At 56.3% G+C, this 57,671-nt stretch carries 48 protein-coding genes and 1 pseudogene (2 of these 49 running past the window's edge); 24 read left to right on the top strand and 25 right to left on the bottom strand.

Annotated elements, in window-relative coordinates:
• A protein-coding gene (gene ilvC, locus R3F50_14470) for a ketol-acid reductoisomerase (protein ID MEZ5491507.1) crosses the window boundary here: on the top strand, positions 1–610 show its final stretch. It extends 860 nt beyond the left edge of the window; the window shows 610 of its 1,470 coding nt (coding positions 861–1,470); its start codon lies beyond the left edge, outside the window; its stop codon occupies positions 608–610.
• A 266-nt stretch (positions 611–876) separates the two neighbouring features.
• Here ilvC and ilvN read toward each other — a convergent pair whose 3' ends face one another.
• The 5 genes from ilvN to rluD all read right to left on the bottom strand — a co-directional run bounded on the left by ilvN (position 877) and on the right by rluD (position 8,596).
• Positions 877–1,368, bottom strand: coding sequence for an acetolactate synthase small subunit (gene ilvN / locus R3F50_14465; GenBank protein MEZ5491506.1), 492 nt, complete (start codon positions 1,366–1,368; stop codon positions 877–879).
• A 1-nt stretch (position 1,369) separates the two neighbouring features.
• Positions 1,370–3,097 carry an acetolactate synthase 3 large subunit gene (locus R3F50_14460; protein MEZ5491505.1) on the bottom strand — a complete coding sequence of 576 codons (1,728 nt, stop codon included), beginning with the start codon at positions 3,095–3,097 and terminating at the stop codon, positions 1,370–1,372.
• Positions 3,098–4,128: 1,031 nt separating this feature from the next.
• Positions 4,129–6,735, bottom strand: coding sequence for an ATP-dependent chaperone ClpB (clpB, locus tag R3F50_14455; GenBank protein MEZ5491504.1), 2,607 nt, complete (start codon positions 6,733–6,735; stop codon positions 4,129–4,131).
• A gap of 147 nt (positions 6,736–6,882) precedes the next feature.
• Positions 6,883–7,656: a peptidoglycan editing factor PgeF gene (gene pgeF, locus R3F50_14450; GenBank protein ID MEZ5491503.1), complete on the bottom strand. Its 774-nt coding sequence runs from the start codon at positions 7,654–7,656 to the stop codon at positions 6,883–6,885.
• The gene (gene rluD / locus R3F50_14445; protein MEZ5491502.1) at positions 7,649–8,596 is read right to left on the bottom strand and encodes a 23S rRNA pseudouridine(1911/1915/1917) synthase RluD; all 948 of its coding nucleotides are present in this window, start codon (positions 8,594–8,596) and stop codon (positions 7,649–7,651) included. The genes pgeF and rluD overlap by 8 nt, the downstream gene beginning before the upstream one ends.
• A 136-nt stretch (positions 8,597–8,732) precedes the next feature.
• Here rluD and R3F50_14440 point away from each other — a divergent pair, with 136 nt between their 5' ends.
• The 5 genes from R3F50_14440 (at position 8,733) to R3F50_14420 (ending at position 11,994) form a co-directional block, all read left to right on the top strand.
• A complete protein-coding gene (locus R3F50_14440; protein MEZ5491501.1) occupies positions 8,733–9,737 on the top strand; it encodes an outer membrane protein assembly factor BamD in 1,005 nt (334 codons plus the stop codon).
• A gap of 222 nt (positions 9,738–9,959) precedes the next feature.
• Positions 9,960–10,532: an RNA polymerase sigma factor gene (locus R3F50_14435; protein ID MEZ5491500.1), complete on the top strand. Its 573-nt coding sequence runs from the start codon at positions 9,960–9,962 to the stop codon at positions 10,530–10,532.
• Positions 10,529–11,077, top strand: coding sequence for a DUF3619 family protein (locus R3F50_14430; GenBank protein ID MEZ5491499.1), 549 nt, complete (start codon positions 10,529–10,531; stop codon positions 11,075–11,077). The genes R3F50_14435 and R3F50_14430 overlap by 4 nt, the downstream gene beginning before the upstream one ends.
• Positions 11,061–11,366 (top strand): hypothetical protein, encoded by a 306-nt coding sequence (locus R3F50_14425; protein ID MEZ5491498.1) that lies wholly within the window; start codon positions 11,061–11,063, stop codon positions 11,364–11,366. The genes R3F50_14430 and R3F50_14425 overlap by 17 nt, the downstream gene beginning before the upstream one ends.
• Before the next feature lie 4 nt (positions 11,367–11,370).
• On the top strand, positions 11,371–11,994 hold the full coding sequence (locus R3F50_14420; GenBank protein MEZ5491497.1) for a DUF3106 domain-containing protein: 624 nt from the start codon (positions 11,371–11,373) through the stop codon (positions 11,992–11,994).
• 20 nt (positions 11,995–12,014) lie between these two features.
• Here the strand turns inward: R3F50_14420 and R3F50_14415 are convergent, their stop codons facing one another.
• Positions 12,015–13,670 carry an NAD+ synthase gene (locus R3F50_14415; GenBank protein MEZ5491496.1) on the bottom strand — a complete coding sequence of 552 codons (1,656 nt, stop codon included), beginning with the start codon at positions 13,668–13,670 and terminating at the stop codon, positions 12,015–12,017.
• 228 nt (positions 13,671–13,898) lie between these two features.
• Between R3F50_14415 and R3F50_14410 the strand changes: the two genes are divergently transcribed.
• Positions 13,899–15,554 carry a histidine kinase dimerization/phospho-acceptor domain-containing protein gene (locus R3F50_14410; GenBank protein ID MEZ5491495.1) on the top strand — a complete coding sequence of 552 codons (1,656 nt, stop codon included), beginning with the start codon at positions 13,899–13,901 and terminating at the stop codon, positions 15,552–15,554.
• A 140-nt stretch (positions 15,555–15,694) separates the two neighbouring features.
• Complete coding sequence (locus R3F50_14405; GenBank protein ID MEZ5491494.1) at positions 15,695–17,125, top strand: sigma-54 dependent transcriptional regulator; 1,431 nt, start codon at positions 15,695–15,697, stop codon at positions 17,123–17,125.
• Between the two features lie 156 nt (positions 17,126–17,281).
• On the opposite strand, the gene R3F50_14400 is transcribed toward R3F50_14405, so the two are convergent.
• Entirely contained in the window at positions 17,282–18,397 is a 1,116-nt protein-coding gene (locus tag R3F50_14400; GenBank protein ID MEZ5491493.1) for an FAD-dependent oxidoreductase, read from the bottom strand.
• A 248-nt stretch (positions 18,398–18,645) separates the two neighbouring features.
• Between R3F50_14400 and R3F50_14395 the strand changes: the two genes are divergently transcribed.
• Positions 18,646–19,218 carry a GspH/FimT family pseudopilin gene (locus R3F50_14395; protein ID MEZ5491492.1) on the top strand — a complete coding sequence of 191 codons (573 nt, stop codon included), beginning with the start codon at positions 18,646–18,648 and terminating at the stop codon, positions 19,216–19,218.
• A gap of 86 nt (positions 19,219–19,304) precedes the next feature.
• Here R3F50_14395 and R3F50_14390 read toward each other — a convergent pair whose 3' ends face one another.
• The 6 genes from R3F50_14390 to R3F50_14365 form a co-directional block, all read right to left on the bottom strand.
• Positions 19,305–19,805, bottom strand: coding sequence for a type IV pilin protein (locus R3F50_14390; protein MEZ5491491.1), 501 nt, complete (start codon positions 19,803–19,805; stop codon positions 19,305–19,307).
• 29 nt (positions 19,806–19,834) lie between these two features.
• Positions 19,835–23,059, bottom strand: a complete 3,225-nt coding sequence (locus R3F50_14385) for a PilC/PilY family type IV pilus protein (protein MEZ5491490.1) — start codon at positions 23,057–23,059, stop codon at positions 19,835–19,837.
• Positions 23,060–23,106: 47 nt separating this feature from the next.
• Entirely contained in the window at positions 23,107–23,637 is a 531-nt protein-coding gene (locus R3F50_14380; GenBank protein MEZ5491489.1) for a pilus assembly PilX N-terminal domain-containing protein, read from the bottom strand.
• Positions 23,634–24,602, bottom strand: a complete 969-nt coding sequence (locus R3F50_14375) for a PilW family protein (protein MEZ5491488.1) — start codon at positions 24,600–24,602, stop codon at positions 23,634–23,636. Before R3F50_14375 ends, R3F50_14380 begins: the two co-directional genes overlap by 4 nt.
• Positions 24,603–24,609: 7 nt before the next feature.
• Positions 24,610–25,188, bottom strand: coding sequence for a type IV pilus modification protein PilV (gene pilV / locus R3F50_14370; protein ID MEZ5491487.1), 579 nt, complete (start codon positions 25,186–25,188; stop codon positions 24,610–24,612).
• A gap of 67 nt (positions 25,189–25,255) precedes the next feature.
• Positions 25,256–25,543, bottom strand: coding sequence for a GspH/FimT family protein (locus R3F50_14365; GenBank protein ID MEZ5491486.1), 288 nt, complete (start codon positions 25,541–25,543; stop codon positions 25,256–25,258).
• A gap of 452 nt (positions 25,544–25,995) precedes the next feature.
• On the opposite strand from R3F50_14365, the gene R3F50_14360 reads away from it, so the two are divergent.
• Positions 25,996–26,766: a sulfite exporter TauE/SafE family protein gene (locus R3F50_14360; GenBank protein MEZ5491485.1), complete on the top strand. Its 771-nt coding sequence runs from the start codon at positions 25,996–25,998 to the stop codon at positions 26,764–26,766.
• Between the two features lie 262 nt (positions 26,767–27,028).
• On the opposite strand, the gene R3F50_14355 is transcribed toward R3F50_14360, so the two are convergent.
• The 4 genes from R3F50_14355 to R3F50_14340 all read right to left on the bottom strand — a co-directional run bounded on the left by R3F50_14355 (position 27,029) and on the right by R3F50_14340 (position 30,183).
• A complete protein-coding gene (locus R3F50_14355; GenBank protein ID MEZ5491484.1) occupies positions 27,029–28,444 on the bottom strand; it encodes an ATP-binding protein in 1,416 nt (471 codons plus the stop codon).
• A 25-nt stretch (positions 28,445–28,469) separates the two neighbouring features.
• On the bottom strand, positions 28,470–29,141 hold the full coding sequence (locus R3F50_14350; protein MEZ5491483.1) for a response regulator transcription factor: 672 nt from the start codon (positions 29,139–29,141) through the stop codon (positions 28,470–28,472).
• Positions 29,142–29,202: 61 nt separating this feature from the next.
• Positions 29,203–29,454 (bottom strand): PepSY domain-containing protein, encoded by a 252-nt coding sequence (locus R3F50_14345; protein ID MEZ5491482.1) that lies wholly within the window; start codon positions 29,452–29,454, stop codon positions 29,203–29,205.
• Positions 29,455–29,652: 198 nt separating this feature from the next.
• Positions 29,653–30,183 carry a glycine zipper 2TM domain-containing protein gene (locus R3F50_14340; protein MEZ5491481.1) on the bottom strand — a complete coding sequence of 177 codons (531 nt, stop codon included), beginning with the start codon at positions 30,181–30,183 and terminating at the stop codon, positions 29,653–29,655.
• Between the two features lie 451 nt (positions 30,184–30,634).
• On the opposite strand from R3F50_14340, the pseudogene R3F50_14335 reads away from it, so the two are divergent.
• From R3F50_14335 to R3F50_14325, 3 genes and pseudogenes are all read left to right on the top strand, one after another.
• Positions 30,635–30,847, top strand: a pseudogene (locus tag R3F50_14335) (cold-shock protein).
• Positions 30,848–30,916: 69 nt separating this feature from the next.
• Positions 30,917–32,062, top strand: coding sequence for a fatty acid desaturase (locus tag R3F50_14330; protein ID MEZ5491480.1), 1,146 nt, complete (start codon positions 30,917–30,919; stop codon positions 32,060–32,062).
• A gap of 226 nt (positions 32,063–32,288) precedes the next feature.
• Complete coding sequence (locus tag R3F50_14325; GenBank protein ID MEZ5491479.1) at positions 32,289–32,798, top strand: TlpA disulfide reductase family protein; 510 nt, start codon at positions 32,289–32,291, stop codon at positions 32,796–32,798.
• 216 nt (positions 32,799–33,014) lie between these two features.
• Here R3F50_14325 and R3F50_14320 read toward each other — a convergent pair whose 3' ends face one another.
• Positions 33,015–34,031, bottom strand: coding sequence for a serine/threonine protein kinase (locus R3F50_14320; protein ID MEZ5491478.1), 1,017 nt, complete (start codon positions 34,029–34,031; stop codon positions 33,015–33,017).
• A gap of 354 nt (positions 34,032–34,385) precedes the next feature.
• On the opposite strand from R3F50_14320, the gene R3F50_14315 reads away from it, so the two are divergent.
• Positions 34,386–35,696 carry an aminotransferase class I/II-fold pyridoxal phosphate-dependent enzyme gene (locus R3F50_14315; GenBank protein ID MEZ5491477.1) on the top strand — a complete coding sequence of 437 codons (1,311 nt, stop codon included), beginning with the start codon at positions 34,386–34,388 and terminating at the stop codon, positions 35,694–35,696.
• Between the two features lie 309 nt (positions 35,697–36,005).
• On the opposite strand, the gene R3F50_14310 is transcribed toward R3F50_14315, so the two are convergent.
• Positions 36,006–36,350, bottom strand: coding sequence for a DUF1820 family protein (locus tag R3F50_14310; GenBank protein MEZ5491476.1), 345 nt, complete (start codon positions 36,348–36,350; stop codon positions 36,006–36,008).
• 203 nt (positions 36,351–36,553) lie between these two features.
• Between R3F50_14310 and miaB the strand changes: the two genes are divergently transcribed.
• The 8 genes from miaB (at position 36,554) to R3F50_14270 (ending at position 47,752) form a co-directional block, all read left to right on the top strand.
• On the top strand, positions 36,554–37,924 hold the full coding sequence (gene miaB / locus R3F50_14305; protein MEZ5491475.1) for a tRNA (N6-isopentenyl adenosine(37)-C2)-methylthiotransferase MiaB: 1,371 nt from the start codon (positions 36,554–36,556) through the stop codon (positions 37,922–37,924).
• 103 nt (positions 37,925–38,027) lie between these two features.
• Positions 38,028–39,053, top strand: a complete 1,026-nt coding sequence (locus R3F50_14300; protein ID MEZ5491474.1) for a PhoH family protein — start codon at positions 38,028–38,030, stop codon at positions 39,051–39,053.
• Between the two features lie 46 nt (positions 39,054–39,099).
• Positions 39,100–39,513: an rRNA maturation RNase YbeY gene (gene ybeY, locus R3F50_14295; protein ID MEZ5491473.1), complete on the top strand. Its 414-nt coding sequence runs from the start codon at positions 39,100–39,102 to the stop codon at positions 39,511–39,513.
• A 45-nt stretch (positions 39,514–39,558) separates the two neighbouring features.
• Positions 39,559–40,440, top strand: coding sequence for a transporter associated domain-containing protein (locus R3F50_14290; GenBank protein MEZ5491472.1), 882 nt, complete (start codon positions 39,559–39,561; stop codon positions 40,438–40,440).
• 191 nt (positions 40,441–40,631) lie between these two features.
• Positions 40,632–43,115, top strand: coding sequence for a leucine--tRNA ligase (leuS, locus tag R3F50_14285; GenBank protein MEZ5491471.1), 2,484 nt, complete (start codon positions 40,632–40,634; stop codon positions 43,113–43,115).
• Between the two features lie 117 nt (positions 43,116–43,232).
• A complete protein-coding gene (gene lptE, locus R3F50_14280) occupies positions 43,233–43,757 on the top strand; it encodes an LPS assembly lipoprotein LptE (protein ID MEZ5491470.1) in 525 nt (174 codons plus the stop codon).
• Positions 43,758–43,764: 7 nt separating this feature from the next.
• On the top strand, positions 43,765–44,817 hold the full coding sequence (gene holA / locus R3F50_14275; protein ID MEZ5491469.1) for a DNA polymerase III subunit delta: 1,053 nt from the start codon (positions 43,765–43,767) through the stop codon (positions 44,815–44,817).
• Positions 44,818–45,325: 508 nt separating this feature from the next.
• Entirely contained in the window at positions 45,326–47,752 is a 2,427-nt protein-coding gene (locus R3F50_14270) for an acyl-CoA dehydrogenase (protein MEZ5491468.1), read from the top strand.
• Positions 47,753–47,917: 165 nt separating this feature from the next.
• Here R3F50_14270 and R3F50_14265 read toward each other — a convergent pair whose 3' ends face one another.
• From R3F50_14265 to R3F50_14255, 3 genes are all read right to left on the bottom strand, one after another.
• The gene (locus R3F50_14265) at positions 47,918–48,502 is read right to left on the bottom strand and encodes a PEP-CTERM sorting domain-containing protein (GenBank protein ID MEZ5491467.1); all 585 of its coding nucleotides are present in this window, start codon (positions 48,500–48,502) and stop codon (positions 47,918–47,920) included.
• A gap of 353 nt (positions 48,503–48,855) precedes the next feature.
• Positions 48,856–49,119: a DUF4404 family protein gene (locus R3F50_14260; GenBank protein ID MEZ5491466.1), complete on the bottom strand. Its 264-nt coding sequence runs from the start codon at positions 49,117–49,119 to the stop codon at positions 48,856–48,858.
• Between the two features lie 212 nt (positions 49,120–49,331).
• Complete coding sequence (locus R3F50_14255; GenBank protein ID MEZ5491465.1) at positions 49,332–50,087, bottom strand: haloacid dehalogenase type II; 756 nt, start codon at positions 50,085–50,087, stop codon at positions 49,332–49,334.
• 714 nt (positions 50,088–50,801) lie between these two features.
• Here R3F50_14255 and R3F50_14250 point away from each other — a divergent pair.
• Positions 50,802–51,989 (top strand): aminotransferase class V-fold PLP-dependent enzyme, encoded by a 1,188-nt coding sequence (locus R3F50_14250; GenBank protein MEZ5491464.1) that lies wholly within the window; start codon positions 50,802–50,804, stop codon positions 51,987–51,989.
• A gap of 532 nt (positions 51,990–52,521) precedes the next feature.
• On the opposite strand, the gene R3F50_14245 is transcribed toward R3F50_14250, so the two are convergent.
• Both R3F50_14245 and R3F50_14240 read right to left on the bottom strand, forming a co-directional pair.
• Positions 52,522–53,877 (bottom strand): sodium-dependent transporter, encoded by a 1,356-nt coding sequence (locus R3F50_14245; protein ID MEZ5491463.1) that lies wholly within the window; start codon positions 53,875–53,877, stop codon positions 52,522–52,524.
• Positions 53,878–53,922: 45 nt separating this feature from the next.
• The gene (locus R3F50_14240) at positions 53,923–55,062 is read right to left on the bottom strand and encodes a peptidylprolyl isomerase (GenBank protein MEZ5491462.1); all 1,140 of its coding nucleotides are present in this window, start codon (positions 55,060–55,062) and stop codon (positions 53,923–53,925) included.
• Between the two features lie 556 nt (positions 55,063–55,618).
• On the opposite strand from R3F50_14240, the gene R3F50_14235 reads away from it, so the two are divergent.
• Entirely contained in the window at positions 55,619–57,082 is a 1,464-nt protein-coding gene (locus tag R3F50_14235) for an Hsp70 family protein (GenBank protein MEZ5491461.1), read from the top strand.
• Between the two features lie 63 nt (positions 57,083–57,145).
• Here the strand turns inward: R3F50_14235 and R3F50_14230 are convergent, their stop codons facing one another.
• Positions 57,146–57,671: the 3' portion of a hypothetical protein gene (locus tag R3F50_14230; GenBank protein MEZ5491460.1), read on the bottom strand. Its footprint extends 209 nt past the window's final position; only the last 526 of its 735 coding nucleotides appear in the window; its start codon lies beyond the right edge, outside the window; it ends in the stop codon at positions 57,146–57,148.

Below are 57,671 nucleotides of genomic sequence, written 5' to 3'. Positions count from 1 at the left end.
GGCGGACGAACTGAAAGAAATCATGGCCCCGCTGTTCCAGAAGCATATGGACGACATTATCACCGGTGAGTTTTCCTCAACTATGATGGAAGACTGGGCAAACGACGACAGGAATCTGCTTGGCTGGCGCGAGGAAACAGCGGAAACCCCGTTTGAAAAAACAGCCGCAGGTGAGATGGAAATTTCCGAACAAGAATACTATGACCGCGGCATACTGATGGTGGCAATGGTAAAAGCAGGCGTGGAGCTTGCCTTCGAAACCATGACTTCCAGCGGCATCATTGCCGAGTCAGCCTATTACGAATCTCTCCATGAGGTACCGCTGATCGCCAACCTGATCGGCCGCAAGAAACTTTACGAGATGAACAAGGTAATTTCTGACACCGCTGAATACGGCTGTTACCTGTTTGCCAACGCCTGCGTTCCACTGCTGGAAGACTTTATGCGGGACATCGACATAGATGTGATAGGCCAAGGCCTGCAACTGACAGATCATGGCGTCGATAATGCGGAACTTATCGCCGTGAACGACAAGATTCGCAGCCACCCCATCGAAACTGTCGGTAAGCAATTGCGATCGCACATGACCGCCATGAAGAAGCTGGTATAGGTCGACAGACAAACTTCGGTCCGGCCAACAAACAAAAGGTTCGACCAATTCCACCCAGCAAAAATGGGCCTCGATAGAGGCCCATTTTTTATCTTCTGCTTGTATTGAACATCCTGTCAGTCCGGCCGTTTACCGCACGAATCCCATCCTGTTGCCCCGCCCCCCACAGGGGCTGGATACCTCAATACAGCAGGCACAAGGCTACCAGTAAATTCATTCGCTACGGGGATCAGACCGACTGAACGAAACAGCCAGCCCCTGCTGACCTAAAGACTCAGCACCTTTTCTCCGCGGGCAATACCCGACACACCGGTTCTAACTACCTCAAGCACTGATGCCGAGCCAATGGCGCTTATAAAGCCATCCAGTTTGTCGCTGGTGCCTGCCAACTGGACTGTAAAAGTGTTCTGAGTCATATCCACTACCTGGCCACGAAAGACGTCAGCCGTCCGCTTGACCTCTGCTCGCTGCACGCCGCTGGCCTTTACCTTGATCAGCATCAACTCACGCTCCACGTGCGCGCCTTCGGACAGATCTACCAGCTTTACCACATCAACCAGTTTGTTAAGGTGCTTGGTAATCTGCTCGATTTTGCGATCATCACCCGCAGTCGTCAGTGTCAGCCTGGACAGGGAATGATCCTCGGTAGGCGCAACAGTGAGGGATTCGATGTTGTAGTTGCGCTGAGAAAACAGCCCTACCACGCGCGACAGGGCGCCGGGCTCGTTCTCCAACAATACGGAAATAATGTGCCTCATCTTATGTACGCTCCGTTTTGCTCAAAATCATATCCTTCATTGCGCCACCCTTGATCGCCATGGGATACACATGCTCCTCTGGATCCACCAGCACATCAACGAACACCAACTTGTCCTTGAGCGCAAAGGCCTCTTCCATCTTTTCATGCAGCTCCGACATTTTCTCGATACGAATGCCCACATGCCCATAGGCTTCTGCCAGCTTGGTAAAGTCCGGCAGCGACTCGGCGTAGGTACTGTGGGAGTAGCGCCCGCCGTACTGCATATCCTGCCATTGCTTCACCATGCCGAGAGCCTGATTGTTCAGGCAGATAATCTTTATGGGTAACTGGTACTGCATGCAGGTCGCGTACTCCTGCAGGTTCATTTGAAAACTGCCCTCCCCGGTCACGCAGACCGAAGTGGCCTTGGGAAATGCGAACTGCACCCCCATAGCCGCAGGCAGTCCGAACCCCATAGTCCCCAGCCCGCCCGAATTTATCCACCGCCGTGGCTTGGCAAACGGGTAATGCTGGGCGGCGAACATCTGGTGCTGGCCTACATCGGACGAGATGTAGGCGTCTCCCTTGGTCACCTCATACAGCGCCTTGATAACACTTTGTGGTTTGATGATGTCCCCTTCCGAAGCAGGGATCTTTAAGCTGTCCCGCTCCCGCCACTGCTCGATCTGCTTCCACCAGACCGCCAGGGATTTTTTATCCACTTTCTGTTCCGCTGACTCAAGCAGCTCCAGCATCTCTTTTAAAACCGCAGTCACGGAGCCGACGATGGGCACATCAGCCGTGACCGTTTTTGAGATGGAAGCCGGGTCAATATCGATGTGCAGAATTTTGGCATCAGGGCAAAATTTGCTGACATCAGAATTGGTGACCCGATCATCGAAACGAACACCGATACCCAACACCACATCGGCGTAGTGCATGGACATATTGGCTTCGTAAGTTCCATGCATGCCCAGCATACCGAGGAACTGTTTGTGGTTGCCCGGAAACGCACCAAGCCCCATCAGGGTATTGGTAATCGGGTAGCCCAGTTGTTTGGTCAGTTTCGTTAACAGTGCACACCCTTCACCCTGAATCACGCCGCCACCGGCGTAAATGACCGGCCGCTTGGCGGCAAGCAGAATCTCCATCGCCTTTTTGATCTGACCGGTGTGCCCCTTACCTGGCACCGAGTAGGAGCGCATCTTGATAGATCTGGGGTATTGGTAAGGCAACTTGACCTTGGGGTCGGTGACGTCTTTGGGAATATCGATTACGACCGGTCCGGGACGCCCGGTGGTGGCGATATGGAAAGCTTTCTTAACCAGCATTGGAATCTCAGCCGGATTCTGGGCCATAAAGCTGTGCTTTACGATCGGCCGGGATATACCCACCATGTCGGTTTCCTGGAAGCCGTCCGAACCTATCAGCTTGCTTTCAACCTGGCCGGAAATGACTACCATGGGAATGGAATCCATGTACGCGGTGGCAATACCGGTTATCGCGTTAGTGGCACCGGGCCCCGATGTGACCAGCACCACGCCCGGTTTGCCGGTGGCCCGCGCATAACCATCTGCCGCATGTGTTGCAGCCTGCTCATGGCGCACCAGGATATGCTCAACCTTGTCCTGATTGAATAGTGCGTCGTATATGTGCAGCACGGCGCCGCCGGGATAGCCAAAGATTATCTCGACACCTTCATCGTGCAGGGCACGAATCAACATTTCACCACCGGAGAGTAAGTCCACTTTCTTTCGCCTCTAGCTTGCTATGACTTAATTTAACTACTACGTAATTTGATTACTTCAAAAACACCAGCCACGGGCATCGGACCGCCCTGCGCACCGGTATCGTTCAGAATGAGTGTTTTCAGTTACATAAAGCGTTGGCACGAATCACCGCTACAGAATCTCGGTTACTCCGCGGCGCAGACTCACCTGCCACGAATTCGTGATTTTCCTGCTTCATGTCGGCTACCTACGTGATAACGTGATAGAAGCCTTAGGTGGATGTTTTCTGACACCTAGACAGCGACCCTGGCCGGGGTAGTAAATGCTTGTGCCAGAGTCACAGCAGATAGGATGAGGGGTTGCCTTCTCTTTCTGCCAAAAAGCAACCCGCTATTTTCCCAGCTTATGGGACAAAGTCAAGGAATCGTGACGGGCTGAAGCGTCTCTGATTGATCATCTTGGGGGTCGGATGTGTTCATGGCCAACGGTGATTGTTAATTGGTGGTGCTTTTAGTGCTGGCAAGGGGTGGGATTGGGGTTACCAGAGGGGCTTCGAGCGGCGCGGCAGGCTGAGGGGTCTGTGGGCTTCGGGCCGCGCCCGTCCCGGGTCCCTTCACTCTGAAAAATGCCCTGGAAAACGTTCATTTTTCTCCGCCCAGTGCTGGTCCTTGATTGCAGCCCACCGGCCCGCTGCCGACCGCACCTTGGCACTAAGTGACACTCATTATCCAGTGACATCCAGTGACTTCGAACAAGACTTTAGTAATTGCAAATAGCTGTTCAAGCAAATAGGTTTACGGAAGAGCTGTTGCATCCTTTCATCAAATTACCAAGGTTAGAATCTCGCACTGAGCACCACGGCGGGGGGGGGGATCTGCCGGCGGAGCAATCAAAACGCAGCACCGACTGACCGAAGGAGACCGTCCTTCAGGGCTTTTGACCGAGGGAGGGAATCCCGGAGGGATGTGCGTCGCTCTGTCGGCAGCCCCCCCCGGGGTGGTGCGGTCTCTAAAAAGAACCACAGTAAGAACCAGATTCAAATAGATACTCTACCCGGCTGGCGCCAGCTTTTCGAAACTGAACTCGCCATCCGCATCGACAGCGATGCGAATCCGGTCACCCGGCCCGTACAGCCCCTGGATCACCTGCTGCGCCAATGGATTCTCGATCCAGTTCTGAATCGCGCGCTTAAGCGGGCGAGCACCATAGACCGGGTCGTAGCCGAGGCCGGCAATCTTGTCCAGCACGGCGTCTGACACCTCCAGGCTCAGCTCACTATCGGCCAGGCGCTTGTTGAGCAATTGAATCTGGATATCGGCAATGCCCCGAATCTGCTCTTTTGCGAGTGGATGAAAGACTACCGTCTCGTCGATACGATTCACAAACTCCGGCGAAAAGTGTTTAACCACCACCGACAGCACGGTGTTCTTGACCGACTCGTAGGTCTGCTCGTCCGGCACTCCACTCTGCATCGCTTCCTGAATTCGATCCGACCCCAGGTTCGATGTCATTACGATCACAGTATTGCGGAAATCCACCGTTCTGCCATGACCGTCCGTCAGGCGCCCGTCATCCATTACCTGCAACAGGATGTTGAAAACATCTGGATGGGCCTTTTCCACTTCATCGAGCAGCAGCACCGAGTAGGGCCGCCGTCGAACCGCCTCAGTCAGGTAGCCACCCTCCTCGTACCCCACATAGCCCGGCGGCGCACCGATCAGCCTGGCAACTGAGTGCTGTTCCATGAACTCAGACATATCGATACGCACCATGGCATCTTCGGTATCGAACAGAAATTCCGCCAATGCCTTGCACAGTTCTGTCTTACCAACCCCAGTAGGCCCAAGAAACAGGAATGAGCCGTTAGGTCGATTGGGATCGGAAAGCCCGGAACGGGATCGACGTACCGCGTTTGCCACCGCATTGACCGCCTCGTCCTGGCCGATTACCCGCCGGTGCAACGCCTGCTCCATCTGCAGCAATTTTTCCTTATCCCCCTGCAGCATCTTGCTTACCGGAATCCCGGTCCAACGTGACACCACGTCGGCAATTTCCTGCTCGGTCACGCGGTTGCGCAACAGTTGCCTCTCCTGGGTTTCGGCTAATGCAGCCTGTTCCAGTTTTTTCTCCAGATCCGGAATCACCCCGTACTGGATCTCCGACATACGTGCTAGGTCACCCGCCCGACGCGCCGTTTCGAGATCATGGCGGGCTTTTTCCAATCCGCTCTTGAACGACTGCGCACCCTGCAGGGAAGCCTTCTCTGCCTTCCAGATCTCCTCCAGGTCTGAGTATTCTTTTTCCAGCCTGGCGATATCTTCAGCCAGCTTTAGCTTACGCTTCTGCGTAGCCTCATCTTCGTCCTTCTTGAGAGCTTCCTGCTCGATTTTAAGCTGAATCAGCCTGCGTTCGAGCCGATCCATTTCTTCCGGCTTGGAATCGATTTCCATTCTGATCAGACTGGCGGCTTCGTCCACCAGATCGATAGCCTTATCAGGCAGCTGGCGGTCAGTAATGTAGCGCTGTGAAAGTTTAGCCGCTGCAATGATGGCAGAATCAGAAATATCCACTCCATGGTGGACTTCGTAGCGTTCCTTCAGACCGCGCAGAATTGCGATAGTGTCTTCCTCGGTCGGCTCTTCGACCAGCACTTTCTGGAAACGTCGTTCCAGTGCGGCATCCTTTTCAATGTACTGTCGGTATTCGTCCAGCGTAGTGGCACCCACGCAATGCAATTCACCACGGGCAAGCGCAGGTTTCAGCATGTTGCCGGCGTCCATGGCACCCTCGGCTTTGCCGGCACCCACCATGGTATGAAGCTCGTCAATAAAAAGAATGACCGAACCTTCCTGCTTGGACAGTTCATTCAGAACGGCTTTGAGACGCTCTTCAAACTCACCACGAAACTTGGCTCCGGCAATCAACGAGCCCATATCCAGCGCCAGGATTTTCTTGTCCTTGAGGCCTTCGGGCACCTCACCATTAACGATACGCTGGGCCAGCCCTTCAACAATTGCGGTTTTACCCACACCCGGCTCGCCGATCAGCACTGGGTTGTTCTTGGTGCGGCGCTGCAGCACCTGGATGGTGCGGCGGATTTCGCTGTCGCGGCCGATGACAGGATCCAGCTCGCCGGCTTCGGCTTTTTCGGTAAGATCCACACAATAGCGCGACAGGGCCTGCCAGGCGTCTTCGGCACCGGCATCACTCACAGTATCGCCGCCACGCAGGTTGTTTATAGCGGTTTCCAGAGCCTGCTCCGAAACACCAAATGAATTAAGCACTTTGCCAACGGCACCCTTATCGCTCATCGACACCAGTACAATAGTTTCACTGGAGATGAACTTGTCGCCTTTTTTCTGGGCCAGCTTGTCAGCCTGGTTAAGCAACCGGGCCAGATCCTGGGAAATGGAAATATCTCCCTCGCCACCCGGCACTTTCGGCAGGTCATCCAGTACCTGCAGCAGCCGGCTGCGCAACGCTGCAACGTTGAATCCCGTCTGCGAGAGTAATGGCTTCACCGAGCCGCCCTTCTGATCAAGCAAGGCAATGACCAGGTGAACTGGTTCGATAAAGTTGTTGTCGTTACCCAGCGCAAGGGATTGGGCATCACTCAGCGCGGATTGCAACTTACTGGTAAATTTTTCAAGACTCATGGATTTTCCTCAATCTCACGGTTGCCCATTACGCCGGCACACATGTGGGCGTTCGCGAACAATCCTGCATTGCTGCAAAAATGAGGTCGTTTTCCAGAAAATCAATGCGCCAGCCGCAGAGCAGCGTCTTCTATGGCAGAAAAGCAGTCAGTCTTTGAGATAGATCAAGCTTGCCATGCGGCCGGTTCGGGCCCGCCGCCGGAACGAGTAGAATTGGTCCGCGTCACAATACGTACAGAATCCGCCCCCACTGATAGCCTGGACTCCCTGTTGCTGCAACCTCGCAGTGGCCAGCCCGTAGAGATTGGCCAGGTACTTGTCTTGTCCTGGAACAGCCTGGAAACACTCGTGAAGGGCAGCGCGCAGTGCTCCGCTGGCTGCGCCCAGAAAGGCTTCCCGTACTTCGCCTCCCACTTCGAAATGGCAGGGTCCAATGGCCGGACCCAGCCAGACTGCTGTCTCGGCGGGAGGGGCCGGAAATGCGGACAGCGTATTTTCCAGGATGCCTGCTGCCAGCCCGCGCCACCCGGCATGGGCCACGCCCACCGCGTCGCCCTGTTGGCTGGCAAAAAATACCGGCAGGCAATCGGCAGTCAATACGCAGCAGGCCAGGTTACGCTCGGTAGTGATAACCGCGTCCGCCCGCCGGGCCTGCGAGTCACGCCTGGCCTGAACAACGTCAGTGCCATGCACCTGATCCAGCCACTGCAGGCTGACCGCAGCGTCCAGTTCTCTGACCAGCAGATCGCGGTTGCTCGCCACATCGGCGGCCTCATCACCGACATGTGTCGCCAGGTTGAGGCCGCCAAAGTCACCCCGACTGAAACCGCGATAGCGTGTAGTAGTGTGTGCAACAATGTTGTCAGGCACCTGCCAGTCTGGCACCAGGAAGGTGGACTTGGTGCCCTCCCTATCAAACATCCTGTTCGAGCGCCTGCAGCAACTTTCGCATGTCCGCCGGTAACTCCGTCTCCCAGCTGACCGGCTCACCGCTGTCGGGATGAATCAATCCCAGCCGTTTTGCGTGCAGGGCCTGGCGACCAAAGCGGCGCAACATCTGCTCCAGTTGCTCGCTGCAACCGGCAGGAATCCGCAATCGCCCCCCATAGAGCTTATCGCCGATCAAGGGATAATGCAGATGAGCGAAATGCACCCGAATCTGGTGAGTCCGCCCGGTTTCCAGCTTCACGCAGACATGAGTATGCGCCCGGAAGCGCCTGATTACCGTGTAGTGGGTTATTGCTTCCTTGCCACTGTGAGTCACCGCCTGCCTTTTACGATTCACTGGATGCCGACCGATCGGCAGATCAATGGTGCCGCCAGCAGTTAACACACCATTGACCACTGCTTCGTATTCACGGCTCATGGTTCTGGTCTGTAACTGCTTCACCAGTGACGTGTGAGCCTGCAGGGTTTTGGCTACCACCAGCAGCCCGGTGGTATCTTTGTCGAGCCGGTGCACGATTCCAGCGCGAGGCACCGATTCCAGCTGTGGGCAGTGATGCAACAGACCGTTCAGCAGGGTTCCGGCCCTGTGACCCGCTGCAGGGTGAACAACCGCTCCTGCCGCCTTATTGAGCACCAGCAAGCTGCCATCCTCGTAAACGATATCCAGCGTCATCGGCTCAGCGGACCACTCTTCTTCCGCACTGAGTTCGGCGTCAACGCTTAGCAGGTCCTCTTCGAAGACTTTGTCCCGGCTACGCCGGATCTCTCCATTTACCAGCAGACTGCCGGCCCTAATCCAGTTTTGCAGGCGGGCACGGGAAAATTCCGGAAACAATTTGGCCGCTACCTGGTCTAACCGTTTGCCGGAAAGTTCGTCAGTGACCTCGGCCTGCAATGCTATATGAGTGCTCATGGGGCGCCATGATACTGTATACGGGACGCCGGGGCACGATGCTATAGGCTTCGCGGATGGCCTGTGTTTAAATAGGCGCCCGTGAGTCCCCGCAAAAGTAAGCAACCGACGTAAGGCGATATAACGCAAAGGAAAAGTGAAAGGAAACGTTTTGTACCAGTTTCAGTCTCGACTCGCAGTTTTACTGACCTGCGCCCTGCTTCTCTCTGGCTGCGGCCTCTTTGGCGATGACGAAGAGGATGAATTTGCAGCCCTGAGCACGGAAGAGCAGTTTTATCAGCTCGCCTCGCAACAGCTCAACGCGCAGAATTTCCGGGCAGCGATCGCCACCTACCAGGCCCTTGAAGCCCGCTTTCCGTTCGGGCGCTTTGCCACTCAGGCTCAGATCGAACTCGTTTATGCTTACTACCGTAATGGCGATCTCGAGGCTGCCATCGCCGCCGCCGACCGATTTATCCGCCTTAATCCGGAAGACCCCAATATCGACTATGCCTACTATATGAAGGGGCTGTCGTCATTTACGGCCGACAACAGCTTCCTGGACCGATTCCTTCCCACCGACCCCTCCAAGCGGGATCCGGGCAAGGCGCGGGAATCGTTCGCCGAATTTTCACAGCTGCTGGCACTCTACCCGGACAGCCCCTATGCGGCCGATGCACGAGCCCGCATGGTCTATCTGCGCAACAGCCTCGGCCAGTATGAAATCCACGTGGCAAACTATTATCTCTCACGGCGGGCCTACGTGGCCGCCTTGAATCGAGCCAGCTACGTGGTGGAGAATTTTCAGGGCACTCCCGCAGTTTCTGAGGGATTGTCTATCATGGTGGAATGCTACCTGCGCTTGGGGCTGAACGACCTGGCCGATTCCTCTCTGACTGTCCTGCGGGAAAACTACCCTCAGCACGCCTCCCTTGACGACAATGGGGAGTTCCTCATCCGCTCGGAAGTCACCGACCCGTCTCTGCTCTACACAGCGACCTTCGGATTGCTGGGTGACAACAGCAGCGAGCCCCGACTGGCACCAGTCGCTCGCCCCAGAACGTCGGGAAGCCAGGAGATCATCAACGCTCAGGACGACCCGACTCAAGAGCAACGAGGCCGTTCCTGGCTGAGCATCATTACCTTCGGGATATTCGATTAGGGAACCTGATTAATCAGAGGTTCCTTAGATACGGCCGCACTGGCCATACTCACGCCCCACTGCCATTCCGCTACAGACACGGCCCTGTTGATGCCAGAAAACAGCTGTCAACCGTTCCCCAACCTGCGCGTTAAACTCTTCAGGGACATTGGCGCGGGAACGATTCCGATACAGGGCTGCGGACAGGGCGCCTGGTAAAAAGGTGCCAGAGGAAAAGCAAACGTGGAAAGTCAACGCTTATATCGGGAGCCCGTTCTGGACAAGACGACACAGTTGGACAGTTTTCTGACTGACATCCAGGGCCGTGCATTTCGCATGGCGCAACTGGCCACCGGTAACAAAGAAGACGCGTTGGATCTGGTGCAGGACGCCATGTTCAAGCTGGTGGAAAAATACACGGAGCGACCAGCCAGCGAATGGCAGCCGCTTTTTTATCGCATCCTGCAAAGTAAAATCAACGACTGGTATCGCCGCAACACGGTGCGACGCCGCCACCTGGGTTTCTTGACCAATGGCGGGGACGACCAGGAGGAAGACCCGATTCAATCCAGCGCAGACCCCCACGGGCGGACTCCCGAGGAACTTTTGCAAACCGATACAAGCATGGAAATATTGCAGACAGCACTCACCAACCTGCCGCTGCGGCAGCAACAGGCTTTACTGTTAAGAGCCTGGGAAGGCCTGGATGTCAAGCAGACCGCACAGGCCATGTCCTGTGCCGAGGGCAGCGTGAAAACCCATTACTCCCGGGCTGTACACAGCCTGCGTGATCAATTGGGGGAATTCTGGCCATGACTGCACACGAGCAGGACAAAATGCTGGGCAGCATCCGCCGCCAGCTCGACAGGAGCGTGGACAATCTGGATGGCCCTACTCTTGAAAGGCTGGACGAAATTCGCGCCAGGGCCTTGGCCAGAGAACCGATGCGAGAAAGTGTCAATGATGGCGAAGAGAACTTTCTGACCGCTGTGCGGGTAAGTCTCGATGACAGCGTCTCAGAACTGGAACCGGAAATTCTGTTCAGGCTGGAGCAATCGAGAAAAGCAGCCCTGTCGCAGCTTGGTACAGCGGCCAGGAAACCCCGCCGCCCAATGCCCGAGAAACGCTGGTTCAGTTTTCTCGATTTCTTATCGCCGGTTCGCCTGGCGGTACCGGCCGGTACACTGGCGACAGTCTGCGTCCTCGCGGCAGCGGTTACTCTTTTTTATCGCATGCCGGACCGAACCGGTTCTGAAGTGGCAGACGCGGACATACTGCTGTTCGCATCCAGTGACGAAATCGAACTGTATGACAATCTGGATTTCTACTTATGGCTGGCAGACAATGGATTGTCCAATTAATGCCCTGGCGGCGTTCAGAATATTGTTGCTCAGCTATGCCCCGCTGGCACTGGGGGCAACCAGCGGGGTGCCAGCAGACAGTGCACAGGAGCCTGACCTTGAATTCCTGGAGTTTCTGGGCAGCTTTGAAACGAACAGCGGTGAATGGATCAGCCCGGCAGAACTTATGCAGCCCGAATTCCGGGAATTCCTGGACTCCGCCAGGTCCAGCTCCGGCGGACTGGCAGAATTAATCGATGCGCAAACTGAGTCAACACCGGCAAAACCACCCGAAGCGAATAAAGATTGATCAAATGACTAAGACTGGTTCCTTATTCAAAACTTTCCTCGGCGGCCTGTTATTAAGCACAAGCCTGATTGGTTTCGCCCAGGAAAAGCTTGCCTGGTCGGAGCTCTCGGACGAGGAGCAGCGGGTTCTTCAGCAACTGGAAGAACAATGGGACGAACTGAGTATCGAGCGGCAGGAAAGATTGCGCCGCGGCGCTTCACGCTGGCTGCAGATGGAACCGGAAGAAAGACAATCCGCCCAGACAGTTCAACGCCGCCTTCAGAACCTGACCCCGCAACAACGGCAGGAAATCAATCAGCGGTTTCAACGCTTCAACCAGCTGGAGCGAGACCGGCAGCAGCAGTTGCGCAGAGCACAGCGCCAGTTTCGAAGCCTGCCTGAGGAGGAGCGTGTCCGCCTGCGGGAGCAGTTCGAAGCCCAGGCCCAGCAGCGTCAGCAAAGGCAGGAACAGCGCGCTGAGCGGCTGCGGGCGATTCGGGATCGCAACCTGGGAGATCCGCAGGCCAGACCGGAGTTGAGACCTGACAGGGGAAGTGATCAGGGAATCAGACCCGGCCCCGGGACGATACAGCAACGGGCTATTCCAGGCAGACCGGCGCCTGGCGCGCAGCGCCCGCCGCGCCGTTAAACCGGTATGCGCCTGATCGATCAGTCACCAATTTCCCAGCCATTGGTGATCGGGTAGCGACGATCACGCCCGAATCCCCGCTTGGTCAGCCGCACACCAACGGGACTTTGGCGGCGCTTGTATTCGTTCAGATCAACCAGTCGCAGCACTTTCGTCACCATCGCCGCATCGAACCCACGGGCCGTTATTGCTGCGGCGCTCAAATCTTCTTCCACGTACAGCTCCAGAATCTGGTCGAGAATGTCGTAAGGCGGCAGATTATCCTCATCGACCTGATCGGGCGCCAGCTCCGCAGAAGGGGGTCGATCGATAACGACCTGGGGAATAATCTGTTCAGGCTGCGCACCGTAGCGCTCATTCCTGTAGCGCGCCAACCGATAAACCATGGTCTTGGACACGTCCTTCAAAACATCGAAACCACCGGCCATATCCCCATAAAGAGTGGAATAACCAACCGCGATTTCACTCTTGTTGCCAGTAGTAAGAACCAGGAGTCCCTTTTTGTTTGAAATTGCCATCAGCAGCACGCCACGACATCGGGCCTGAATATTCTGTTCGGCCACATCTGTGGGGAGACCCGTAAACTCTTCCCGCAGGGATTCAGTAAAGGCCTTATAGGCAGCGCCGATCGGAATGACTGAATAATGTACACCCAGCACAGCCGCCTGCTGACGTGCGGCATCCAGACTTACCTGCGCTGTGTACTCAAATGGCATCATCACGGCGCGCACCCGATCTTTACCCAGAGCATCTACGGCCACAGCCAGAGTAACGGCAGAGTCGATCCCGCCGGACAGACCGATCACCACCCCCTTGAACCCGTTCTTATCCACATAATCCCTGACACCGAGCACCAGAGCCTGATAAACATCTTCTTCCAGCTCTGTGGGCAGGGCGATCTGCTGTTCCGGTACTCGAAGCGGGTGCTGTCGATCACCGGTCAGCTGGATATCGACGGGAACCAGAGCCTCGCAGAAGCTGGGTGCCTGCACGCTGCATTCACCATCGGAGTCCACCACCATAGAGGTACCATCGAAGACCAGTTCGTCCTGCCCGCCAGCAAGGTTGACATAGACTATCGGCATCTGCCCGATGGCCGTACGCTGCCTGAGCAACTGCCGGCGTTCCCTCACCTTATTGAGGTGGTATGGAGAAGCGTTGATATTGACCATTAACCGGGCGCCGGCTTCTCGCGCCTGCTGAGTCGGACCATCCCGCCACAGGTCTTCGCAAATAGTGAATGCTGTTGGGATACCTTTTATGTCCAGGATGCACGGGCTTTCCCCCGCGTCGAAATAGCGCCGCTCGTCAAACACCTGATAGTTGGGCAGATGCTGCTTGTAGTAGGTCGCCAGGATCTCCCCACCCCTGATCACTGACAGGGCATTGTAGAGTTTATCTTCCACTTTATGGGGATATCCCACCACCAGGTAGATATCCAGTTGCGCGGCAACAAGCCGGGCCAGGGCTTTCTCAACGCGCCCCTTGATACTGGGGCGCAACAACAGGTCTTCAGGGGGGTAACTGGTTAACGTCAGTTCCGGAAACGCCACCATGTCTGCCTGATATCTGTCACGGGCCTCCCGGGCGATATCCAGTACCCGATCGGTATTGGCCCGAATTGCGCCGACTACCAGGTTCACCTGGGCCATGACTATCCTGAGCTGTTGCGACATAAAGACTCTTCCCGGATTACAAAAGACTTCCAATCGAACGATAACGGTACTATGGAATTTCTAATGAAACACTGCTTCGGACTGCAGGGCTTCATCGCAGGTTTCCTTCGGCTTTCCTGAGCAAACGCAGTACAGCTACTCCACGGGCTACAACGGGGTGCTCAGAGATCGCGTCAATTATAGGTTATATGGACGGTGAGCAGTAGCGAGTTCAGTTACTGAAACAACATGATGAAAGCAGTCGGCGACCACTACACACGACAGATCAGAAACGTATCGATGGTTTACAACGCCTATCGAATCGTCCTGCCCCTGGTACTCTTACTGACCTATTTGAGCAATTCCGGTTCGCCGGGTCTGGGCAGCCTGAACCCCCGGCTTTTCGTCATTTTCGCCAGTGCCTGCACATTGTTCGGGACCTTAACGCTTATCGGCGTGACTCTGCGCCCCAGGCTTAACCAGAATCAGCGCTTTCAGACGGCAATTCTGCTTGTAGACGTACTGGTGCTTGCCTTCCTGACCTACTTAAGCCGCGGCTTGCTCAGTGGACTTTCTTTACTGTTGATCGTCAACGTCGCCTTTGCCAGTATGTTGATCCGCGGCAGAATTGGCACCTTCATCGCGGCCGTTGCAACACTGGCTGTAATGTTCTGCGAGGTGTACCTGACTCTCAGTTTGAGTGACTTCTCCGGGCAATTCATGCAGGCCGGAATTCTGGGGATAATCCTGTTTGCCACGTCGCTGTACATTCAGACTGTCAGCAGCCGGGCCCTGGAAGCGGCGCGACTGGCCGAAGAGCAGGCCACCAGCATCGTCGACCTGGAAAAGCTCAATAACGAAATTATTCAACGCATGCGCACAGGCATCGTCGTTGTGAATTCCGAGAACACCATCATTACACTTAATATGGCAGCAAAGAGTCTGCTGGGTCCGGTTCTTATCACCGAACAGATTGATGGGAAAACCCGCCAGACACTCCCCGCACAACTGAAAGACCAGATCGAAACCTGGCGAGGCAATCCCCTGCGCCAGGGCAACCTGCTCAAGGTACCCGGACCGAATGTCAGCCTGCAGACAAATTTTGCCTACCTGACACCGGAAGCTGATTCAGACATTCTGGTTTTTGTCGAAGATCAGTCGCGCATCATGCAGCGCATGCGACAGACGAAGCTGGCCTCACTGGGACGGTTGACTGCCAATATTGCCCATGAGATAAGAAACCCCCTGGGTGCAATCAGTCATGCCGCACAGATCCTGCAGGAATCCGAGCAACTCTCTGACGAAGAAAAGAGACTGCTGGAAATCATCCTAAAACAGAGCGACCGCATCAACCGCATCATCGAGGAAGTGCTTGACGCCTCCCGACACAGGGATATCGCACCGACTCTGGTCAGCCTGAGAGACTGGCTGAATGAATTTGTTAAGCAATACCGTGATTCCAACCGGGATTGCGAAACCATTGAATTTGAGTTCAGTGGCGATGAAATCGTAATACGCCTCATCACCAGCCAATTGGAACGTGTGTTTACCAACCTGTTTGACAATGGACTTCGCTACAGTAAAAAAGCGACCGGCCATGCAACACTGAAGGTCATTGCGGGCCGCAAAGCAGATGCCGGTGGTCGTAGCCAGCCCTTTATCAGTGTTATCGATCAGGGGCCAGGGCTGGATGAGGAGGCGGAATCCAGATTGTTTGAGCCCTTTCACACTACCGAGTCCAGCGGCACTGGCCTGGGACTTTATATATCGAAGGAACTGTGCGAAGCTAACCAGGCTACACTTGACTACAGCATCACCGATCACGGGACAAGCTGCTTCACCGTTAACTTCAGCAGTTCGCTCGGCCAGAATTCCGAACCAGCATCCAGAAAAGGAACTGACTGACCAGTTTTAAGATTGAATGAGGTGGGTGGGCTATGTAGTGTGGAGTATGGAGCGTGGAAAGCGCTGCACACCGGACTACAAATATGACCTGACAAGAATACTAACCTGAATCCGATTATGGAACACAGCAGATAGATAACATGCAAGGCAAGGTACTGATCGTAGACGACGAACCGGACATCCGGGAGCTGCTGGAAATCACCCTGGGGCGCATGTCCCTGGCTACCGAGAGTGCCGCAGATGTACGATCCGCCAGAGAAAAACTGGAATCGGAACACTTCGATCTGTGCCTCACCGACATGCGCCTGCCAGACGGCGACGGACTGGAACTGGTAGAGCTGATTCAACAGCGCTACAACCAAATGCCGGTAGCGGTAATTACGGCCCATGGCAGCACAGAAACAGCGATTCGCGCGATGAAAAATGGCGCCTTTGATTTCGTTTCCAAGCCGGTCGATCTGCAGAAGCTTCGTTACCTGGTGGACTCGGCGATGCAACTGTCGGCACCCACGCGCGCGGAAAGCGTAGCCATGACAGCGGCGGTTTCCAACCAGGAATCGTCAAATATCATTGGCGACAGCCCCAGGATCAGGACGCTTAATACACAGATTGACAAGCTGGCGCGCAGCCAGGCGCCAGTATTCATCAGCGGCGAATCCGGCAGCGGCAAGGAGCTGGCCGCGAGGGCCATCCATCGGCAGAGTTCACGGCGCGACGGGCCCTTCATTGCCGTTAACTGCGGCGCGATCCCGGACGAGCTGATGGAGAGTGAACTGTTCGGTCACCTGAAGGGAAGTTTTACCGGTGCCGACTCAGACAAGGAAGGCCTGTTCCAGGCCGCTCAGGGCGGCACTCTGTTTCTGGATGAGGTAGCCGACCTGCCCCTCCACACCCAGGTTAAGCTGTTGCGGGTTCTTCAGGAAAAAGCGTTCCGGTCAGTGGGTTCGCAAAAAGAAGTTCCTTTGAACGTTCGAATTCTCAGCGCCACCCATAAAGACCTGGCCCGGGAAGTTGAAGCAGGCAGTTTTCGCCAGGACCTGTTTTATCGAATCAATGTGATAGAACTGTCCGTGCCGCCATTGCGCGATCGCAAGCAGGATATTCCGGCGCTTTGCCAGCTGATTCTGAGAAAAATAGCGGGTGAGAACCAGCAATCGGTCTGCAGTCTGGGCTCTGACGCATTGGAGAAGCTTTTACAATATGATTTCCCAGGCAATGTCAGGGAACTGGAGAACATTCTCCAGCGTGCCGTGGCCTTGTGTGACGGCCATACCATTACCGCAGACGACCTGGAGCTGTTGAGCGCTCCCAAGCCTCCGGGGCAGGACGCCAGTCCAGCCCCTTCGCCCGCTACAACCGAAACACAGTCAGCAGCTGCTGAAAACTGGGCGAGCGCACCACCCTCGCTGGCAGACGACTATTCACTGGAAAAGCACCTGGAAGACATCGAGATCAAAGCAATTGAAAAGGCCCTCGAAGAGACCCGGTGGAACAAGACTAAAGCAGCGAAAAAACTGGGCATGTCGTTCCGCTCCCTGCGCTACCGGCTGAAGAAACTCGGCCTCGAGTAGCCCAGCTCTCTGCCTGGTAAGCCACTTACAAGGACTCAGACCGGGTCGACGGAAGGCTGCGGGCGAAAATTAATCGTCCGTGGATTCCCGATGAAGCTGAGATGTTCTTTATCCTCGCAACGGGAGCTTTCCACTCGCGGCTGGCGCTGCTCACTTTCACTTTCCAGCTGACAGGCGACCCTCCCTGGGGCTGTAGGGAACCGGATCAACAATGGTCTCGCGGCCCAGCAGAATATCTGCCAGTAACCTGGCGGACGCAGGAGCCAGCACCAGACCATTCCGAAATTGACCGGCATTGACAAACAAATTGTCATAACCGGGCAGCTTACCGATGTACGGGACACCCTCGGACGCCGCCGGCCGCAGCCCGGCCCATTGCGTAACAGGCTCGCTGCCACGCAAGCAGGGCACCAGTCGCTCAGCGGATTGCTGCAGACTCGTGCGTGCTTCGGGGGTAACGCGCTTGTCAAAGCCCTCATACTCCAGAGTACTGCCCACCAGCAGATGGCCATCACGACGGGGAATCACATAGCGACCGGCGGTCAGCACGATGCTCTTCACCGGCAGCGAGGCCGGTCGGTAAAGTAACATTTGCCCTTTCACCGGTTCGACCGGCAGTTTCAAGTCTAACTGTTCAGCCAAAATACCGGTCCAGGCTCCGGCACACAGGATAACTCGATCGGCCTGGTAACGCCGCGCCGCCCCTTCGTTCTGCACTACCACGTTCTCGATGTGTTCGCCGCTGGAATGAATACGCACTACCGGGCTGTGCTCCCGCACAGTCACATTGGGTCTTGAATTCAGGTCCATCAACAGTGCCTGCCCCAGCCTCGGATTTCTGATATTCGCCACCTCTGGCATCCACAAACCCTTCTCGAACCCCTCACCAAGGCCGGGCTCTCGGTCATAGATAAAGGTCGGCCCGACCCGCTCCATAGGACGCCGGTTCACTGCCGCCCACCGCAAGGCCAGGTCCTCATCATCGGCATCCAGCATCAACAGCCCGGTGCGGCACAGCTCCGGGTCAATCCCCGTCGAAACCAGCAGGTCCTCGGCCAGACGGGGGTAAAAATCCTGTGCCCAACTCGCCAGTGCGGTTACTGACTGGCGGTAGCGCCAGGGGTATAACGGGGACACGATTCCTCCGCCGGCCCAGGACGCTTCGCGGCAGCACTCGCCCATTTCCAGCAGCAGCACCTGGGCGTTCTCGGCGGCCAGCTCTCTGGCCAGCAACATGCCGTTTATACCTGCACCTATAATCAGAAAATCCATGCCCGGTGTTTTCCTGCAGAAAAAAGAGTTTTTACTAAACTTAAGGAACCCCTGATCAATTACCTCAATGCTCTGGCCTTAAGAAAGACCTGATTAGACGATACATCGCTCTGTCCTTCAGGTGCCTCAATTTTCGGGTCGCAGCGCTTCAAACAAGGCAATCGATCTATTGCTTATTCGCTTTATCGCACAATCAGAGAACCCTCAGTCTGAACTCTCCCTTCACACCAACCAGGACGATGTAAAAGATGCGACAGGATCACAAGGCTTCCGGGATTACCCTGATCGAAAGCCTGACAACTTTGGTTATTCTAGCAATACTTATACGGCTCATGCTGCCCGATCTTGCTCAGCTGCTTGAGCAACGGCAGGGCAGTCTGGTTATACAAAGGGTCGCAAACAGCATCTTTCTGGCCCGCGCGGCAGCTGCTAAGTCCGGCACCATGGCAGTTCTGTGTCCAAGCCAGGATGGTAATTATTGCGGTGGCGAGTGGCACGACGGAATCCTGCTCTTTTTAGACTGGAACGATAACCAGACTCCGGACAGCGGTGACGAAACCGTGGATTATCTGCGCTTCGAGAAACTACCCGGCACCCTTCACTGGCGCGCTTTCAGAAGCAAACCCTATCTGCAGATAACGCCTTTAGGTTTTACCCGCTATCAGAATGGCAACTTTACCTGGTGTGGAAAAGAGAACACATCAGCCAGTGCTCGCCAGCTGGTTCTTAACCGGACTGGCAGAGTGCGCTATGCACAGGATCGCGACGGTGACGGATTGCGGGAGGACAGCAGCGGGCGGCCAATTCAGTGTCCCCGCTAAAGGGAACTGGCTATGGGCTGGCTGGCTCCGTCAGCACACCAGGTGCCCCTGGAGCCGAGCGGTACCAGCCATCGCATTATTGTCGGTTACCAGCAGTCAGAAGCGGTACCTGAGCCGGTTTCCGCCTTCACGCCAGTGCTGGTAAGGCTCAGAGAACCGCATTCGCCATCTCCGGCCTGACTCAATTGAGGGGCTGCCGAGATGGCGAAAGTGGTCGCGTTAGCCTTATTAACCTGGACAAAATAAACGCGCTCTGTGGACGAGGACACCACCAGCGAATGGTTGCTGTTAACCGCAACGGCGCTGTTACCCCCATTGCTGAAGACCATAGCGGCGGGATAACCCAGGTTAGCCAGGTCCGTCGTGTACGTGCGGTTGTCCAGATAAAACTGTTCCTGCCGATTGGCAACATCCAGCAAGGCAGCCTGGGCTACCGAGCGGTTGCTGGCAAGCACGCTGTTCTGGTACGACGGAATCGCCACCGCAGCCAGAATACCCAGTATCGCCACAACGATGAGTATTTCGATCAGTGTGTAGCCTCGTTGCACCGCTTTATGGGCATACACGTCTTGTTGTTGGTCTGTCATCAGGAGTCGTTCCTCGTCAATTTGATGTTTTAGCTTTCCGGGTCCACGTCCTTCTCAACCCAGAAAGTCTTCCAGAATTCCCGACCTTCTACGGGTTCTGCCTCCAGGTCGGGCGGCAGAATATAGCTACCGATGGGTACCACCTCTGCTGGAATACCGCCACTGCTGAGAGGATCGAAGCGATCGGACTTGGTCAGGTTGATATCGTCGCTACCGTCACTGGTGTCGTAGTTTTGGACCGGTGCGCCAGTAAACATGTTCACTGCGTAAAGCCGTCCACCACCTTCACTGGGCACACAGGAAGTGCCAGCATCTGCACTGCCGCCCTGGGGTAAGAACGTGGTGAAATAAACCGTGCCAAAGGCGGTAATTGCCGGCGCCAGAGCTTTTTCCCCCACCCCTTCGAGAGCCATCTTCCAGCCATTGTCCAGGGTCGCTGTACAGGAGATCGCCTCCAGACAGGTATTGGTGACGTCACCAAGACCTGACGTGTTGCTGGACGGGTGGTGATCGTTATGGTTGTAAGTGGTACCTGACACTGTACCAGTCCGGACGTCCCGGTCCTTGATCAGGTAGAAGTAATTGGCGGCACCGGTATCTTTCGGATCGGCCCGGTCACCTGTTCCGATCAGCACGCCATCGAAAGCGCCGTTGTTGTCGCTGCTGGGAACAAAATCAGGGCGATGAAAGAAGCGGCGATCATTTACTTTATGGTTGCCCGAGATATCGTCACGACCAACATTGGCAAGCTGGGAAACAAACCACGAGCTGCGATTATCGGTAGTACCCTCGGGCAGATCAACGCGCCAGATGGTCCCTCCCGTGTCGCCTACATAGAGCCTGTCTATATTGCCGTCGGAGTTGGTATCCAGTGCGGCAAGATCCGAAGGAATGCTGTCCACCAGTCCGCTGTGGTGATACTCGGTTGACGATGCGCTGCCGGTGCTCGCGCCATAGGTGGCCTTCCAGATCAGGTTGCCGGTAAGTGCGTTGACCACGTAGATCGCGTTGCCTTCGTCGTCGTCCGCAGCACCGTTATCTTTATCATCATCGTAGCCTCCGCTGAAGATTATCGCCGGAGTAGACCTGCTGCCGAACTTCACTTTACCCACTCTTGGACTGGAGAAAGTCATACCAAGTTCAGAGAAATCCCCGGACTTGTCGATACTCCACACCATACTGGGGTTGTCAGGATCGGTGACATCCAGGGCGTAGTAGGCCTTACCGCCGCGGCGCAGGCCAAAGTACAGGTACGCGGCATCTGAACCATTGATGGTACCGTCGCCGTTGTTATCGACAACATAGGCGGCAGGCGCGCCATCAACGGTATAGGGATGCGACCCGGGTGCGTTGGTCCGCAGGATATCCATCTTGTCCATAACCGAACGCGGCATGAATGCCCACTCTTCGACACCGGACTCCTCACCACCGCTGGTGGTGTTGCGGAATGAGTGCATCATCCCGTCTTCAGAACCCATGAAGATTCGAATATCGGGGTTCGACGTGCTGTAGCCTCCGCGGGCTCCATAATTCAGCGGTAGCGGTCTGGAGTGCAGCGGCGCACCAAGCAACCACGGACGCGCCTCGGCAACGTTTCCGTCGGCGTCGAGATCATCCACGTCCTGACCCCGAATCCAGCGCACCATATCTTCTGCGTCCGAAACTGACGCTGACCCCAGGTCGGACTGCAGAGAAGCAGCATTGGAGACACCCAGGCCCAGCAGCGCAGTGCCACTGCTGGGTTCTGTGTATACCGTTCTGGTATTGGCGCCATTATTGTCACCAATACTGTACACACCACCAAGATAACCGGGTATCTGTTGACCGGCACCGCCACGGGCGATGGAGCGACCATCCTTTCCCGCCACTTCTTCTCCCTTAGGAGCAGGCAGCGCGGCCGAATCAGTCCAGTAGGTGAGTGCGTTAAAGGAAATTCGACCATCGGCAGAGGTTGCGTCTACAGAATTCGCGTCCACCACCGACAGAGTGGAACTGCCCAGCGCGTCGGTGGATTCCAGTAACCTCAATTTCTTCAAATTACCATTCCAATTGGCGCGACCGTCCGGGTCCACCTTGAACTGAGCGATGAACACATTGTCGACAATATCCGATCGATTGAACACGTTCACCGGCACCGACGCCGCTACAAAGGTAGTGCTGATGGATAAAATTTCCTTGAATATATTCCTCAGGTCTCCAAGCAAGACTGCCGGATTTGTCAAGGGCAGAGCAGAAAATGTGCCACCGGCACTGGCATAGCCATTGGTGGTGTTGTTGACCTGGGCCGCAACGAAATAGGAGGTCAGGTTCTGATTTCCATCCACTTCAGGCCAATGTCCGTATCCAACATCGCCGGAATTGTTGGGTGCCAGATCGGTATCCCGCATGAACTCGATAATATCAACGAAGCCGGGATTGTTGATGGTGATGCCAAGCCCACCACTCGCAACAGATGCCTTAATCTCATCCTCATTGTCCGAGTCCTGGTTCGAGACCAGAAACATCGTGTTAATGGCATAAATGCGAGTGCACTCGTACCCCGTAGAACTGGTGAACGGCGTAACGTAGCTGTTACCGTTTTCGATAGAGGTGTCCCAGGCTGCGAGAGGAAAATCAGAGTCCAGGTTGTCATTCCTATTGGTTCCAAAATCGGTCCAGCCGGTATGAGCATTGTGCCATTCCTGACCGGTAAGGTAGCGGAACAGTTCAAAATACAATTCCTGCCCTTGGTAGGAATGGGACATATTTCCTGACGGGACAGGAATCGCCGCCAACGCGGCTAGCATGCCGGCCTTGGCCCCGTTTGAATCTGAGGCGTCAAAGGTCTTGAGCCCCTTCAGAAAATAGGCCCCATTCGAACAACCGATGACACCCGGGCCGCCGTCCCGCTTGCCGCCGGTGCACGAGTTGTCATGATTAAGCATGAAGGCAACCTGGATTCCATCCAGCTCATCAAAAATCGTCTTGAACACCGCCCGCAGCCCATCAAACAACGTGACCGTGCCAGGCCCGGTGTCGAGATTAGGGTAGGCATCACCCAACAGGGTTCCGCAGGCGCTGCTGGGGTCTGGAGGACTTACCTCCTCGCACAACGTAGAGCCAAGGTTCGGGCGGTAATCAAGGGTCAGGAACACCATCGGCGCGGCGCTACCTGCCGGTGCCGCATTGATATAGATATCCGTGTCGTCAGCGACATTTGGAACCTGCAGGTTTGCAATCACCACCATGCACCACGCTAATCTGTTAAGCCTCATTGTCTCGCTCCTCATAATTTTTGACTCAGCAGTTCAGTTATGAGAATCTACTGAGCCCCTCGCGGCACCAGCACCAGAACCCCTTGTACCAGGCCGACCCGGCCCTCGTTCTCGGCGGTACCGTCATAGATGGTGTCCACCTCGAATCGAGCTGCCGAAAACGCATCCGCGCTGGTGTTGATACCTCTTGGCGGGGCCGCTAAAGCCGGCGCCAGTCGCTCGACGCGCACTGTTGCATTGTCGGCTTTAGCCGATGGCAGAAGATTTTTATTGATCACCACGTCATTGGCGTTGCACCCTGAGATACCCGGTGTGCAGTTCACATAGCCAAGATTTCCAGATACCCGGATGTTGTCAGGATTGCCCACTACCTCATCAACAATGGACTGGGTCAGTTCGAATGTTTCCACCCGCTGCTGTTCGTTACCGGCCATGCGCAGTTCCAGCGTGCTGGTTCGCATGGTAGTCGTTGCAGCGAGCGTCAGAATCAGCAGGAAGATCAATGCCGGTAACAACACACTGCCATCCTGGCAGGTCTGGCGAGCCTGATTTTCCACAATATTTTGAATACAGATCATGTTCCAACTCCTGCGAGATTGCTTGGGTTGCGCAGCCGAACCGTGGTACTGAATACCCGTCGATAAAATCCATCGTTGGCGGCAGCCACCACTTTGGTGCCTAATCGGTAAGTCTTATCATTCAAGTAATTGGGCACTTCTCCTATACTGCGCGCCAGTACGTAGACTCTGGCAGAAACGGCGTCGGAAAGTTCTGCGGCATTTGGTGTGCCGGTGTAATAATCGGCTATGAAGTCACGGTCGTCGTCTATACCCAGCTCCACCTGCATGTCCTCAATACCGTCCACCAGGCATTGGTTCGTCATGTCGGGGGAAGAATCCGGATTCAGAAAAGCCCGGCACAGTGCGGGCAGGCCGTCGCCGGCCGTGACCGAAAAATTACGCAGGTAGAAAATGCTCGGGACATACGCCCAGTTTGACTCGGTTCCCCCGAGTGCTGGCGGTGTGCCACTGCCGCCTCCCAGAAAAATCTGAGCACCAGCCCCGTTGGTACGCAAGTACATCTGGCCGTTTTGCAGGTCCCCATCGTCGGTGTCGCTATCAGCAACCCGCTTGACTGCCAGTATGTCTGCACCCGGCACAATGCTGGCTGCCGGCAGACAGGCAAAGTTCGCTGCCGCGGAAAAGACATTGGCGTTGGAGAGTAATTCCAGCCCCTGAAGCTCCATTGCCCAGTCACTGGCGGGCGCTCCGCAGTCGGTCCCCACGTTGACTGAGGCGTGCTCACTGATCGTTGCCACGTCCAGGTATTTGCCCCAGAAACCCGCCATGGCCAATTCCCGGCTCATCAGCCGCATCAGGAAACGGCCGTTGTCCATCATGATCGAAATCTGTTCGTCCTGCAGCGCGCTGCGATTGCTCTGAACGAAAATAGTGACCGCACCGGATATCAACGCGACACCCAATCCCAGAGAAATCATGAGCTCACTGATGGTAAAGCCAGACTGTTTGGAAAATTTACTCATCGGCGCCTCATGAAGAGATGTAACTGTTGAAGGCCAGAATACGGCGGAATTCCAATGCCGCACCGAAGCTGCCTGACAAGGCCCCGCAGGGACTGGCCGAGGTATTGCTGAGCTCGGCCAGTCCGCGCCAGACGATGGTAATCGTGTAAATGCCCGGGCCGCCGCCAGCGGGGCCGGTAACGCAGGCAGTTGGATTGGCAAGCCCCCCGGTTTGTGTGAGCGTACCGCTTATGATCCGGGACTCTGACACCCCGTCAATAGCCTGCTCCCACTCATAGAGATCAAAAACTGCCAGCTGCAGGGGCGTGCACTGGACACCGGCACCGCAGTCCCTGGCCGGCGCACCGAGAGTTCCACCGCCTACGCCATTGGTAAGATAAGTTTCCAGCACGCCGGGGTTGGCGCGCATCCGCTCCACGATGTCATGGGCAAGCATCACGGCAGTAGTGCGCTGAACGGCGTCGAAGTTTGAGCGCTTGGCGGTAGTCTGCAATGCCGCCATATTAAGAAAGCCCACGCTGATAATGACCAGCGTCACGAGCACCTCAACCATACCGATGCCGAGTTGGCGTTGCTTGAATTTCATTGATCTCATCTGAGTCACTGTCGTCTGCAATGGTTCGCGTTGGCTTTAGTAAAAGTGTAGTCCAGATTCATGGTGAGCAACTGCCATCGGCCAGCCTCGGCCGCCCGGTTACATTGACGACGATCTGCCTCGCTGACGAATCACCAACACACAGGGTGAAGGATCCGCCAGTCGACACGCCGCCAGAGGGCAGACAGGTCAGAAAATCGTCATAGCTGACACTGGTTACCACCGAGGTGTCATCAAGCCCGCTATGCTGATCAATCAGTTCCTCGCCCACATCCCGGGTGCCATCCCCGTCCAGGTCTTCGAAGCTGATCCAGCCATCGTGCCAGTCCTTACCGGTAGCGTGAATTCTGTGATGCTGTTTGTTGATGCCTTTGAGACCATTGGTCTACGTATCCGTTTTCAGACGCCATTAGCGTCAGGGGTTTCCTGTTACTTTGGCGACTAAACGGAAATCGCAGATTCTGTTACGTGAGACCAGTCTCACTTTGCATGCATCAAGAGCATTCCGGACCTGTTTCGCAGCAATCTGGAACTGGACTTAGATAGAATCCCTATCTCCCTGATTTGAAATACAAAAGAACGGCGCATATTATCGCCTTGCAGAATCACATCAGGGACAGAGGCATGGGGTCCCGGCCAAGGCGCTGCGGGAACAGAGAAACACGATTTCTGGCTGTTGCGGATTGGGGAAGTTTGCTCTAATACGCATCTTTGAACTGGCGGCGCAGCATCCGCCCTCGGACAACCCGGCCCCCAGCACCCTGCTCCCGGCACAACAGTGCCCCTGACGAGGCATCGATGGAGATCTTTAGCAACTACGACCCATGGATACTCGGCCTCCTGTGTCTCACCGGCTTTGTCGCCGGGGGTATCAATACCATGGCTGGTGGCGGTTCCAACCTGACTCTCCCGGTGCTGATGATGCTGGGCCTGCCTGCCGACATTGCCAATGGTACTAACCGGGTTGGTGTTCTGTTGCAGTGCGTAGTCAGCGTAAGGGGCTTTGACCGGTACAAGACACTGGACAGGCCAGCCATAAAACCGATACTCGTACCTACCCTGCTGGGTGGACTGTGTGGCTCACTGGTAGCCGCACTGTTGCCAGGCCTGTATCTGAAGCCTCTGTTACTGGGGACCATCCTGACCATGTCAGTGATTATCCTGGTCAAGCCGGGCACCATTGCCCCACCCACCGGCAGCGAGGTGCTATCCCCTCGAGATAGTCGCGCCGCCTGGCTGGGGCTGTTTGGTGCCGGTGTCTACGGTGGCTTCGTTCAGGCGGGCGTCGGCTTCATCCTGCTGGCCGCTCTGGCCGGTGGGTTGCGCTACGATCTGCTGCGCGCCAATGCATTGAAGACGGTCTGTGCGCTGGCGTTTACCTGTGTGGCCGTGGTGATTTTTATTCTGTTCGACCAGATCTGGTGGGTTCCCGGCCTGGTACTGGCGGCTGGCACCATGCTTGGCGCCCACCTGGCGGTCAAGGTGGCCGTCAATGTGCCGCAGTCTTACCTGAAATGGTTTCTGTTCCTGATGACCGTGGCGGCCTGTGTGGGAGGCTTCCTTTACTGACGCGGCATATCAGGCTGCCACATCTGTCCGATTTTCCCCGGCGCAGTGAATGGTTGTTCCCCTGTCCGCGGACCCCGACGATTACGCTGACCATGTTCTACTGCCATGTCAGAATGACCGATGCCAGGGCCGTTGTATTCTGTTGTCAGGCTCAGGGAACCTCTGATTAATTACCACAACGCTCTGCGGGAGTCTGCCGTCCATGAAAGATTTTCTGCCGCAATAGCCCACCACCTGCCAGCGCAGCATCCAGACACGGCGGTCAGAAACCCGTGGGGTTTTCGAACACAATCTGGATGCGCGCACCACCCAGCGGGGAATTGTCGACATCGATAAGGCCGCCGTAGCTCGCCACGATATCCGTGACCACTGCCAGACCGATGCCCTGCCCCTGTGCCAGGGTGTCCGCCCTGGCACCGCGCTGCAACACAAATTGCCGTTGCTCTTCGGCGATCCCGGGGCCGTCATCCTCCACCACCAGGCTGAGCTGCTCGCGCCCGCCCCTGACTACCTGAATGCTGACGCGCAGTTCAGCGTGACCATATTTATAGGCATTGTCCAGCACGTTACCCAGTATCTCCATCAGATCACGCTCGTCACCATAGAATACCGCTGATTCATCGATCTCTTCGGTATGACGCATTCCCTTGCTGGCGTAGACTTTGTCCAGCGCCCCCAGAATTCGCTCAAGCGCTTTTTTGACCGGTACGCGGCGCGCCAGGGCACTGGCGCCATTGGCCTGCACGGCGCGTTGCAGTTGATAGGTGATTATCTGGTTCATCCGTTCCAATTGCTCTTCCACAGTTTCAATCTGCGCGACAGTCTCCGGCGCCAGACCATTGGCTTTTTCTTTGCCGAGCTTTTCCGCCACGCCTGTGATTACCGCCAGAGGGGTCTTGAGACTGTGTGCCAGATCGCCTAACGTGGTCCGGTACCGGGCCTGCTGCTTACGTTCACTCTTTATCAGCAGATTCAGATTATCGGTAACCCCTTTCAGCTCTCTGGGATAGGTGCCCTGCAACGCCTCACTGGCACCGGCCTCGATCGATCTAAGGTCGGTTGCCATGCGGTGCAGGGGCGAAAGCCCCCACCGCAGGAACACCACCTGCAAAACCAGCAACAACACCGCCACACCCCCCAGCCAGGACCACAGACTGGCACGAAATTCGGATATTTCAGAGTAATAGGGTATTGCCGTTTCCAGCACAGAGAAGTTGTACTCATTGACACCGTCCTCCCAAAGGATGCCATAACTGACCAGGAAAAGTTCCTCACCATCCTGGCTGGTCGTAGTGGAGAAGACACTCTCCCCGACCGGGACATTCATTCCCAGCGCGGCTTCATCCTGGAGGCGCAGGTCCAGTGCCGAGGCGCTACGCCACAGCACCCCTCTCAACGGGCTGCTGATAAAACCATACAATCCGGAATTCAGCTGCCCGAAGCGGGGCTCCCGTAGATCTTCCAGCAGGAAAAAATCACCGTCGTCCTCGTCAATAGCAGAGAGAACCACATAAATTTGCAACTGCAGCTGCTCTGCCGCGCCTGCTTCAACGCTATCCCGGAATGCGCGATCCAGAACAATGCCCGTCAGACCAAGAAAAACTGCCAGCAGCAGACTGAAGCCGATGAGAAGGCGACTCTGAATTGAGTAAGCCGGTGCCTGTTTCGGAATCGCCATAGCTTGTTTATCAGGTCGCAGGCGATCAGCTGAGACAGAAACGATAGCCTTGACCACGGACCGTTTCGATGGGGTTGAGTGTCTGATCCGGGTCCAGCTTCTGACGCAGACGACGAATGAACACCTCGAGGACATTACTGTCCCGGTCATAATCCTGGGCGTATAAGTGCTCGGTCAGCTCGGACTTTGAAATGACCTGCCCCGGATGCAGCATCAGGTATTCAAGCATCTTGTACTCGTAAGCGGTGAGGTCGACCTTCTCTCCGTTTAACGTCAACAGCTTGGCCGAAAGATCAAGATTGATCGGTCCAAATTCGAGCCGAGGCTTGGCAAACCCTGCCGCACGCCGCAGCAGTGCATTGAGGCGGGCCAGGATTTCCTCCATCTGGAACGGCTTGACCACATAGTCGTCTGCTCCCGCGTCGAGGCCGGCCACCTTGTCCTGCCAGTCCCCCCTGGCGGTGAGAATAAGAATAGGAAACTGGCTGCCTGCCTTGCGGATGGTTTCGATCAGCTCGATACCGTCAATTTCCGGCAGACCCAGATCGATAATTGCGGCGTCGTAGTCGTATTCCTGAGCGTAATACAGACCCGCGCGGCCATCTTCGGCCCCATCGACCACATAGCCTTCTTCTATGAGAGATTTCACCAGCTGCTGGCGCAGGAGGTTTTCGTCCTCAACTACCAGTAATTTCATTGGCGGACTGCCTCTTCAAACAAATCAGCTGCCAGGACAGGTGGAACTGGCGGGAGGCTTATCAACCCCCGCTCACTGCGCCGGTCGTGGCGTTTACGAAGACAGTAAAAATCTTGCCCTCGTTTTCCATGCGAATCTGATAACGACGATTCTGTCCCTGCCCGACCAGTGAAATTCGCAGCACGTTGCCGGCAAACCGCTCCCGGGCCAGACTGACTGCCTGGCGCTCCGAAATCCTTGGCGCAGGAGCCTGAGACTGCCGGACATCCCGAGGTGAACTGTTGTTGTTGATGTCCAATTGTCCAGGCTGCACGACTGGGGCCACCTGGGAGAAACCAGATGACACCGGCGCGACAGCCATGGCTGCAATCAAACAGAGTTTACAGAACTTGAACAATGCTAACCTCGAATGTGTACGCCTGCGCAGGCCAACTGGTAAAACCGACTGAAGTGCCATCAGCGTGACACCGCAACACTGAAACCGGACGACGACTGACGGTGCCGGACAACGCTACAGTATCGGCTCAACCGATACCCTTAACTGTATCTCGCTTCCCGGATCGGAATCGGTGCGCATAGTGTAATCCTTGCCATTGTAGCTGTAGGTGACGTTATAACCGACTATCCGTTCTTCTTCACGGGATCGGTAAACTGTCTCACAACGCTCGACCGTCTCCACCTCTCGCACGCCGGGGCCCTGATTCTGGCGCATGATATCACGTGCCACTGAGTGACCCAATACGGCGCCCACCACGGTACCTACCCGCTGATTGGACTTATTGTGACCTACCGCATTGCCAATAGCCCCGCCCAGGATAGTGCCCAGGATCGCTGGTGTGTGCGATTCGCTGCCGCGGGAATTCCGCTCTACCAGGTATTCCTCTTCCCAGCACTGCTCCTGCGGGGTGGATATTTCCACGACCTGGATAATGGGCCGCACGTCGACAACCGGGGCATACTCGTACTCGACCTGGGCCGCTAGCGATCCCGCAAACAGCGACACGGTCAGAAAAATACCTGTTCTAATCATTTGTTGTTTCATTTTCATTGGACTCCCGCTCTGGATCCCGATTCAGTCAGCTTTTTAATTCCCGGGACAGGTTTCCCTATCCCGTGACCCGCAGCATAGCCTCGCCAAGCTGAATCCAACCTGAAAGAACCGGGGAGCCCGGTGCCATCCTGCGGGCAGGCTACGGTGGTTTTATTTCTGCTGAGGGCTGGTTTAGAATTGCCCGGGTTTCACCCGCACCCTTTTAAGAACTAGAAGAATCGAAAAGAGAATCAACATGTTAATTCGCCTACTCTGTATTGGCCTGGCCGTCACCGTGCTTAGCCTTGTGCCAGGTTATTTATTCCTGCCTCAATCGCCCGAGGTATCGACCGGCGCCCTGCTCGGGACATTCGGACTGTCCACCTTACTGATTTCAATGCTTTCCGCCTGGCTGGGCTACCGGTTCATCCAGCCGACAGAATCCTCAACTGTGAGGTTGTCAGAAGAAACACGGGAACTCGGCACCGTAAAATGGTTCAATGCCAGCAAAGGGTTTGGCTTTATCACCCGGGACAGAGGTGACGATGTTTTTGTCCATTTCCGGTCTATACGGGGGAAGGGACACCGCGTACTGCGGGACGGCCAGCGCGTGGAGTTCCTTGTTTGCGAGGGATCCAAGGGGCTACAGGCCGAGGATGTCGCCGTAGCCGGTTAAGAATCCGTCATCTGCGGAATAGAGCCGGCTGTACTTCGAATTGGTTTTATTAAAGAAGGACTCAGATCTATGAGCAAGGCACCCATCAACTGGACCAATATGTTGTTGTTCAGTCTCACCCCGCTGTTTGCGGTTACTCTGGTGCCCCTTTACGGGTATTTCTACGGCTATGATCTGTTTGAATGGGCCGTATTCGCCTTGTTCATGGCATTCTGTGGCTTCTCCATTACTGCAGGCTACCACCGTTTGTGGTCGCACAAGGCCTACAAGGCGCACCCCGCCATCAAGGTCCTGTTCGCCCTGGGTGGTGCCTGTGCTCTGCAGAATGACGTGTTGACCTGGGCATCTGACCATCGGCGCCATCACCTCCACGTGGACGACAATGACCGGGATCCCTACTCCGCAGGCCGAGGATTCTGGTTCTCCCATATCGGCTGGATCCTGCGCCGCTATCCCAGCGGCCTGAAAGACTTAAGCAACGTCAAGGATTTGCAGAAAGACCCCATACTCCGCTGGCAGAGTCGGCACTACCTGTCACTGGTGCTGATCATGAACATCGCTCTGCCGGCCCTGATTGGCTGGCTGCACGGCGACCTGCTTGCCAGTCTGCTGCTGGCCGGACTGTTGCGCCTGGTTCTCAGCCAGCATGTAACCTACCTGATTAACTCCCTGGCACATAAGTGGGGAAGGCAACCCTACAGCATCGGGAATTCAGCGCGGGACAATGGCCTGCTGGCTCTGATTACTTATGGCGAGGGTTACCATAACTACCACCATGCCTTTCAATGGGATTACCGGAACGGTATTCGCTGGTGGCAGTGGGATCCCACCAAATGGCTGATTCGCGGCCTGTCGTTGTTCGGACTGACCCGTGACTTGAGGCGCTGCAACCCGGCCAGTATCGAGGCCGCACGGGTGGAACTGCAATTTCAACAGGCCGCGGCCAAGTGTGACCTGCTGAAACTGCCGGAAAAATGGCGAGATCGGCTGGAACAGGAATACCAGGAATTGCGTGCGACCCTGAAACTCTGGAATCGCCACCGCATTTCCTGGTATGAAGCCAAGAGCCACAACCTGCAGGAATCTCTCAGCCAGTTTGACCTGCTGCTGATACGTGATGCCTACCGGGAGATGCACTATAAACTGAAGTTCCAGCGCAAACGCTGGGAATTCATGCTGCAGAACTTGACCAATCCGGGCCTGGCAGGCGCCTGATCCCCGATAGAGGCGATATGCAGGGGATTTCGACCGGACGACTACTCAACAGGTCGTACGGAGAGTCAATATCCCTGAATCAGGCTGGCGAGACTCGTCTGGAGAGCCGGGCTTACATATAATCTACTGGCACCGGGTAAGCGACTAAGGTGCGGCCTGGGCCTGCCAATTACCCGGGTTAGCGCGCAATTTGACTAGTTTCGGCAACACAACCAGGATATTCAATATGTTCAAAAAAATGCTTAGTACACTGACCGCCGTCACCCTGGGCATGGGCCTGCCACTATCGGCGCTGGCAGTGGAGGAAGGCGATCTGGCCCCGGATTTTACCCTGGCCAACATTCAGGAAGGTCAACCGGACTTTACCCTCAGTCAGTTACGGGGCAAAGTGGTTTACCTGGATTTCTGGGCCTCGTGGTGTGCCCCCTGCCTGTTGTCTCTGCCTCTGTATAACGACCTTCACAACAAGTACCGGGACCAGGGCCTGGAAGTAGTCGGGATCAATATCGACAATCCGGTTGAAGACGGCCTGGATTTTCTGCTGGACACCCCTCTCGACTTCATTATTCCCGCTGACCCGGACGGGGAAACCCCGGCCCAGTATGACGTTTATGGCATGCCGACTTCCTACCTGATAGACCGCGAAGGGGTGGTGCGAATGGTTCACGAGGGCTTTCGCAATGGGGACATCGAATTGATCGAGGAAGAAGTAAAGGCTCTGCTGGAGCAACAGTAGCGAACAGGACATCCAGCGGGAGTGGTGAACATGATCAGATCCGCAGTCATGGTCAAAAAGCCCTGCAGGGGCTCGGCCTCCTCCTGAGTTCGTGCACACCTCTCAGTGCATGGGAACAGGGCCATCCGGCCAGACGGGAAATGGCCTGGGACCCGGCCTGAAGTCAGCGCTGGACAGCCATGTGTTCTTCAGCAAGGAAGCTTCATCGGGCGGCACTCAATAACCAGGACCCCCGAAATTAAACAGCTGCAGCGGCGGCTCATCAAGCGCAGCCTGCTGCTCGCGAAGTTCTAGCACATGGTCAGACCAGTAGCGGACCGAATTGAACCAGGGAAAACTGCGCGGGAAAGCCGGATCCTCCCAACGTCTGGCCAGCCAGCCAGCGTAGCGGATGAGGCGCAGTGTTCTCAGCACTTCAATGTATTTTAATTCGGCCGGCGCAAAATCACAGAATTCAGTGTAGCCCTCCAGCAACTCCTGAAGCTGTCGCTGACGCTGATCCCGCTCACCGGACAACAGCATCCAGAGATCCTGTATCGCCGGCCCCATGACCGCATCGTCAAAATCGACAAAAAAAGGCGTTCCCTGGTGCCACAACACATTGCCCAGGTGACAGTCACCATGAATCCGGAAAAACCGCACTGAATCAGCGAAGGAAAAATCCGCCTGAATCCTGTCGATGAGATCCCTGGACACCGATTCGTAGGCAGCCCGCAATTCTGGTGGAATAAAATCATTCTCCAGCAGGAACTGCCTGGGCTGCACGGCCATTTCCTCGACACTGAGCCTTTCTCTCGTCAAAAAGGGTGTCTTGGCGCCAATCAGATGAACCCGCCCCAGATAGCGACCGATAGTCAGCAGACTGTCCATCTCATCCAGCTCGGGAGCACGCCCTGCCAGACGGGGAAAGACCGCGAAACGGAACAAGCCATCGTCCAGCAGCGTCCCCCTGCCCTCAAAGTCCAGCGGTGCCGCAACGGGAACTTCCAGCTCCTGCAACTCAAGGGCAAACTGGTGCTCCTCAAGTATCTGGGCATCGCTCCAGCGTCCAGGGCGGTAGAATTTAACCACGACCGTTTCTGCGCCTTCGATACCGACCTGGTATACACGATTCTCATAGCTGTTAAGGGGATAGATTCGTGCATCACAACAATAGCCCAGCGCTTCCAGTGCCGTCATCACCCGGTCGGGAGTCAGGGCATCGTAGGGATGGGAGGATATTTCTGAAGACATGGCGGCTCAATAAAGGCTGTAGGACTGGCTGCAGCACTATACAGCAATTCCTTCTCTTACTCTCTGGCCCTGAACTCGTGGACTGGGTAAACTTGCCTGTCTGCTGCGAGCCCTTGTGTGTCTGGGGTGACACTCCTGCCGCAGACGGCCCTGACAGGGTAACCCTGGCCAGGCGCCGCAATACTCTGCGATTGATCAGAGTTTCGCCGGGCAGGAGGTGTATAAGAGTTACAAGTGTATAAGAGTTACAAGATAGGCAAGAGTTGCCAGATCGATCAAACACCCCGATAACAGGTTCCTGGTTTGGCTGCAGGAACCAGGTGCTTAATTCTTTTTCTATTTCAGGAGCCGGCATTGAACCCAGACTCTCCCGCCAGCGGCGATAACCGCAGTGAATCACTCGAAGATCGGCTTCAAGAGCTACAGGCCGAATACCAGAAAATCCTGACCCAGGGGGTCAGTCTCGATTTGACAAGGGGCAAACCTTCGGCTGCCCAGCTCGCTCTCAGTGACTCACTGGATGGTATTCTGGAGGGCAACTACCGGGCTGCTGATGGCACCGACTGCCGTAACTATGGCGGCGGGCTCGGGATCCCCGAAGCGCGCCAGCTGGCAGCCGATTATCTTGGCTGCCGGCTGCAGCAGACCCTGGTGGGCGGTAACAGCAGCCTGCAGTTGATGTATCAGTGTGTGCTTTACAATCACCTGTTTGGCAGTTCGGACGGTGAGTCCTGGAAGAAGGAAGCGGGAACTGGCAAGGTCAAATTCCTCTGCCCCGCGCCGGGCTATGACCGCCACTTTTCTGTTTGTGAGGCGCTGGGCATCGACATGATTCCCGTGGCGATGGATGACGCCGGCCCGGACATGGACCAGGTAGAGCAACTGGTGCAGTCGGACCCACTGATCAAGGGTATCTGGTGCGTCCCTAAATACTCCAACCCCAGCGGGGTTGTGTATTCCGATGACACGGTGCAGCGGCTTGCCAGGCTCGGCAGGCTCGCCGGCCGGAGCTTCCGCATAATCTGGGACAACGCCTATGCGGTGCACCACCTGGTGGGAAACCCGCCTGAGCTGGCCAACATCCTTACTTTGTGCGAACAGAACGGCACCCTGGATACTGTCTATGCCGTGGGGTCAACCTCCAAGATCACCTTTGCGGGGGCCGGCATGGCCTTTCTGGCCAGCTCGGAGGCCAATATCAAGGCACTGTCAGAGCACCTGTCTTACGTAACTATCGGGCCGGACAAGGTGAATCAGCTGCGACACGTCAGATTCCTCCGCGATACCGACACCATTGCGGCCCACATGGAAAAGCAGCGTGCGATCCTGAAGCCAAAATTTGACCTGGTATTGCAGCACCTGGAGTCCGCTCTGGGTGGCAAAACCGTCAGCGGACAGCCAGTTGGAACGTGGACCGAACCGGCTGGTGGTTACTTCGTGTTGTTTGATACCCAACCGGGGCTGGCTGAAGAGGTGGTTTCACTGACCGGGGCAGCCGGCGTCAAACTGACCCCGGCCGGGGCAACCTGGCCTTACGGCAAGGATCCGGAAAACAGCAATATCCGACTGGCCCCGTCTTTCCCGGAGCTGGGCGAGATAGAAGCGGCCATGAAAATTTTTACGCTGTGTGTGGAACTGGCAACCGTGAAGCGGGCTCTGGGTTAAGCAGTACGCTCCTACTGGCGGGCGGCCGGATCCGCAGCCGAGGCGGGCGCTCCCACACACACGGAACAAAACCCGGTGGTTCTCAGCAACTGAAAGGTATTCGGACCCTGTTTTAACCGCCTGAGCGAAGCCCGCGGCTGGCTTTTCGATGCCGGCTAGTAGGCTGGCGGACTTAACCGATCGTAACGAGGGAAAGCCGGTTTGAGTCAGATTTTTCGATCTTTTGAGGCGAATAGTTGACCTATTTAACGAAAAAGATCGGGAAATCCGGCTTTTCCGCCGTAGATCAGTGTTAAGTCCGACAGCCTCCTAGACCGGATCACTGCGGCCACGATCGGATTTGCCCCCTGGTATTTGCAAAGGGAACGGCGTGATGTTATCGCCGCTGGTGACTTTGCTGATGCCGCCTTTTTCCACCTCGTCGATACGCATGATAGCCTGCATGGGGATAAAACTGCGTTTGACGTCGGCAAATTCCGCCTTGAGCTTTTCCTCCGATGGATCCACCACGACCTGGGTTCGTTCATTGAAGACGAACTCCTCGACCTCGATAAACCCGTACAGGTCGCTCTGGTAAACCTGGCGCACAAATATTTCGTAAACCTTCCCCTTATTAAGAAAAGTGATCTTGTATATTTCAGTTGGTTTACCCATGGGTTCCTACCTTTGCCGTGAGTTGCGTCGGTGTGTGGCCGAAGGTGTCCTGTTCGCAGCAACACCCTGCTAGCCTACCGCTAATATCCGGCTATTGCGATGATTTTCAAGCCGAGGACCCGCACAAATCCGGAACCCGACCAAATTACTGCTATACTTGCGCCAGTTTTCTGGCACTGATTTATTTACCTGACGATACGGCAATGACTGACAGTTTGGAAAAACCAGCAATCCACAATCCGGACCAGCCCCCACAGCCACGCAAGGTGTTCATTAAGACCCATGGCTGTCAGATGAACGAGTACGATTCATCAAGGATGCTGGATTTACTCCGGGAGCACCAGGGCGCCGAACTGGTTGACGACCCGGCCAGCGCCGATCTGCTGCTGCTCAATACCTGCTCGATTCGGGAGAAGGCCCAGGAGAAAGTTTTTCACCAGCTGGGTCGCTGGCGGGCTCTGAAAGAGCAGAACCCGCAGTTGAAGATAGCCGTGGGAGGCTGTGTAGCCAGCCAGGAAGGCGCTGCTATCGGCCGTCGAGCCCCTTATGTGGACGTGGTTTTCGGCCCCCAGACCCTGCACAAACTGCCGGAGATGCTGGCCGCCGCGACCGGTTCAGGGCCAGTGGTGGATATCAGCTTCCCGGAAATTGAGAAATTTGATCGCCTGCCGGAGCCGGAAGTAACCGGCTGCCAGGCTTTTCTGACCGTCATGGAGGGTTGCAGTAAATACTGCAGCTTCTGCGTCGTCCCTTATACCCGCGGCGAGGAAGTCAGCCGGCCACTGGACGACGTGCTGGCGGAGGCTGTGCATCTGGCCAGTCAGGGTGTCAGAGAGATCAACCTGCTGGGGCAGAACGTTAATGCCTATCGTGGCCTGAGCCATCAAGGTGAGATTATCGATCTGGCGACCCTGATCAACTACGTTGCCAGCATCGACGGAATCGACAGAATCCGCTATACCACCTCGCACCCGGTAGAATTCACCAGCAACCTCATTAATGTATACGGCCAGGTTCCGGAGCTGGTCAGCCACCTGCACCTGCCGGTCCAGAGCGGGTCCGATCGCATCCTGGCCGCCATGAAGCGAGGGCACACTGCTCTGGAATACAAATCGATAATCCGCAGGATCCGGGCTATTCGCCCGGACATCAGTCTGTCGTCGGATTTTATCATCGGCTTCCCCGGCGAGACCAATCGCGACTTCGAAGACACCATGAACCTGATTATCGAAATCGGATTCGATCTTTCCTTCAGCTTTATCTACAGTGCCCGCCCCGGCACGCCGGCCGCCGACCTGAAAGATGAAACCCCCGAACAGGAAAAGAAACACCGGCTCGCCACCCTGCAGGCACAGATCAATGCCCAGGCCCGCGCCATTGCCCAGGCCATGGTAGGAGGCACCGAGCGTATTCTGGTAACCGGCCCGTCGGTAAAAGACCCCGGCGAATTGCAGGGTCGCACCGAAAACAACCGGGTGGTCAATTTTCGCTGCGATGACTACAGCCTGATCGGACAGTTTGCGGATGTAAAAATTCTTGACGCTTACAGCAATTCCCTGCGCGGAGAGCTCTGAAGCCCATCAAGATCAATAATTGTGGCATTAAAATGCTTACAACCGGTGTCAGATTGGTATACTACCGGCACTATGATCAGCTCGAGGTTCTGACCCCCGTTTCATGACCGAACAGATTCACTCCCGGAGCATAACCCTGCTCCCAGACAATGCGCAGCGCCTGGCAAGCCTTTGCGGGCGGCTCAACGAGCATATTCACCAGATCGAGAATTCCCTGGCGGTTAAAATCCAGCAGCGCGGCAACCAGTTCCGTCTGTCCGGCTCGGAGGCAGCTATTGAAGGTGGGGGGAAGGTGCTGAAAGCCCTTTACCTGGCTACCCGGAATGGCGAAACCCTGAGCCCCGACCAGGTACATCTCGCCCTGCGCGAGTCTCAACAGGAAGACGCCCCCGAGCAGGGGCCTGCTGACGAATCGTTAATCCGCACACCTAAAAGCTCCGTCAAGCCTCGTACCAGACACCAGCAGGACTACGTCAAGTCCATCAAGCAGCATGATATCAACTTCGGTATCGGTCCGGCCGGCACCGGTAAGACTTACCTGGCGGTAGCCTGCGCGGTGGAAGCCCTGGTGCAGGAGCAGGTAAGCCGTCTGCTTCTGGTCCGCCCCGCAGTTGAAGCCGGGGAAAAGCTCGGTTTCCTGCCGGGTGACCTGGCCCAGAAGATCGACCCCTATCTGCGCCCCCTTTATGATGCTCTCTACGAAATGCTCGGCTTCGAGCGGGTCGGACGGCTGATTGAGAAAAACGTCATCGAGGTAGCGCCACTGGCCTACATGCGCGGCCGAACGCTGAACAATTCCTTTATCATCCTGGATGAAAGCCAGAACACCACGGCCTCCCAGATGAAAATGTTTCTGACCCGGATAGGTTTTGGCTCTACCGCGGTTATAACCGGCGACGTTACTCAGATCGACCTGCCGAAGGGGACCCGATCAGGCCTGGTCCATGCCACCAAGGTACTCGAAGGCATTGACGACATCGGCTTTACCTATTTCGACGCCAGGGATGTCGTGAGGCACCGGCTGGTACAGAAAATCGTCGAGGCCTACGATGCCCATGACCGCCAGACGATTGCCAATCTCGGCCCGGACAACGCCTCGATAAACGACCGTGAACAGCGTGAAAGTTGAATTGGACAACGGCTGTCCGGACCACTGGGTTCCCCAGGCCAGCGACATGGAAACCTGGTTGACCGCCGCCAGCCGCCAGTTGGCGCGGCCCGGAAAACCGCTCTTCCTGAGTATTCGTGTGGTGGATGAAGCGGAGTCGGCGGCATTGAATCGTGATTACCGAGGCAAAGACTCGCCAACCAACGTGTTGTCTTTCAGCTGCGAATTGCCGGACCAGGTGCTAGACAGCCTGGCAAGGCTGCCACTGGGTGACCTGGCAATCTGTGCGCCTGTAGTACTGGCGGAAGCCAGCGCGCAGGGCAAGAGCCGGGAGGCTCACTGGGCACATCTGCTGACACACGGATTCCTGCACCTGCACGGCTACCGGCACGAAACCCCTGAAGAGGCGGAAGCCATGGAGTCGCTGGAAACAGACGTGCTGAAAACACTGGGTTTCCCAAACCCTTACCTGATTAACTAGGGCCTGTTAACACTTTTACAGCGGCAACATGAGATTCAAGCGGACATGACCGAAGAGCCATCTGATACCGAGCAGAAACCCCGCTCCTGGCTGGACAGAATTACCCAGATCTTTTCCGACGAACCCAACGACGTGCAGAGTCTATTGGCGGTGTTACGTAATGCCGAGCAGGACAAGGTTCTGGACTCCGATGCGCTCAGCATCATCGAAGGTGCGCTGCAGGTATCCAACATGCAGGTCCGGGAAATCATGATCCCACGCTCCCAGCTGGTGACAGTCTCCGCCACACTGTCACCCCAGGAGATCATCGAGCAGGTGGCGAAGGAAGCTCACTCCCGTTACCCCGTTATTGGCGAAAATATTGACAGTGTGCTTGGCATTCTATTGGCCAAGGACCTGCTGCCTCTGGTTTTACAGCAGAATGTCGACAAGTTCTCCATCAAGGATATTGTGAGACCTGCCACGTTCGTACCGGAAAGCAAGCGACTCAACGTGCTGCTGAAAGAGTTCCGCGAAACCCGACACCACATGGCGATTGTTATCGATGAGTATGGCAGTGTCTGCGGAGCGGTAACCATTGAAGATGTACTGGAACAGATCGTCGGGGAAATCGAAGACGAATACGACGTCGACGACGAGAGCTACATCAAGCGATTTGATGATGAAAATCATATCGTCAAAGCTCTTACCCCCATCGACGAGTTCAACGAACACTTCAATACCGCATTCAGCGAACAGGAATTCTCCACCATCGGCGGGCTGGTTCTGCAGCGCTTTGGCCATATTCCGGAGCGGGACGAAAAGATCAACATTGGTCCGTTTCTGTTTACGGTCCTGAATGCAGACAGCCGCCAGATCAAACTTCTCAAAGTAACTTCCAGCCTGTTGGACGCCGGTACGAAAAAGATTTCCAAACTGGGTCGCTAGGGGACCTCTGACTGATTACCACAACACCCTGATATTAAGGAGCCTCTGATTAATTACCACAACGTTCTGCACTTTAGTAATTAATCAGAGGTTCTCCAGTACGAGCCGGCATTTGGTGAAACATCCACCCTGGGGTATTCTTGACCCCGCACCGAACCGGTGTCTCACAGCATGCAGCGAATACAGAAACCATGAGCAGTATTAACGATACCTACACCCCCGCTGAGGTGGAATCAGCGGCCCAGCAATACTGGGAAACCAACGACAGCTTCCGGGCCGAGGAAAACACCGGCAAGGAGAAATTCTACTGCCTGTCCATGTTCCCCTACCCCAGCGGCCACCTGCACATGGGCCATGTCAGGAACTACACCATCGGTGACGTGATCAGTCGCTTTCAGCGCATGCAGGGTAAGCATGTGCTGCAACCCATGGGCTGGGATGCGTTTGGCCTGCCGGCCGAGAACGCGGCCATCCAGAAGCAGGTGCCGCCGGCTGGCTGGACATACAGCAATATCGACTACATGCGCGGGCAGTTCAAACAGCTGGGCTTTGCCTACGACTGGCACCGGGAACTGGCGACCTGCCACCCGGGCTATTACCGCTGGGAGCAGTGGTTTTTCACTCGCCTGTTCAAGAAAGGCCTGGTCTACAAACGGGAGGCCGAGGTCAACTGGGATCCGGTTGACCAGACTGTGCTGGCCAATGAGCAGGTTGTCGACGGGCGTGGCTGGCGGTCAGGCGCCCTCGTGGAGCGCCGCAAGATTCCCCAGTGGTTCATCAAAATTACCGATTACGCCCAGGAATTGCTGGACGACCTGGATAAACTTGACGGCTGGCCGGAACAGGTGCGCACCATGCAAACCAACTGGATAGGCCGCTCGGTAGGTATTGAACTGCAGTTCGAAGTCGCTGACCAGGATGACGCGGCCTACCAGACTCTGTCTGTCTATACCACCCGTCCGGATACGCTGATGGGTGTGACCTATGTGGCGGTAGCCCCTCAACACCCGTTGGCTGAACTGGCCGCTGAAACAAACCCCGCGGTCAGAGCCTTCATCGAAGAACAGTCCCATACCAAGACGGCCGAAGCCGACATGGCTACCATGGAGAAACTCGGTATCGATACCGGGCTGCAGGCCATTAACCCCATCAGCGGCGACCAGGTGCCGGTCTACGTGGCAAATTTCGTACTGATGAGTTATGGGTCCGGCGCGGTCATGGCGGTACCGGGACACGACCAGCGGGACTGGGAATTCGCCCGCAAGTACAGCCTCCCGGTTAAGCAGGTCATCCAACCCGCCAGCACCGACACGCCCTGTGATCTGGGCAGTGAAGCCTTTGTTGAAAAGGGCCTGCTCATCAATTCCGGGCAGTTTGACGGCCTGAACTTTGAGCAGGCGTTTTCGGCCATCGAGAAATTTCTGACCGAGCAGGGCAAAGGCCAGCGCCAGGTGAATTTCCGCCTGCGGGACTGGGGCGTATCCCGGCAGCGCTACTGGGGTACTCCGATTCCCATCATCAACTGTCAGCAGTGTGGCACCGTACCGGTACCCGAGGAAGATCTCCCGGTGCTGTTGCCAACCGACATTGAGTTCGACGCCAGCGGCTCACCACTCAAAAAAATGCCGTCGTTCTACCGGACCAGCTGCCCGGAATGTGGCGGCGAGGCCGAGCGAGAAACCGATACCTTCGACACCTTCGTGGAATCTTCCTGGTACTATGCACGCTATGCCTGCCGCGACCTGGACGATGCCATGCTCGACGAGCGGGCCGACTACTGGCTGCCGGTGGATCAGTATATCGGTGGCATAGAGCACGCCATCCTGCACCTGCTGTATGCGCGCTTTTTCCACAAACTGCTGCGTGACGAAGGGCTGCTGAGTTCGGACGAACCCTTCACCCGGCTGCTTACCCAGGGCATGGTATTGAAGGACGGCAGTAAAATGTCCAAGTCCAAGGGCAACACCGTCGACCCCCTGTCCCTGATCGAAAAGTACGGTGCCGACACAGTCCGCATGTTCACCATGTTCGCCGCGCCACCGGACCAGTCGCTCGAATGGTCCGACAGCGGCGTGGAAGGCAGCTATCGTTTTCTGAAAAGGCTGTGGAAAATAGTGGCGGACCATCAGCCAGCGGATCCGGCGAAGCTGGACCATGGCAACCTGAGCGAACGACAGCAGCAGTTCCGTTTTGCCATTCACAGTACGCTGGAGAAAGTCGGCGACGATTTCGGCCGCCGGCAGACCTTCAATACCGCCATCGCTGCGGTGATGGGGCTGATCAATGACACTTACAAGTTTGTCGAACAAAGTGACACCGATCTGGATAACGCCCTGGTTACCGAAGCACTGTCCACGGTGGTACTGATGCTGGCGCCCGTAGTGCCCCATATCTGCCACGTTCTGTGGCAGCACCTCGGGCACAGTGAAGCGGTCATTGATGCACCCTGGCCCACAGTGGACAGGGCGGCACTCAAGCAATCCACACTCGTTATAGTCCTGCAGGTCAATGGCAAGCTGCGGGCCAAGATTGAGGTGGACAAAGACGCCGATCGACAGACTCTGGAAAAGCTGGCCCTCGACCACGAAACCATCCGGCGCTATACAAGCGAGGGCGAGGTACGCAAAGTCATCGTCGTACCGGGCCGACTGGTTAATGTGGTGGTTTCCAGCTAAGGGATGGGTGCAGCATCGCCAACGATTAAGACGAAGAGTAAGTCGTAAAAAAACGGGGCGGCTGACCGGCAAGACCATGACCAGGCACCCGGACCTTATTGGAGACAGGAAATCTTAATGGCAACCAGACTGTTTAAAAGCCTTTTAGTGGCGCTGCTGCTGCCTGTCCTGTCTGGTTGCGGTTTCAGCCTGCGAGGCAGCGATGCCCTGTCAGCCAGCCTCCCGGAACTGCAGCTCTACCTGCAGCAGCCCGGCGATGAGATCGCCGGGCTGCTGCGCCGCGCCCTGCAGGATGCCAACGTGGCGGTGACGGAAATCGACGCCGACACCGTTAACCCGGGCCTGCCGGTACTGATTGTGGGCGCCGAACAACGGCGCATCAGACCCATCACCGTCACACCCCGGGCCAGGGCAGCCCAATATGACATCCGCATGACTCTGCCGGTCAGCATGATACAGGGTGAAAACCAGCTGCTGGGCCCTGAAGACCTGATAATTCAGCAGGTCTACTACGAAAACACCGGCAATATCACCGGCACGCTGGAGGAGCGCGAAGTCATTCAGAGTGAATTGCGACGTGAGCTGGTAAACCGCCTGTTGCGCCGCCTGGAGGCGGCAACGAGCAACGGTACGGCATCCTGAAAGCACCATGCAGATAAAGCAAGCCGGACAGCTGCTGCCCAGCCTCAAAAAGGATCTCAAACCCCTGGTCTGGATCGCCGGTGACGAGCCCCTTCTATTGCAGGAAGCTGCCGATGCCGTGCGCAGTTTCTGCCGGGAGAGCGGCTTCGAAGAGCGGGAAGTCTTCAACGTCGATCGCAGTTTCGACTGGAGTCAGTTCAAGGAGACTGTCAACAACCTGTCGCTGTTTTCCGAGCGCAAGCTGATTGATCTCAGGCTGGCCTCCCCCAAGCTGGAGGAGCCCGGCCGGCGAGCCTTGCTGGACTACCTGGAGTCTCCCAATCCCGACTACCTGCTGTTGATCACCAGTTCCCGGGTTGAACCTGCCACCCTGAATACCAAGTGGTTCAAGACCCTGGAGAAAGCCGCGTGGTTTCTGCCCGTCTGGCCCTTGTCCGTGGCCGAACTTCCCGACTGGCTGGGGCAGCGCCTGATGAAAGCAGGCCTGCGCCCAACGCCTGAGGCGATTCAGTTACTGGTGCAGCGCATCGAGGGCAACCTGCTGGCCGCAGTACAGGAGATTGAAAAACTCAGGCTGCTGACCAACCCCACCGGAGACAGCGCTATCGAACTGGACGCCGAGATGGTTCTGCAATCCGTGGCAGACAGTTCCCGTTACACGGTGTTCACCCTGCTGGATGCCGCGCTCAGCGGAGACGCGGTTCGAAGCCTCAGGATACTCCAGGGGCTGCGGGACGAAGGCATTGAACCACTGGCGATTCTGGGCGCCACCAGCGCCGAATTGCGCCGCCTGCTGCCGCGGACAAAGCAGGTGGAAGCCGGGCAGCCGGTTGCCCGGGTAGCTGACGAAGCGGTCGGGCGCAACTTCAAACGCAAGGCGCCTGTGAGTCGCGCCCTGACGCGTCTGCGGTCGGCCCAGATTTATCGGTTGCTGGACCAGGCCCGGGTGGTCGACTACACCGTCAAAGGGCTGCATGACGGCGACCCCTGGCAGGAACTGGAGATCCTGTTCCTTGCACTGTGTGGCGTCAATCTGACTGCGCTTAGGCGCGCCGGATAACTTAGTAGCGCCTTTCGACCATCTGGTAGCTGCCGGATAATTCAGCAGCGCCTCTCGGCCCTATCTGGCAGCCGCTGCCAGAACGTCACGCCCGCTCGGCAACCAGGCATCCCATCTGACTGATGGCTGAGATAGCGCTACAATGGTTCCAGTTTCAAATCTGGATAGCCGTCCGGCTCCGGTTTCGGCTTGCTCTTCTGCTTTGAGTCAGGTTGCTGATCCGCTTTCGGATGGGATTAGTAGTAGACTATTACCCGGTCTCAGTTTTCACCATTCAAAGACTGGTTTTCCGACCAGTGAGAGACAGATTCGAGACTGGTCATGGGGGGCAGATACTGACAGAAACACAAAGTTCCCTGGGCCCAACTGAGCAACCTGGAACTGTTTTTTACGTCGTGACGGCCACGCAGAGAGTTTGTCACCGGCCTGCCAGGCTCACACCTGGCCAGCTTCAACAATTCGGCGCTTGTCAATCAACCTGCCACCGCTTCACTCATCAGGAGACACTATGGACACTCTGATTCAAGTCATCATCGCTCTCGGCGCTATCTGGGTCTTTGCCTACAGGCGTGCCCGCATGGAGACCATCCTGTTCGTGCTTACGCTGGTACTGATAGGCACCACCTGGCTGTGGGAGTTGGCCATCCTGCCCTGGCTGATACTGGTGCTGGTAGGTTTTTTCTTTTTTGCCGAAGGCGTTCGCCGACAGCTGTTAAGCCGGCCGATCTACCGTTTCTTTCAGCGCGTGCTGCCACCCATGAGCACCACGGAAATGGAAGCCCTGGAAGCCGGCGATGTCTGGTGGGAGGCCGAGTTGTTTCAGGGCGATCCGGACTGGAAAGAATTTCTGGGCTACCCGAAACCGGAATTAAGCGCCGAAGAACAGGCCTTCCTGGATAATGAAACAGAGAAACTCTGTGCCATGCTCGACGACTGGGATATCGTCCAGCTCCGCAAGGATCTTTCTCCGGAAGCCTGGCAGTACCTGAAAGACGCCGGTTTTCTCGGCATGATCATCCCAACCGAATACGGCGGCAAGGGCTTCTCCGCCCTGGCCCATTCCTGCATCGTCACCAAGCTGGCCACCCGCAGCGCCAGCGCGGCGGTGACCGCCATGGTCCCCAACTCCCTGGGGCCGGCGGAGCTGCTGATGAAATACGGCACCGAAGAACAACGGCAGCGCTACCTGCCCGGCCTGGCCAAAGGCACCGAGATCCCCTGCTTCGGGCTGACCAGCCCGGAGGCCGGCAGCGACGCCGGAGCTATCGTCGACCAGGGCATCGTCTGCAAGGGTGAATTCAATGGCGAGGAGTGTCTGGGCCTGCGCCTCACCTGGAATAAGCGGTATATAACCCTGGCTCCTGTGGCAACGGTACTGGGGCTGGCCTTCAAGATGTTCGACCCGGACCAGCTGCTGGGTGATCAGGAGGAACTGGGCATCACCGTCGCTCTTATCCCTACCAGTCATCCAGGCGTCATACACGGCAACCGCCACTACCCCATGGGCATGGCCTTCATGAACGGCCCCACCCAGGGCAACGACGTATTCATCCCCCTGGACTGGATCATCGGCGGCGTGGAGTACGCCGGTAAAGGCTGGCAGATGCTGGTGGAATGCCTGTCGGAAGGCCGCGCCATCTCCCTCCCCGCCCTCGGCACCGCCGTCGCCAAGGTAAGCTACCGGCTGACCGGTGCCTACAGCCGTATCCGCCGCCAGTTCAACCTGTCTATCGGAAACTTCGAGGGTATCGAGGAGGCACTGGCGCGCATCGCCGGCTATACCTACCAGCTGGAGGCCTCGCGGGTAATGACTGCCGGCGCCGTGGATCTGCATATCAAACCCTCCGTGGTGTCGGCAATCGCCAAGTACCACATGACGGAGAATTCCCGCCAGGTGATCCAGGATGCCATGGATGTGCACGGTGGCCGCGGCCTGATCCTCGGCCAGAGCAATTACCTGGCCTATGCCTACATGAGCACACCGATCGCCATCACGGTAGAGGGCGCAAATATTCTGACCCGCAACCTGATAATCTTCGGCCAGGGCGCGATCCGCTGCCATCCCTTTATCTTCCGGGAAATGCAGGCTGCCAAGGACCCGGACGAGAAGGCCGGACTGAAAGAGTTCGACAGCCTGTTCTTCCGCCACGTGGGTTATACCATCAGTAACTTCGTGCGCACCCTGAGTCTGGGCCTGAGTGGCGCACGGCTGGCCCGCGCACCGGTCAGCGGACCCACCGCGAAGTACTACCGGCACCTGACCCGCATGAGTTCCGCCCTGGCGCTGGTGTCCGACATCGCCATGATGCTGCTGGGTGGCGGTCTGAAGCGCAAGGAGCGGCTCTCTGCCAGGCTTGGCGACGTACTCAGCAACCTGTATCTGGGCTGCGCCGTATTGAAATATTACCGCGACAACGGCAGCCAGTCGGACGACCTGCCCTATGTGCACTGGAACCTGCAGACCGCTCTGTACAACTGCCAGGTAGCACTAAAGGAGTTCTTCGAGAACCTGCCCAACCGCCCGGTGGCCTGGCTGTTGCGCCTGATCGTCTTCCCCTTCGGGAGTTCCTATCGACTGCCAGACGACCGGTTAGAGCATCAGATAGTCCAGACCATGTTTACCGACAACGAACTCCGCACCCGGCTCACCAGCCTGACCTATATCGGTGACCGTGACGAGGACCCAGCCTTCGTTATCGAGAATGCCTTTCAGCAGCTGCTGGCCACCCGGGATACCCGCAAGGCGATCCGCGATGCTGTCAAGCAGGGTAAGCTGCCGGCTACGCAGGATGACGAAAGCCTTGCAAAAGCTGCCGTGGAGAAGGAGCTTTGCAGCCAGGAGGACGCGGATGCCTACCTGGCGGCAGAACGGGCCAGGTACCGGGCAATTCAGGTGGATGATTACCCGGCGGAGTTTTTCAGTGGCGGGGATTGATTGGTTTGCGGAGAAAAAGCCTCTGTAACCGGGGTGCAATCCTGTAACACGCCGACGACGCGTACGACAAATTCAAATACAGCCCGTAAAAAACCCGCCTCTGGAGGCGGGTCGGGATTTTTCAGCACCAGATCGTTTCTTATTGGATTTGTGTAGCCCTTCTTTCTAACTGCGCAGGCGTCTACTACCGAGGACTAATCCCAGCAGGCCTATACCAAGCAACGCGATGGCGGATGGTTCAGGAACACTGGCATCCCGATAGAATCCCGCTATGTGAGCAAAGTCATTACCTTGGTTCGCCACATAGAAATTGTCGAAGGACCCATCGATACGCAGGCTGGCGCTATCGAACCGATAAGCGGTGTAGTCATCACCTGTCCCCCTGACTCCCAGGACGAAGTCTATCGGCGTGGAGGCCGGACCAGTGACGCTGAATCCGAACATATAGGGGCTATAGGCAGGTATCGCACTGCTCAGGCTCCAGCCGGACGGAACGACCGGCGGTCCGGTATCGTCATATCCGCCGCCCTTCTGCGACTTGCCAATATAAGAATACGGAGCACCCCAGCCCAGCCCGTTGACGAAGTTAGTCTCAGCGACCGAGTCAGACAGGGCTGTATTGTCGGTGGCGCAAGCGCTGGAAATGGAGCCGTTAGCGGATGCATCCATTATTGCACAAGCCTGAGCTTGAGAAGACAGCCCCAGCAGTGCTGTGAGCGCAAGTAAAAGTGTTGGAATTGTGTACTTCATGTTTTCAAAATCCTTTGAAAGACGAATTATCCTTAACAGGCAAATTACATGAAATATTCATGCCAAGATATATTTTTCTAATATTTACAGCGCATTACATTCCTTAAAACAAGAAAGTGTCAGGAATTTTTACAAAAAATGGGTTCTTCCTTAAAAACTGTGTCACTTTCCCCGACAGTGGCACTTTTCTTACATTTCCCCGTCACTGGTCTCACTTCAACCATTCTTCCACCCGCCTCTGTAATATCCCTATAGCTCATACCAGCAGGTACTACATAGACCAAAAGAGCAAGGCTACCTGCAGGCAGAACGGATTGGCAATTTGACTCCGCTAACCTCGAGCAGAGCTGCAATCATATTCCAATTCGGCTCAAATTGTTTATCAATTCCCGTATTGTCTTTTCCAACATCGGATGCCGCGCGGCAAAGGTGGCCTCCAGGGCAATCGCATCATCCAGAATCGTATTCTCGGACGTGTCCACTTCCGGGTTTACCAGGTCCTCAATATCCGCTTCCAGCTTCCTGGCCACATTGACTGTTTCGTCATCGACTTCGGCGATTTTCTCGAGTTCACTGATCAGTTCAATCATTAACTCTCTGACTCGTTGCTCGCTCAATGTCTGCTCCTTTTCCACATACCAAGATGCGGCGCATTGTAACCGAGGATCCCGGGTGCAGACCATTCTGCTGTAACCCTGATGTGCACAATTCTATCAGCCTGGGTTGGAGCGGAAGTTCAGCCGTCCTGAGAATCAATTGTTGCGAGCTTCCAGGGCAGGGTTCCTGCTACTTGCCCGCCATGCGGTCCGACCGGGGCACACCCCCGCCATCAGGCCCCTAACTGTATTGCCAGGTCGATAAAATCCTCGGCACGAATAGTGTACTCATCCGTGGTATTGCGCTCTACCCGGCGCTGTGGGCCCCGCTCCAGTGGCCGGTATACATACGCGGTCTTAAAGCCCAGCGCGGCGGCGGCGCGCAGATCCCCGGGGTGGGCGGCCACCATCAAAACCTGCTCGGGCTGCAGGCTCAGCAATTCGGCCGCCTTCAGGTAGGCTTCAGGGTCCGGCTTGTAGTGACCGGACAACTCGGCCGAAAGGATTGTATCCCAGGGAAGACCGGCATTTTTTGCCATATTAAGTAGCAGTGACACATTGCCGTTGGAGAGCGTGGCGATCACGTAGCGGGTTTTCAGGCGGTTCAGCCCCGCTACGGTATCAGGCCAGGGCATCAGCCGGTGCCAGGCCCTGTTGAAATGATCCAGCTCTGCCTCACTGAGAGACGCGAGCCCGAATTCCACCACCAGTTCATCCAGGATCATGCGGTGCAGGTCATCGATCTTGGTCCAGGGTAATACCCCACTTCGCACCTTGTTCATGGCCGGGCCATAACCTCCCCGCCAGCGATCCGCAAAAGTCGCCCAGTCCACCTCATAGCCTTTCTGGGCAGAGAGCAGCTGGCCCTCCCGCACAATCGAGGCCCACCAGTCCACCACGGTGCCGAAGACGTCGAAGATCAGAGCCTGTACGTCTCCGATGGCTGTCACTGTCGCGCTGTTCTGGGCGCGGGCCGCAGGTGTCAGCATCAATCCTGCCGCCCCCGCCAGCATGGCACCGGAAGACAGGGTGAGTAAGTCGCGACGGTTGAGAGACGGGACGTCCCTGGAATCTGATTGCTGCTTGGTCATCGTTGCACCCTCTTGATCATTGTTGTTTTTTGTTTTTTGCTTAGTATTTATGTGTATTCTGCCTGCCTCATTTTAACGGCGGAATACTGATTACTGACTTCCGGTTTCTGATCGCCGTTTTTCGATTTTAGAATTCAGATCATTGCTATCCCACAAAATCAGGGCCGTGAGGTTTGCAATGGCCTGAACCCAAAACCTTGACCTATTCGTGATCTCTGCCAGACGTTAACGTGAATTTGTTACGGCTAACACTGGATCGGGGTGTGCACTTTTTTTGGGACCGCACCGGCGCCGGGGAATCCACTCCTCCGCAACTAGCATCCCTCCGGGATTCCCTCCCTCGGTCGGAAGCCCTGAAAAACGGTCTCCCTCGGTCAGTCGGTGCTGCGTTTTGATTGCTCCGTCGCTGGATTCCCCCGCGCCGGTGCTCAGTGCCAGCATTGCGCCTCAGGAGCCTTTTTGAACAGTATAGGCATTACGTGGGACCGCAGTAATTTTATATTTCAAAAGTCACAGTATCACAACTATCTGTTAACATCATCGGCATGTTTCAGCCGTCTGACAAAACTTAAAGCCACCAGCACCAATCCCCCTTTGCAACCGTTATAGGCCATGGAACTCGACAATAAAATCAATCAGTTAAGAAGCGAGACACCAGGTTGTAAGGCGCTGATCCATTTCAACAACGCGGGTTGTTCCTTCGCGTCTGCTGCAGTCACTGACAGTGTAATCGGTCATCTGCAACTGGAACAGCTTGCAGGCGGCTACGAGGCTGCCAATCAGGCTTCCGCACAAATAGATAACTTTTATCACGCCTTCGCCCGCCTGCTGAACTGCAAGGCAAACGAGATTGCTTTTATTGAAAACGCCACCCGCGCCTGGGACATGGCCTTCTATGCTGTCCCTTTTCAGCCCGGCGATCAGGTGATTACCGGTCAGGCGGAGTATGCGAGTAATTACCTGGCCATGCTGCAGCTGCAAAAACGTAAGGGGATTGAGCTTGTCGTCGTGCCCAACGATGCATCCGGAACCCTTTGTCTCGACACGCTGCGAAAGCGCATCAATCAGAAGACCCGACTCATTGCCCTGACCCAAATTCCCAGCCAGGTCGGTACGGTGCAGCCGGCCGAAGCAGTGGGCAATATCGCCCGGGAACACGGCCTGCTCTATCTGCTGGATGCCTGCCAGTCCGCCGGACAAATACCGCTGGACGTCCAGGCGCTGCACTGCGACCTGCTGACCGGCACCGGTCGGAAGTACCTGCGCGGACCTCGGGGTACTGGATTTCTTTACGTCGGCAACTCAGTTCTCGACAAGCTGGAACCACCCTTCATTGATTTGCATTCCGCACACTGGGTTGACGCGCACAGTTACCGGTTTCGGGATGATGCGAAACGCTTTGAAAACTGGGAGTGTTTCGTGGCGGGGAAGATTGGCCTCGGCGTCGCTGCCGACTATGCCTGTGAAGTGGGGCTGGACGGGATCCGGAAAAGAATAGGCGAGCTGGCCGGCAGCCTGGTTGACAGGCTAGCCGAGGTGCCAGGCGTCACTGTACACGAGCAGCGCGACAATCTCTCGGGCATTGTGACCTTCTCCAAGGCCGACGAAGACGCCACACAGCTTCATCAACGACTCAGGGCGGCGGGAATCAATACCAGTATTGCCAAACAGGCAAACGCGCTGCTTGACGCTGCCGCCCGCCACGTCGGCGACGTCAACAGGGCCTCTCTGCATTATTTCAACACCGGAGATGAGATCGAGCGCTTTATTGAAATTCTGCGCGACGGCAGAAAGGACTGACCTCGCGAGTGAGGCAGAACTATCAGAGGCCAGATTGTGCCGGGCCGGACAATGACGCCTTGGACGCTATACCCACCACAGCCCGCCAGATGCCCACTTAACCACTCAACTGGCTCTACCGGAAGCCACTGATTACAGCGTTTGTTACACTGCTGTCCCACAGAGTGCTTAACCTGTCCAAAAAGGCCCCTGTATCGCAATGGTGGCACTGAGCATCGGCGCGCGGGAATCCAGCGACGGAGCAATCAATACGCAGCGCCGACTGACCGAGGGTGACCGTTTTGTGGGCTCCCGACCGAGGGAGGGAATCCCGGAGGGATGCAAGTTGCCCAGGAGTGGATTCCCCCGCGCCAATGCGGTCCCGAACCATTCACACTCGATAGTTTATTGGCCACGTAGCAACTTCACGTTCATGTCTGACACAGATCCCGAATAGTGCAAATAATTGGATTCAGGCCGTGGCAGGCCCTTCGGCCACGATTTTGTGGGACAGCAATGTGTTTATTAACAGTATTTAGACCTGCCTGCGCGACTAGATAATTCCCAGCAGCTGCACATACACCATCAGGATCGCTACCGGGCAGATAAACTTCACGTAGAACGGCCAGATTTTCCAGAACAGGCTGTTCTGCACCTCGGGAAATCCCTGGCTGATCTCCTGCAGCAGACCATTGCGGTTCCAGATCCAGGCCACAAAAACACAGAAGAACAGCCCGCCCAGCGGTTGACTCCACTCGGTGGTGATGGTGACCACCAGGTCGAACAACGCATCAAAATTCGCCACGATAATCAGGCAGAATACAGTGATAAGGGCGGCCACGATGACGGTAGCCTTGCGGCGCTCCACTTGATGTTTTTCCACCGCATAGGCAACCGGGACTTCCAGCATGGAAATCGATGACGTCAATGAAGCTATAGTCATCAACAGAAAGAAGGCCAGGGCCACCAGCAGACCGATAGACCCCATGTTATTGAACAGGGACGGCAGCACGGAAAGGATGAGGCCCGGCCCTGCTATCAGTCCGCCAGCCTCATCATAGATCGCTACGCCGCTGGACTGGGCCACGTACATGGCCGGCAGGATCAGCATACCCGCCAGGAATGCGATACCGACGTCAAGCAGCGCCACCATGCTGCCCAGCTGCGGAAGATTCTCCCGCTTGCTCACATAGGAACCGTAAATCAGCATGGTGCCCACGCCCAGCGACAGGGAAAAGAAAGCCTGCCCCATGGCATTGATAATCAGATACGGACTGACCACGGCGCTGAAATCCGGAACCAGATAAGCACGCAGCCCCTCTCGGGCGCCAGGAAGGGTAACCACATACAGGATCAACAGGAGGAGTATCACAATCAGCGAGGGCATCAGGCGTGAGGCCCACTTCTCAATGCCCTCCTTCACCCCTGCGCTGATCACGTAAACCGTCAGCCCCATGAACACCAGCACAAAGAGGCTGTTACGCAGCATGCCATCAGCAGTCAGCCACGCCGCCAGGGAATCCAGCCCCACAAGGCGGGCCAGTGGATCAATCAGGAAAGCCATCATCCAGCCGCTGACGACCACATAAAAACTGAGGATCAGGCTGACCGTCAGAATGCCGACGAAACCCACCACAGTGCCTGCCAGGTAGCTGATGCGGCCGCGAGAAAGCCCCTGCAGGGCAGTCACGGCATTGGCCTTGGCATGGCGGCCGATAATCAGTTCCGCCATCAGCGCCGGGTAGGCGAGCAGAAAGACCAGTACCAGGTAGGTAAAAAGAAACGCCGCACCGCCATTACTGGCGACATTGGTGGGAAATCCCCAGATATTGCCAAGCCCCACGGCGGACCCGGAGGCTGCCATCAGAAACCCGAATCTGGAACTGAACTCACCCCGGGCTGGACTCATGAGTACTGGTAATCTCCGTTGGCCGTATCAGGCAGCAAATTGCAGTTACTGACAGGAATCAACTGTTCCTGTCAGGGCGAAGCGCAGGGTCGCCGGATCGGCCAGCTGAAACGTAAGGTTGCAGAAGCTCTCCCCTTCGCTCAGCTCAAGACGCGGAAAATTCAGCATCCCTGTCGCACCGGTAAATTCCGCGGCCCCTTCCGGGGCATCGCGCAACAGCAACAGACTGTCCACATCGGGCTCCAGCAGAATCTGGCTACCTTCTGTCAGCACTGTCCACTTGATGCTGTAGGCAGCCACGCCGCCGTCTGCAGTCATTGCACTTATTATCTGGCCACTGAGAGGATTGAACACATTGACAGCTGCACTGTAACGGTCTACCACCTGCATGGCGACAAACACCAGTTCCTCATCGGGCCGCCCGCCATAGGCATCGGTAATAATGGGCGCAAAATCCGCTCTGGGGCATGGGATACTGCTGCCGCATGGCCTGAACTTCTGCAGCCCCTGGATGGTGTCGAGTACTGCCATGCCTGCTTCCAGGTCAGAACCATCCACGCCACCCAACACACGGCCAAATACGGTGAAGCCACCGTTATTGGCATCCAGCGCGTTGCCGTTGTCTGAAGTGTTGAAGAACCATTGATAGGTGGCGCTGTCAGGGTCTCCGGCAGCCTTGGCCATGGCAATCGTGCCGCGGGAATTGGACAGGCCCGGCTCATTGATAACCGTGGGGACTTCGTCAGATTCGATAATTGGCTCAGGGCCGAAAAAAGGCTGGAACCGATACGCACCACCCTGAATGATGCCTATCCCCTGGGTCTCGATCTCCTGCGTTCGATGCAGGTAAGTGCGGTTGTAGTTGACAGCTGCGTCTACCGGCGCGTTGTTGATATCCACCACCTCACCCTTCACATAGCGCAGAAAATTCTCCACCGTGCCCGGCGTGGCAGTGTCGTATAATTCGATGGAGAAATCGCCAACAGACGTGCTGACACGCACTATAGTGGCGGCCTGGGCCGCTGTTGCGGTCACCAGCAACAGACTCGCCAGCACCAGCCTCAATCTCTGGCCGGTAAATCGACGCCAGCTGCTTGCCGCCTTCAAGCCGACCAGCCCGCCTGCTGTTCTGTCTGCCTCGCTGATTGATTCGCTGACTGCTTTCACTGACGTCCTTGATGGCATGCCTGCTCCTGCCAAAAGTACTAAACCCACTCAACCTGCCCCATTCCGGATACCGCCCTGAAATGGCTGTCTGGCGGCACGACTGGGCAGAATAGGGTATGTGCTGCCATTATTCAAGCACGGGCTGGCGGCCGCGCCAGCCCGTCGTGGCTGCGGGTCGCGCAGCATGAAAAGCGCCTTCCCCAACCACCGTTCCACAGCATTTCCCACCGCGCGGCCACTTGGATGTGCCCGCTTTGAAAATGCATTTCTGCCTAGTGAACTGTAAGCGGAGTGTGCTATAAAACGAACAATTTTCGACGCAGCAAAAAGGTTTGGCTTTGCGGTTGGTTTTTGACCCTGGAGTATCACGACAATCGGTGCAGTCCGGTACACAACCTGCCGGGCAGGCACCGTGACGCATCATTATCCTTGACCAGCAAATCCTTAACCGCTCAGTCACAACTAATCCGGCAACGAACACCCTCGACACTCACTGCGCAAACCGGTTCACGAGTCAGCCACCGGCACTTGCAACTCGATGGTCCTGGCACGAATACGGGCAGATTTACAATCAATGAGCAGCGATCCGCGTCCCCCACTCCTGTCACCGGGAATAGGCATCGACTATGGCACCAGTAACAGTGCCGCAGCAATCTTCGACGGGGAACGGGTGACCATGGTGGTCCTGGAAGACCGGACCGCAATCATGCCTTCTGCGGTTTATGTCGATCGCAAATTCAGGATCACCACCGGGCAGGCCGGAATTGACGCCTATATAGCCTCCAACACCGGTCGCAAAGTCGAACTCAGCGCGGAATACCTAGGTGAGGGTCGCACATCTACCGGCCAAATTGGCGACATGGGTCTGCCTGAAGAGGCTGGCACAGAGAGATTCTATGGCCAAGCAATCGTGGACGCGGGCGAAAAAGGTCGCCTGTTTCGCGGCATCAAACGCCTGCTGGGTGACGCCAGTGTCCCGCGCCTGATGGTGTTCGACCGCCCGTTCCGGCTGGTGGCGCTGATGACACCGCTGCTGCTGCGAATAAGGCAGGCCCTGCAGGCAACCCTGGAATCCCTCGGTATGGCGACTGACCAGGCCCGGCATGCCTGCATCGGACACCCGGTCAATTTTGAAGGCCGCAGCGACAGTCAGAATGAGGTTGCGCTGGCGCGCCTCAGCGAAGCCTGCGGCTATGCCGGCTTCGAAAATCAGCGCTTCTTCCCGGAACCAATCGCCGCAGCGATCAGCTACCTGTTCGATTACCCCCAGCTTACCAGTCAGACCATGCTGGCCGTGGACTTCGGTGGTGGCACGCTGGACCTTTGCGTGCTGCGGCACCAGGGCGAAGAATTTCAGGTCGTGGCAACCTACGGCATCGGGCTGGGTGGCGACCATATCGACCAGCAACTGTTCCGGGCACTGCTGTTTCCTCTGCTCGGCAAAGGAGAACGATTCCGGCGTAAGGGCGAGGACCGTGAGATCGAGACCCTGTTTCCTTTCGAGGAATACGAAGACCTGCTTCTAAACTGGGCCGTGAGCTACCGACTCAACCAGAATCAATACACCACACCGGTGATGCAACGCATCGAACAGGGCGACGAGGCTGCCATCAAGTTCAGACGCCTGTATGAACTGATCAAGCGCAACTACAGCTACCTGGTTTTTCAGTCGATCAAGGAACTCAAAGCGGCCTTATCAGCGCAGGAACAGGCCCGTCTCGATATCCCCGAAATCGACGTGGATCTGATGGTATCCCGCGCCGAGTTCGAAGTGATGATCGCCGACCTTCTTGGTACTTTTGAAACAGCGGTATTCGATACCTTGCGCCTGGCAGCTATCGATGCCGGGCAGGTGGAACTGGTCATACGTACCGGCGGGTCGTCGCTGATACCGGCCGTCAAGGCGATCCTGGACCGGGTGTTTCCCGGCAAGGTTATTGAACACGACCCCTTTACCAGCGTTGCCGCAGGGCTGGCCATCGCCGAGTACCGCGGGCTGGGCGAGACTCTTTCAGGTGGACCGGGCTCCCCGGCGTAAGTGCCTGAGAGCCCGGTAGAAACCAGTGACCGGAGGGGACGGACGCCTCCAGCACTGCGACGCCTAGCGACGCCCTTCGTTTACTACTACGGACACCGGCACCGCACCCACGTTGCGAATGTGGTAGGCGCTGTTTGCCTCGCGCCAGGCCCAGTCGCCCATGGCGTCCAGCTCAGCCGTGATACCGTCCTGACGGGTCACATGGGTCATACCGTCAGTGACCTGAACAATGACAGTGGGATTCTGGTGCGTCTGCAGGCTGGTGGTCTGCCCCGGCGCCAGTTCAATCCGGTAGGACCGGAACCAGGCATTTTCCAATTGTGGCTCGACACTCACGCCGCTGGGCCGGCCAGCGGCCAGATCGCTCTGGCCAGGTCCATAGTTGGCGAACGCGATGATCCGGAACAGGTGCGGTCCTTCATTAGATACCTGATGAGTAAAATTCTCCTTCACGTAATCCGTATTACTGGAAACCCGCCCGCCCAGGGGGCCATCACCGTTGCTGATGAAGGTGTACATGATTGCCGAATCATGAGTATGCGGCAGAGTCTGATCGCCAGGATTGATCTGCACATCGATTACGTACAGA

The organism is Gammaproteobacteria bacterium, from assembly GCA_041395725.1.
In the GTDB taxonomy this organism is placed as follows: domain Bacteria; phylum Pseudomonadota; class Gammaproteobacteria; order Pseudomonadales; family Pseudohongiellaceae; genus NORP240.
Note: the sequence above shows the minus strand (reverse complement) of the source record. Positions and strands in the feature narration are given on the sequence as shown.

What these genes read in the sequence shown, in the direction of transcription:
- R3F50_14425 (MEZ5491498.1), top strand. Translation starts at nt 11,061, where the DNA reads ATGGATTGTCCAATTAATGCCCTGGCGGCGTTCAGAATATTGTTGCTC.
- R3F50_14250 (MEZ5491464.1), top strand. Translation starts at nt 50,802, where the DNA reads ATGGAACTCGACAATAAAATCAATCAGTTAAGAAGCGAGACACCAGGT.
- ilvN (MEZ5491506.1), bottom strand. Translation starts at nt 1,368, where the DNA reads ATGAGGCACATTATTTCCGTATTGTTGGAGAACGAGCCCGGCGCCCTG.
- R3F50_14380 (MEZ5491489.1), bottom strand. Translation starts at nt 23,637, where the DNA reads ATGATCTGTATTCAAAATATTGTGGAAAATCAGGCTCGCCAGACCTGC.
- R3F50_14310 (MEZ5491476.1), bottom strand. Translation starts at nt 36,350, where the DNA reads ATGGGTAAACCAACTGAAATATACAAGATCACTTTTCTTAATAAGGGG.
- R3F50_14235 (MEZ5491461.1), top strand. Translation starts at nt 55,619, where the DNA reads ATGAGCAGCGATCCGCGTCCCCCACTCCTGTCACCGGGAATAGGCATC.
- R3F50_14290 (MEZ5491472.1), top strand. Translation starts at nt 39,559, where the DNA reads ATGACCGAAGAGCCATCTGATACCGAGCAGAAACCCCGCTCCTGGCTG.
- R3F50_14355 (MEZ5491484.1), bottom strand. Translation starts at nt 28,444, where the DNA reads ATGGCGATTCCGAAACAGGCACCGGCTTACTCAATTCAGAGTCGCCTT.
- R3F50_14410 (MEZ5491495.1), top strand. Translation starts at nt 13,899, where the DNA reads ATGATGAAAGCAGTCGGCGACCACTACACACGACAGATCAGAAACGTA.
- clpB (MEZ5491504.1), bottom strand. Translation starts at nt 6,735, where the DNA reads ATGAGTCTTGAAAAATTTACCAGTAAGTTGCAATCCGCGCTGAGTGAT.
- ybeY (MEZ5491473.1), top strand. Translation starts at nt 39,100, where the DNA reads ATGGAAACCTGGTTGACCGCCGCCAGCCGCCAGTTGGCGCGGCCCGGA.
- lptE (MEZ5491470.1), top strand. Translation starts at nt 43,233, where the DNA reads ATGGCAACCAGACTGTTTAAAAGCCTTTTAGTGGCGCTGCTGCTGCCT.
- R3F50_14360 (MEZ5491485.1), top strand. Translation starts at nt 25,996, where the DNA reads ATGGAGATCTTTAGCAACTACGACCCATGGATACTCGGCCTCCTGTGT.
- R3F50_14320 (MEZ5491478.1), bottom strand. Translation starts at nt 34,031, where the DNA reads ATGTCTTCAGAAATATCCTCCCATCCCTACGATGCCCTGACTCCCGAC.
- R3F50_14265 (MEZ5491467.1), bottom strand. Translation starts at nt 48,502, where the DNA reads ATGAAGTACACAATTCCAACACTTTTACTTGCGCTCACAGCACTGCTG.
- pilV (MEZ5491487.1), bottom strand. Translation starts at nt 25,188, where the DNA reads ATGAAATTCAAGCAACGCCAACTCGGCATCGGTATGGTTGAGGTGCTC.
- R3F50_14420 (MEZ5491497.1), top strand. Translation starts at nt 11,371, where the DNA reads ATGACTAAGACTGGTTCCTTATTCAAAACTTTCCTCGGCGGCCTGTTA.
- rluD (MEZ5491502.1), bottom strand. Translation starts at nt 8,596, where the DNA reads ATGAGCACTCATATAGCATTGCAGGCCGAGGTCACTGACGAACTTTCC.
- R3F50_14240 (MEZ5491462.1), bottom strand. Translation starts at nt 55,062, where the DNA reads ATGCCATCAAGGACGTCAGTGAAAGCAGTCAGCGAATCAATCAGCGAG.
- R3F50_14385 (MEZ5491490.1), bottom strand. Translation starts at nt 23,059, where the DNA reads ATGAGGCTTAACAGATTAGCGTGGTGCATGGTGGTGATTGCAAACCTG.
- R3F50_14340 (MEZ5491481.1), bottom strand. Translation starts at nt 30,183, where the DNA reads ATGAAACAACAAATGATTAGAACAGGTATTTTTCTGACCGTGTCGCTG.
- holA (MEZ5491469.1), top strand. Translation starts at nt 43,765, where the DNA reads ATGCAGATAAAGCAAGCCGGACAGCTGCTGCCCAGCCTCAAAAAGGAT.
- R3F50_14375 (MEZ5491488.1), bottom strand. Translation starts at nt 24,602, where the DNA reads ATGAGTAAATTTTCCAAACAGTCTGGCTTTACCATCAGTGAGCTCATG.
- R3F50_14430 (MEZ5491499.1), top strand. Translation starts at nt 10,529, where the DNA reads ATGACTGCACACGAGCAGGACAAAATGCTGGGCAGCATCCGCCGCCAG.
- R3F50_14270 (MEZ5491468.1), top strand. Translation starts at nt 45,326, where the DNA reads ATGGACACTCTGATTCAAGTCATCATCGCTCTCGGCGCTATCTGGGTC.
- R3F50_14325 (MEZ5491479.1), top strand. Translation starts at nt 32,289, where the DNA reads ATGTTCAAAAAAATGCTTAGTACACTGACCGCCGTCACCCTGGGCATG.
- pgeF (MEZ5491503.1), bottom strand. Translation starts at nt 7,656, where the DNA reads ATGTTTGATAGGGAGGGCACCAAGTCCACCTTCCTGGTGCCAGACTGG.
- R3F50_14395 (MEZ5491492.1), top strand. Translation starts at nt 18,646, where the DNA reads ATGCGACAGGATCACAAGGCTTCCGGGATTACCCTGATCGAAAGCCTG.
- R3F50_14330 (MEZ5491480.1), top strand. Translation starts at nt 30,917, where the DNA reads ATGAGCAAGGCACCCATCAACTGGACCAATATGTTGTTGTTCAGTCTC.
- miaB (MEZ5491475.1), top strand. Translation starts at nt 36,554, where the DNA reads ATGACTGACAGTTTGGAAAAACCAGCAATCCACAATCCGGACCAGCCC.
- R3F50_14390 (MEZ5491491.1), bottom strand. Translation starts at nt 19,805, where the DNA reads ATGACAGACCAACAACAAGACGTGTATGCCCATAAAGCGGTGCAACGA.
- leuS (MEZ5491471.1), top strand. Translation starts at nt 40,632, where the DNA reads ATGAGCAGTATTAACGATACCTACACCCCCGCTGAGGTGGAATCAGCG.
- R3F50_14400 (MEZ5491493.1), bottom strand. Translation starts at nt 18,397, where the DNA reads ATGGATTTTCTGATTATAGGTGCAGGTATAAACGGCATGTTGCTGGCC.
- R3F50_14300 (MEZ5491474.1), top strand. Translation starts at nt 38,028, where the DNA reads ATGACCGAACAGATTCACTCCCGGAGCATAACCCTGCTCCCAGACAAT.
- R3F50_14255 (MEZ5491465.1), bottom strand. Translation starts at nt 50,087, where the DNA reads ATGCTGACACCTGCGGCCCGCGCCCAGAACAGCGCGACAGTGACAGCC.
- R3F50_14405 (MEZ5491494.1), top strand. Translation starts at nt 15,695, where the DNA reads ATGCAAGGCAAGGTACTGATCGTAGACGACGAACCGGACATCCGGGAG.
- R3F50_14350 (MEZ5491483.1), bottom strand. Translation starts at nt 29,141, where the DNA reads ATGAAATTACTGGTAGTTGAGGACGAAAACCTCCTGCGCCAGCAGCTG.
- R3F50_14415 (MEZ5491496.1), bottom strand. Translation starts at nt 13,670, where the DNA reads ATGTCGCAACAGCTCAGGATAGTCATGGCCCAGGTGAACCTGGTAGTC.
- R3F50_14245 (MEZ5491463.1), bottom strand. Translation starts at nt 53,877, where the DNA reads ATGAGTCCAGCCCGGGGTGAGTTCAGTTCCAGATTCGGGTTTCTGATG.